Below are 56,717 nucleotides of genomic sequence, written 5' to 3' on the forward strand. Positions count from 1 at the left end.
CCTGACCGTCNNCCCTTCGCATGTTCGAGGCTTCCCGGACCCGACGGTCAGGCGAGCGAGCCGATGACTGCCGCGGCCTCCGCGACGAGGTCGTCGAGCATGTCGCGGACGGCCTCGATCTGGGGGGCCATCTCGCGGTCGACCATCATCGGCGCGACGTCGCGACGGACCCTCGCGAACACGGCGTCCGTCGCCGGTCCGGGTCCCGCGACCGAAGCGCGCAGGTCGAGGCCCTGAGCCGCGCAGAGCACCTCGATGGCGAGGACGGTGCGCACGTTGTCCAGGACTTCGTGCGCTTTGCGGACGGCGTGCCACCCCATCGACACGTGGTCCTCCTGATTCCCTGAGGTCACGATCGAGTCGACGCTCGCCGGGTGGCACAGGACCTTGTTCTCGCTGACGACGCTGGCCGCCGTGTACTGGGCGAGCATGAAGCCGGAGTTCGTTCCGGCGTCGGGAGCCAGGAAGGGCGGCAGGCCGCGCGACGTCGCCGGGTCGAGCATCCGGTAGACGCGACGTTCGGAGATGCTGGCGAGCTCCGCGACGGCCATGGCGAGCGCGTCGGCGGCGAAGGCGATCGGTTGCCCGTGGAAGTTTCCGGTGCTCATGACCTCGAAACCGTCACCGTCGACGGCCGCGACGACGACCGGGTTGTCGACGATCGACGACAGTTCGATCGTCAGGACGCGGCGGCAGTGCGCGATGAGGTCGCGAGCGCTGCCATGGACCTGGGGGGCGCAGCGGAGCGCGTAGGAGTCCTGAACGGCGTGGTCGGAGTCGCGGTGGCTGGCCAGGAGCGGGCTGCCGGCGAGGAGGGCGCGCAGGTTCGCGGCGGAGTCGAGCTGGCCCGGGTGCGGCCGGATGACCTGGACGCGGGCGTCGTATGCCCGGTCGGTCCCGAAGAGCGCCTCGACGCTGACGGCGCACGCGACGTCGGCGGCGCGGCAGAGTGCCTCGGCCTCGACGATGGCGAGCGCGAGCATCGCCTGCATCGGTTCGGTTCCGTTGATGAGGGACAGGCCCTCCTTCGGCTCCAGTTCGATGGGCGTGAGGCCGTATTCGCTGAGGACCTCGGCGGCGGGGCGTCCCGCCGGGTCCCCGCCGGGTGCGCGCAGGCGTCCTTCACCGATGAGCGGCAGGGCGAGGTGGGCGAGCTGTGCGAGGTCTCCGGACGCTCCGACGGAACCCTTGCAGGGGATGACAGGCAGCAGATCATGCTCCAGTAGGGACAGGAACATGGCGGGCAGGTCGAGGCGGACGCCGGAGTAACCGGCGGAGAGGGTCCGGGCGCGCAGCAACAGAAGCGCGCGGACGACGGGGGCGGCCAACGGTTCGCCGACGCCGGCGGCGTGCGAGCGCAGGAGTCCTACTTGGAGCTTGGCGAGATCATCGGAGCCGATGGTGGTGTCGGCGAGCGCGCCGAAGCCGGTCGTGACGCCGTAGACGACGTCCTTTCGGCTCACGGCGTCGGTGACGACCCGACGCGCGTCGGCCATCCGTGCGCCGAGGTCGGGGGCGAGGGATACGCGGGCGCGACGGTGCGCCACGTCGACAACGTCTTCGATGGAGAAGCCGTCGCCGGTCAGTTGAAGATCACGCATGGGGCGACCCTAACGCGTCTTCAGCCGAGGTTCGGGAGCTGGACGGGGTGGGCGCCGTCTCACCCGCCCGGACGTTGACGTCGCCGGCGCCCAGGTGGGCACCGGCGACGAAGTCCCGGGCAGTGCAATCGCGCGTCTCACTCGGATCGGCCACCGCGAACGCCGTGTCCACGGTCGCCTCGGCTCCCGTGGGACGCCGGGTCGAACGCGCCCGATCGAGTGGACGACACAAGCTGGGGGCGTGTCCGGAACCCGCGGGTTCCCGCACTCGCCCTAGTCGACGGGCTGAGGGGCGGGCTGTCCGTTGTAGCGGGCACGCGGGCGGATGATCTTGGAGTCGCGGGCCTGCTCCAGGACGTTGGCGCTCCAACCGACGACGCGGCTCGCGGCGAAGGTCGGAGTGAACATGTCGCGCGGCACGCCGCACTGCTCCATGACGACTCCCGCGTAGAACTCCACATTGGTGTAGAGCTTGCGGCCCGGCTTGAGTTCGGCGAGGATGTCGACGACCTTGCGCTCGACCTGCTTGGCGAACTCGACGAGGTCCCCACCGAGGCTCGTCGCGACGTCGCGGAGCATGAGCGACCGGGGGTCGTCGGTGCGGTAGACCGCGTGACCGAAGCCCATGATGCGGTCACCGGCCTCGACGCGGCCGCGCACCCAGGCGTCGATCTTGTCCGGGGTGCCGATCTCCTCGAGGGCCGCGAGCGCGCGGCTGGGAGCTCCGCCGTGCAGCGGGCCCGAGAGGGAACCGATGGCGCCGACGAGGCAGGCGCCCGCGTCGGCTCCGGTGGAGGCGATGACGCGGGCGGTGAACGTCGAGTTGTTGAACCCGTGGTCCACCGTCGAGATCAGATACTTCTCGATGGCGTCGGCGTGCTCGCTCGTCGGCACTTCGCCGGTGAGCATGTACAGGTAGTTCGACGCGTACGACAGGTCGTCGCGCGGCGCCACGGGCTCCTTGCCCTGACTCAGCCGGTACAGGGACGTGAGGATCGTCGGGACGATCGCACAGGCGTACAGAACGTCGGCGGCGCGTTGTTCCTCGTCGATGTCCAACAGTGGTTGCATTCCACGCTGGGCAGCGGCGAAGGACAAAGCGGTGCGCATGCCGTCGAGCGGCTTACACGCGGCCAAGCGCGGAAGCAAGTCCGCCAGTTCGGGCGTCAGGTGACGCAGGGGCGCCACCCGCTCGGCGAATTCACGGCGCTGATCCGCCGTCGGCAATTCGCCGTGAAACATCAAGTACCATACGTCCTCAAAGGACTTCTTTTCGGCGAGATCGATCGCCGAGTACTGCCGGTAGTGGTAGAAGCCTTCTTCTCCACGTACGTCACCGATCTGGGTCTCAGTGACAACGACGCCCGCAAGTCCGCGCGGAACGTCCACCAAAGTGGTCATATGCGACCTCCTCGTCGCTTTCGTGTCAGTTTTCCTACGTTACTGTTCCGTATTTCGGCGGTTTCCCACAATGCCGACCGATGGTGTCACCTACCACACCGATTCATGGTGTGGCCGGAATCGACGCGGCCGAGATTCTCGGTCGCCTCGGCAACACCACGAGGCACCACGGTTTCACAAAGAGTCCTCACCGATACGCAGGGGCGCCGCTCGCGGCCACGATCATCCGAAAACGCCACCCTCGGGTGCGTCCACCGTCACAATGAGCAGCGACGGGGCGCCGTCCGCGAGCAAAGGCGGGTGATCGGAATGCGTTTCCCTACGTTGTCCGTAATCGAAAGGGCTCAATACCTACTCATGGCGACGCTGCCGGCGTACGCCCGGACCGCACCGATCCCCCGCCCCGTCCTCGAGGCCGTTCTCTGCCGACTCGACGTCGACCGACACCTCGTCGACCTGCTCGATCGGGTCCGCGACCGCAACCTCGGACTGCCGGTCTGGGCCGGACGGTCGCTGCTGCTCCTCTCGCCGCGCTATGTGCGGCGCGTGCTCGGCGGGTCCGACATCCTCTACTCCCCCGACACCGATCGCAACCGGACCGCCTACGCGGCCTTGGCGCCCGGCCTGGTCACGCTGGCCCGGGACCGCACTCGCATGCTGCGCCGCGACGCCACCGAGTCGATGCTCGACACGAAGAATCCCGGTTCGGCGATGGCGGGGCGGTTCGCCGCGACGGCCGCGGACGAGATCGACGCGATGCTCGACGGCCCCGTGCGCACCGGCATCCTGCAATGGAGCGACCTGCGAAGCGCCTTCGATCGCGCCGGCCGCCGCTGCGTCCTCGGCGACGCCGCCCGCGACGACCTCACCGTCACGGCACTCGTCACGCGACTCAGTCGTCGCCCGAATCGGCACGGCCGACGCCGCGCCGAACAGTGGAAGTCCGAACTCGACGAACGCATCGCGCGCTACGCGGACGACCCGCACCCGTCGAGCCTGCTCGGCCGGATAGCCGACGGCCCTTCCGACGGCGACCTCCTCGACCAGGTCCCGTACTGGCTGCTGTCGACGTCGTACGTCGCGCCCATCGCCGCGCACGCGCTGGCGCTGCTGGCGACCCACCCGCGCGACTTCGCGCGGGTCATGGAGGAACTCGCCGACGCCGAACGGCACCACGGCGCGGCCACTCCCGAGGCGATCGCGGCCCAGCCCTACCTTCAGGCGGCGATCACCGAGGCCGCACGGCTGTGGCCGTCGGTACCGACCGTCAGCCGAGTGACGACGCGACCGGTCAGCTGGGAGTCGGTGCCGGTCGAACCGGGGACGAATCTCGTCGTGGACCTGCGGTACCAGGCCCGGTCCCGACGCGGCGGCAGCTACGCGAACCGATTCGCGCCACACCAGTGGCTCGACGGCAGCCTCGACGCGGATTGGACGATCCTGCCGTTCGGCGCGGGCCGGGGCGGGTGCGCGGGAGCGATGCTCGGCGTGCACCTGGCGGTCGCCGGGGCTTCGACCATCCTGCGCCGCTGCTTCCTGCGGGCGATCGCGCCCACGTGGGCGCCCGACCGACCCCTACCGGTAACTCACTCACCAGCAGACGTACGTTTCGCGGTCGCGTCACGACCGGAGGCCGCACTGTCCGGTGCGTCCATCACCAGTGAAACGATTTTGGGGGAGACCGATGATTGATCACGTTCAGCACCGTCCGATCAGGACCCGTAGCGAGCGGGACAAGCCGGCCGGGACACCCGCGCCGCCCATCGACGGCAGCCGCCGGAGGCCATCCGGCCCCCCGATGCGGTGACGGCGCGATCCGCTCGGCGAGTCCATCGGAGTCGACGAGCTCGGGGCGNGGNGGNGAGCGTGACGCTCGCCCCCNCGCTCCTGTCCGCCGCCTGCGGGACCTCGCCGCCGCCGGTGACGGAGGACGAACCGAAAGCAACGCCCACGACGTCACCGGATGCCGATAACCTGACGATCGCGATCGCGGGGGACGTCCATTTCACCGAACGCACCGCAAAACTGTTGACCGATCCGGACACGGCGTTCGGGCCGATGGCGAAAGTGTTCCGCGACGCGGACCACGCCGTCGTCAACCTGGAGACGGCCGTGACGACGGGCGGCCGACCCGAGCCGAAACAGTTCCACTTCCGTGCCCCCGCCTCGGCCTTCGACGCGGTGAGCGCCGCCGGTGTCGACCTCGTGTCCCTCGCGAACAATCATGTGCTCGACTACGGACAAACCGGACTCGATGACACCCTGCGGTACGCGGCCGACGCCGGAGTCGCCGTCGTCGGCGCCGGTGAGGACGTCGACGACGCGCTCGCCCCATACTATGTGGACATAGGTGGGACGACGATCGCCTACGTCGCGGCCTCGGGAGTGTGGGAACTGACCGACTCGTGGATGGCCGAAGCCGATCGCCCCGGCGTCGCGCACCTGGCGCACGGCGAGCGACTGGAACGCGCCGTCGAGGACGCGGCGGACCGCGCCGACGTCGTCATCGTGTTGCCGCACTGGGGAACCGAGGGGCAGGAATGCCCGAACGACGAACAGCGCGACTGGGCCGAGCGCTTCGCGGCGGCCGGAGCGGACGCCGTCATCGGCGCCCACGCGCACCTGCTGCAGGGCCAGGGCTACCTGGACGACACCTTCGTGGCGTACGGCCTCGGGAACTTCGTGTGGTGGTGGGACGACGCGTACAGCAACGACACGGGCGTCGTCGAGCTGACCATCACCGACGGAAGGTTGACGGACGCGAACTTCGTCCCGGCCGTCATCGACGGCACGGGGCGGCCGATACCCGCCACCGGAGAAGAGGAGCGCCGGGTCCGCGAGGAGCTGAGGCGGGCGACGGACTGCTCGGGGCTCGCCGAGCGACCCGAGTGAGACACGACGTGGCCCCGGCACACCGCCGGGGCCACGTCTCGGATCACTCGGTCCGCAGACCGGACGGGCGCATCATCCGCCACAGCGCGGGCATGCTCAACGCCGTGACGACGAGGACCATGACCACGCCCGAGGCGACGACCATTCCGATGTCGCCCCAGGCGATCGTCACCGATTCGCCGACCGTCCGAGTCAGCAGGGCGCCCAGCCCGATCCCGGCACCGAGCGCCATTACCAGGCCGATGGCCACGGGGATGAAGGTCTGCCACAGCACCGACAGGCACAGCGACCGCCGGCGGGTTCCGAATGCGACGAGCACCGACATGAGGCGGCGGCGATCCTGCAACTGCTCCAAGGTGCTGACGAGCAGACTCAGACCGATGAGGATCATCGTGCCGATGACGCCCGCCAGGATCGCGGTTCGCAGCGAGGTGAAGCGGTCGTCGCTGCGGTCGGAGGGGTAGATGGTCACATCCCACGAACCCACGGCGGCGTTCCGGATGTGTTCGAGGACGTCGGCCCTCTCGTCGTGTTTCAGGTCGATGACGTAGCTCTCCACGGGAAGGTCCATGCCCTCCACGGCGCCCGGCGTGATGAGCACGAAGCCCCAGAACGATCCGTTGTACGTGGTCGACTGCTCGACCGTGCGAACACTGTCGGGAGCCGTCCACGGCACGGCCATCGACTCCTCGATACCGCTGCGAGTCTGGAACTCCAGCTCCGCTCCGGCTTCCACGGGCATGGGCACTCCCGGATTCGTCACCGACACGACGTCACCGTCCACGCAGTCCCCGACGGGTTGACCGGCGTTGACCAGGACCGAACAGTCCGCGATCAGCGCGACGACGGATTGCTCCGCGTAGGTCCCCTCCGACACTCCGGCCGGCCCGATGGTGACGACGCCGTAGTCGCCGATGACCTCGACCCCGTCGACGTTCGCCAGCCGTTCCAGCACCGCGTCGTGCTCGGCCGGGCTGGTCGGGTCCAAGGCCGACATCACGGACACCTCCGGGCTGTTCTCGGTACCGACCTCGGTGACGAACGAACGCTGCGCCGGGGTGAAGAGCATCTGCAGCGCGATGCCACCCGCGACGGCCACCGCGACGCCGTTGATGACCCGTCCCGTCCCGCCCGCCGACAGTTGAAGCCGACGAACGCCCAACTGCCAGGAGACGCTCCCGCCCCGCATACGCATGACGAGCGCCTCGATCAGCCACGGCAGGATCGCCGCCACACCGAGCAGGAACATGATCGTGCCGCCCGCGAACAGGACTTCGCTCGAACCGGCTGCGAAGCCGCCGTTGACCATGGAGACGAGCGCGACCAGCCCCAGTCCGACCGGGATCAACCGCCACCACAGGCGCCGGGGCCGAGCCTCGGCATTGCGAACGACGCCCAGAGGTTCGATCGACACCGAACGAAGCGCGAGCATCGTGACGCCGACGGCCGTGCAGAGGACCGCCGCGACGATGAGGAGCGTCAGCACGGGTGAGGGAACGATGTCGCTCGCGTAGAAGCTGAACTCGGAGATGGAAATCGAACTCACCACGGGTCGTCCGATGAGGAACATCGCCGCGCCGACCACGAGACCGCCGATGGCTCCCAGCAGCGACTCGCCCGCCGCGATGCGGTGCACCATCCGCGAATCCGCGCCGATCAGACGCAACGCGGCGAGCCTCCGGTCTCGCCGCTCCCCTCCGAAGCGCGCGGCGACGGCGACGAACAGGACGACGGGCAGGAGCAGCACCGCGCAGGCGACGATGGCGAGGGCGACGAGGATCGCGGGCCAGCCGTCGCCTTCCGTTGCTTCCTCGCCGAAGGAGTTCAACCGGATCGCGGTCTCCTCGGTCAGCTCATCCGAACCGAGGTAGTACTTGAAGTCGGCGGGACCGTTGACCCCTTCCTGACCGATGACGCCCGTGATGTCGTCCACTGTGAACTTCAACCGGGGTTGAAGCAACGCGTAGTCGGGCGAGTTCATGAGTTCGTAGAGGGCCTGCGACACGAACAGTTCGCCCGGCTTCGGGAAGGCGGCCATCCCGTTCGGAGCCAGAGCGTCAGGCCCGTCGGCCTGGACGATATAACCGGCCACCGAGGATTCTCGGAAGTCCTCCCACTCCCCGACGAGGAGGAACGACCCCGACGAACGTTCGACGCTCTGGTCGACGAACGGCGTGGCGTTGGAGGAGATGCGCTCGGATCGTGCGGCGGCCATGTTCGGGAGTGAGGCGACGAGCAGCAGCAGGGCAACGGCCAGTCCGATCCCGAAGGTCGTGAGGACCGCCCGCATGACGCCCTCGCCCCCGCCGGAGACACCAAAACGCAAGCCGGTCAACAGGTCGGGGATCAACCGGTTCTGTTTCTTCACAGGACGGGCTCCATGCTGCGGGTCTTGCCGTCACGGACGACGACTTCGCGATCCGAGTAGGCGGCGACGCGCGCCTCGTGGGTGACCAGGACGACGGCGGCGCGCGAGCTGCGGGCCGCATCGGTCAGCAAGGTCATGACCTGTTCGCCGTGCAGCGAATCGAGCGCGCCGGTGGGTTCGTCGGCGAACAGGACCTTCGGTTCGGTGACGAGCGCGCGCGCGACGGCCACGCGCTGGCCCTGACCTCCGGAAATGCGACCTGGCCGCTTGGCCATGGTGTCGCCGACGCCGAGGCGTTCCAGCCATTCGTCGGCCTTCGCGTTGGCGGCCTTGCCCTTCCACCCGTTCATGCGCAGTGGGAGGGCGACGTTCTCGCGGCACGTGAGTTCGGGGACCAACTGACCGAACTGGAACACGAACCCGAACTCGGAGCGGCGCAGTTGACTGCGGGCAGTGTCCGACATGGACGACAACTCGGCGCCGGCGTAGGTGACGCTGCCGGCGTCGGGCTTGACGATTCCGGCGAGGCAGTGCAGCAAAGTGGACTTACCCGAACCGGAGGGGCCCATGATGGCGACGACCTCGCCCGGGGCGATCGCGAACTCCGCGTCGTCGAGCGCGATGGTCGGGCCGAAGGTCTTGCGCAGTGCTGTGGCGGTCAGGAGCGGTTCGGTCATGACGTCACCTCCGAGGCGAGTTTGTCGAGCCGGGCCGAGGTGAGTTCGAGCCACCTCAGGTCGGCTTCCAGGTGAAAGAGCGCGTGGTCGCAGATGAGCTGGTCGGCGATGTCGCCGGTCTTCTTGCGCGCGGTGAGCTCGCGCATGAGTCGCAGGTGTTCCGATCGTTGGGAGTCGAGGATGCCCTCGGCGGAACGGTCGGTCAGCAAGGCGAGCACGACCTTGGTGTAGAGGGTGCTCTGGAGGTAGGGCTCCGGCTTCTCCGGCGAGGACAGCCACGACTGGACGTCGCTGACGCCCGCGTCGGTGATCGCGTAGCGCTTGCGCTCCGGGCCGTCGCCGGATTCGACGCCTTCGACGTCGACGAGGCCGTTCTTCAGCAGCCGAGACAGGGTCGCGTAGACCTGGCCGTAGTGGATGGGACGGCCGCTGCCGAACTGGTGGTCGTAGACGCGTTTGAGGTCGTATCCGTGGCGGGGTTGCTGCTCGAGCAACCCCAGGAAGGTGTGCGCGATGGACATGCGACGACTATACATGACGTGTATACACATGATGTATAGCTAGCTTCCCTCGACATTCTTCCTGCTCAGGGTGGTTACCCGCCAGTCAGTTAGGGTTTCGGTCGAGCCTCCTGCTAAGAAGGTGGCCGTGCCGACATCAACTACCCCAGGAGTGCCTTTCATGAGCACGTCAGCGAGCGACGTCTTCCCCGCCGAGATCGTCGAGGAGTTCAACGAACTCGGCATCGACCTCGTCGGCCTGTTCTCGGCGGGCAATCTCGGTGTACGGATGGGCATCGAGATCACCTACGCGTCGCCGGAGCGCGTCGTCGGCACGATGCCGGTCGACGGCAACACGCAACCGTACGGCCTGCTTCACGGTGGGGCGTCCGCGGTGCTGGCGGAGACGCTCGGGTCGATCGGCGCGATGCTGCACGGCGGACCGAAGCGGATCGCCGTCGGCGTGGACCTGAACGTCACCCATCACCGGGGCGCGAAATCGGGAACCGTCACGGGCGTGGCCACCCCGGTCCATCGCGGCCGGTCCACGGCGACCTACGAGATCGTCATCACCGACGACGCCGACAAGCGTGTGTGCACCGGACGGATCACCTGCCTGATCCGCGAGGCCTGACCACTCGTAGAAGTCCGTCAATTCGTTCGCGGAATAGTCGTGGCGGTCTTATCGTTGGCGCCTCAGAACGAAAGGGAAAGGACACGACGTGGACACGGCGATGCGGTATGCCCGAGGCAAGGAGTTCTTCGAGGCCCGCGACTTCATCACGGCGGCGCGCTGGTTCGCCGAGGTGGTCGAGGACGCACCCGAGAACCTGGGTGCCCGGATGCTGTTGGCGCGGTCCTACTACCACAGCGCGGCGCTCGGAAAGGCCGAGGAGCAACTGCGGATCATCCTGGAGCAGAACCCCGCAGAGGCGTACGCCCACCTCATGCTCGGCCGGACTCTCCAGCGGTTGTCCCGCGAGGACGAGGCCACCAAGCACATGCGGTTGTCCGCCGCAATGACCGGCGGTTCGCTCGACTGACGAACCATGAGAGGCGGGCGCGGTGACGAACCGCGCCCGCCTCTTCGTGTGCGCTGCCCCGCGGGAGTCCGAACCTCGGCACGCCCCCCGCGTTGCGTTGGTTTCCCGTCGACGGGCCGGACAGGCGTCGTCTCTCGTACGCTCACGACGGGGCAACGGGATCGAACCACGGGGGTGGCCGAGATGCGTTCGCAGGCGTCGCGAACGAGGTTCATGACCTCGTCGCGTGCCTTCCCGCTGTATCGGATCCTCCCTCCGGGCGGGCCACGAACGCACGCGAAGATCCACCATCTGTACGAGGTCGGGGCCTGGGACGCGCTGAGCCGTGTGGCCGACGGTCACATTCCCACTCGGGACGCGGCCACGGCGATGATGGCGGTCGAGGGGGCGGTTCGCGGCGGCAACGACAAGGCGGCCGAAGAACTACTATGGACACTCGAACGTCGTTTCCCGGAGCTCGCCGCGGTCGTGTCGACGCGGGCGCGCCTGCGAACCTTCCAGGGCCGTTACGCCGAGGCGCTCGACGACGCACGCCGGGCACAGCTGGTCACGCCCTCACACGCCATGGCCACCGCGCTGGCGGTCCGGCTGGGTTACGACGTCGACGACGCCACGCGGGCCGACGACGACGCGGTCGACGCGGTCGCCAGGTTCCCGCTGAGCGCGGACGTGCTGTGGGCCGCGTGCCGAGAATGCTCCACGCCGCGCCAGTACGAACGCCTGTGGCACTCGTGGCACGCCGCGATCGACGACGACGCGCGACTGGTCACGGCGGTTCGACCGCTGGCGGCGGCGGCACAACGGGCGGGAATGACGGGGGCGGCGACCACTCTGTACCTGCGGGCGATCGCGGCCACCGCGACCGACGACGCGAGCTCGGATGCGGCCGACACGACGACGAGGACGGGACGCCGAGCCGCGTGGGCCGCGATCAGGGACCTGGCCGAGGCGCTCACCGGACAGCCGTACTTCTTCGCGGCGGGAACCGCGTTGGGGCTGATTCGGGACGGTCGTCCACTCGACGGCGACGACACGATCGACGTGGGCGTGTTCGAGTCCGACTGGGACCGGGAACGCCTCGTCGAGCTGTTCACGACCCACCCGATGTTCGCTCCGCGTCGGAATCCGCTGAGCCACAAGGTGGGGCTGCTGCATCGCGGCGGGAGCCGGGTCGACGTGTTCCCGTTCTATGTGGATTCGGGACGGCTGTGGCATGACGGGGTGTTCGTCCGCTGGCACAACGATCCCTTCACGATCGGAGTCACGCGAGTGGACGGCATGGAGCTTCCGGTGCCCTATGAGTACGAGGACTATCTGTCCGACGGCTACGGCGATTGGCGCCGCCCCCGCCCCGACTTCGACGCCTACACCGACGACGCACCGAACATGCACGTCACGTGGAGCGAATGCCATCGACTGCATCTCGTTCGGCGAGCGCATCGCTTCCACGCCAACGGGAACCTCGCCGCCGCCGAGAGGGAGTTGGAGCGGGCCGGAGCGGCGCCGATTCCGATCAGTTGATGACGGATTACCGACATAGCGTTGGCCACAAGCGTTTCCGCAACGACAATCGAGACATGAAACCCCACGATGACGGGCTTCCCCGGACCTGGACGACACCGCCCCGTTCCGCCGAGGCCGCCGACGCTCGGGCTTCGGCGCCGCCGTTAACAACGAGCCCACCCCGCGACCGGGTCCGGGTCGCGCTCGATCGACGCTGGCAGCGACGCACGGCGGAACGACTGACGACGGCGGTGGGCATCCTCGCGGTGCACAGCCTGGTGAACGGCGAATGGTGCGATGACCTGGCGCGCGCCGCCGCAGTCTTCGATCAGGCCGAGCTGCTGACGGTGACGGTCGTCGAGCGGTCCGTCGCCGACGCCACGGAGCCCGCCGAGATCTTCGTGCGGCGAGTCGTCGCCTCGGTGGCGCGGCGCGCGGCCGGAACCGCCTGCCCCCGGCAGGTCGCGGGAATGTTGAGGACGGCGGCCGTATGGCGCTGTGCCCTTCGCGGCAGGGCGGCACGCTGTCCCTGCATCATGGACACGCGACGTCCGCAAGATCGAATGACTCTTATGGATTGAGTCCGTATGGTTTGTGACGGATCACAAACTGAACGGAGGAGGTTCATGGCCGATCCAGTTTACAGTCGCCGACGAGTCTTCCATGATGAGACATCGACAAGTCTCACTCAATGGGAGACCTATATGCATCGACGAAAGTTCATTCACGCGTTCACCGCCGGCGCCGGAGCCGTCGCCATGGCGGGTTCGCTCTGGCAGGCGGCCGCCGCCGACGAGGCCGGTCCGACCGCGAGTCCATACGGACCACTCCTCCCCGTCGACGGCAACAGTGTCGCCCTCCCCCAGGGCTTCACATCCCGGATCGTCGCCCGCTCCCTCCAGTCCGTCGGCGGTATCACCTGGCACGCCGCCCCGGACGGAGGCGCGTGCTTCGCCGACGGCGCCGGTTGGGTGTACGTGTCCAACTCGGAACTCCCGCTGGTCGGCGGAGTCTCGGCCATCCGATTCAACGCGGACGCGTCCATCAACTCGGCCTATCGCATCCTCGACGGCACGAACCTCAACTGCGCCGGTGGCGCGACCCCGTGGAACACCTGGCTGTCCTGTGAGGAGATCTTCCGCGGCCGCGTCTACGAGACCGACCCGTACGGCCTCAACGACGCCGTCGCCCACGGAGCGATGGGCAGATTCAAACACGAGGCCGCCGCGTGCGACCCGGACCGTCGCGTCGTCTACCTGACCGAGGACGAGGACGACGGCTGCCTCTACCGCTACACCCCCGCCGCCTGGGGCGATCTCTCCCACGGCCGACTCGACGTCCTCTGCGGAACGATCGACGCCGTGTACTGGAAGGAGGTCCCCGACCCGGAACCCGCCGTCCTGGAGACCCAGACCCGCCATCAGGTCGACGAGGCGCTCCACTTCGATGGCGGAGAAGGCTGCCACTACTCATCGGGTGTCTGCTACTTCACCGCCAAGGGCGAGCACGGAGTCTGGGCGTACAACGCCGTCACCAACAAACTCGTGTCCATTTACGACGGTAATGGCACGCTCGACGGCGTCGACAACATCACGGGCACCACCGCGGGCGATCTGTACGTCGCCGAGGACGGCGGTGACATGGAGATCAACATCATCACCACCGACGGAGTGGTCGCCCCGGTAGTCCGTCTCGACGGACAGTCCGAATCAGAGATCACCGGCCCCGCGTTCTCCCCCGACGGAACCCGCCTCTACTTCTCCTCCCAGCGCGGTCACAGCGGCGACAAGGCCGGCACCGACGGGATCACCTACGAGGTGACCGGACCGTTCCGACACTGAGGACACCCATACACCCCACAAAGGATCACAACATGACCTCCAGACTCGCCCGCACCCTGCGCGGCGCCGCCACACTCCTCGCCGTCACCGCCGTCGCCCTCACCACCTCCTCCGCTCCGGCCGCCGCCAGCGGCGAGGTGTACGTCGCGCTCGGGGACTCCGCCGCGTCCGGACCACTCATCCCGACACAGACGCACATCGGTTGCGCCCGTTCGAATCACAACTACGCCGGATACACCGCCGACGCCCTCGGCGTCGCCGAGTTCCGTGACGTCACCTGCTCCGGAGCCGACACCGGCGACATGTACCAGCCGCAATCGACCCGAACCGGTGACGTCGCCCCGCAGCTCGATGCGTTGACCGCCGACACCACGCTCGTCACCCTCCACATCGGCGCCAACGACATCGACCTGCTGGATCTCGCGACGGACTGCCTCAACCTGTTGCCCGATCCCTTCGGCGACCCGTGCGCCGACGACTACGGCGACAACGGAACCGACACCTGGCGGACCGCCACGGACCAGCTGCGCCCCGGCATCGAACAGCTGATCACCGACGTCCGGGCGCGTGCGCCACAGGCCCGCGTCTTCCTCGTCGGCTACGCGACCTACCTGCCCGACGGCGGCTGCTACCCGCGCGTTCCGGTGTACGGAGACGACGCCGACTACATTCGCGGCACCCTGACCTACTTCAACGACATGCTGCGCGCGGCGGCGACGGCGCAACAGGCCGGATACGTCGACCTGCAAACGCCGAGCGAGGGCCATGACGCCTGCGCGTCCTCGAGCCAGCGCTGGGTCGAGCCGTACATTCCCGGCTCGGTCGCCACGCCGTTCCACCCGAACCGCAACGGAATGGAGAACTTCGCACAGGCGGTCCTCACGACGATCGCGTGACCGTCCACTATGACTTGACTGACCCTCGACGTCGGGGTGGGCCGGAACGGGCCCACCCCGACCTCATGTCCGAGGGTTCGAATGCCGACGGTCGTTCCGAGTTCGCGCCATCCGACGCGCCGCGAGCGCCGCCTCGATCCGGGAGAGCGTCATCGGATCCGTCGGATCGACGCCGATCAGCCCGCCGATGCGGCGAAGTCGATAGTCGACTGTATTGGGGTGGACGTGCAGCCGGGCGGCCGTCGCGCGCCGGTCGAGGCCTTCGGCGAGGTGAACGTGCAGCGTGCGGGACAGTTCGTCGTGGTCGGTGAGTGGATCGAGGAGGCAGGCGAGCGCGTCGCGAGCCGGACTCGGCCGGGTGAGTTGGTATTCGAGCAGCATGTCCGACAGGCGATACAGGCCCGGTGGTCGGTCGAACGCCGCCACGACCTCCATCAACTCGCCCGTCAGGAGGGCGGCGTCGGGGACCCCGGCGGGGGTCGCCCACTCGGCAGTCGCCCACACGTCCACGTCGGCCGCCCGTGAGACCGCCGCGAACAGTTCGAGCGCGCGCTCCCAGGTCATGGGCTCCGACCCCGGGACGAGCACCACGCCACCGGTGACGTCCAACATCGACAGTACGGGCTCTCCCGTGCGTGACGCGAGTTCCGCCTCGATGCGGTGCCGCTTGCGACGACCCGCGACGAGGGGGCCGGCGCCGGTACCCTTCTCATCGGGGTGGGCCGCCGTGCGCAGGGACAGGACGAGGTATCGGTTCGCGAGGCGAATTCCCGCCAGCGACGCGGCCGCGATCGGAGACTCCTCGTTGAGCAGGGCGAGGACGACGGCGTGCGCGGCGTCCCGTTCCTGACCGAGCATGCTCTCCCGTTCGGCGAGGTAGGCGTCGCACACGGCCGCCGTGACCGCCTGCGTGTACGCCAGGATCAGCCGGTTCGCCTCGACGACGTCGGCGATGTCGGTGGCGTCGGCGGCGGCGAACAGCTCGTCGAAGACTCTCCGGGCACCGAGGTGGTACGCCGTCAGGATGGCTTCCAGGGGAACGCCTTCCTGTGCCCGTCGGGCCGCGGATTCGCGGAGCGGATCGAGTTCCTCGACGGTCGGGGTCCGGCGGTACTCGAAGACCCGGGCGACGACGGTCAGGTTGTGGGCCGTGATCGCGAGGATGTCACCTGCGAGTTCCTCGGCGGGCAACTGCCGGTAGATCGGGATCTCGTCCCGGAACCCCGATACGAGGTCCTCGGCCAGAGTGGATGATCGCGCCGACAGCCGGACGTGCACCGGCTCACCGGAAAGACACAGTGGATTGGTGCGGGGCCTGGAATTCACGGCACTCCTCTCGCGCGCTGCGATGGGCCGTCACCGATCCCCGCCCGGCGACCACATACAGCGTAGGGCAACGGACGGCATGTGTGGTGTCACAGCGAGCCGGAGAAGGAGCGGCCAGGCTCCGACGTCGTCCGACGTGACTCGGGGGAACGCCCGCACCACTGCGAGACCATGCCGAAGGGGCCTCCCTGTCGGCCGCGGTCGTCGGCCGGTCCCGTCACGCGAGACTCGAAACCGGCCGACGTGAGTCTCCGCCGTCACCCTTCCCGGATCGTCATCGACGCGATCTTGTCGTCGGCCACCCGGAACGCGAAGCGGGACCGACCGTTCGCGTGGTTGCTCCGCCAATCGCCGACGACGACCACTCCGTCGGAGTTCTCGGTGACCCGCTCCGGCGTCAACGTCCCCTTGGCACCGATGAACTCCTTGTCGCTCCATCGTTTGATCTCGGCGCGACCGGTGAATATCCGTTCCCAGTCGTCGACGAAGCCGTCCGGGGTGAAGGCGTCGAGAAACGCGTTCTCGTCCTGGCGGTTGACGGCGTCGATGAAGGACGCCACCGGTTCGGGAATCGTGTCCATCTTGCTTCCTCTCGGTTCGGATCGGCGCGGGCGTGTCCACGTCGTGTCCCGATCCTCGCCGACGACCACGGCGTCACCAGGCATTTGGCGAGATCGGCGACGTCCGCGAGTCGGCCTTCGCTCAGCCTTGGTCGAGGCGATCCAGGAACTCGACTGCAGCGCGGGCGTACTCGCCGATCCAGCGATCGTGGATGCGTTTGATCGGCAGCGGCGCGAGCGCGAGATGACGTTCACGCCCCACTTTCCGACCGGTGACGAGTGCGGCGCCTTCGAGGACGCGCAGGTGCTGTAGCACCGTCGTCCGGTCGAGCTCGGCGAAGCGGGAGCACAGTTCGCCGGTCGTACAGGACGATTCCTTGAGGACGTCGAGCATGCGGCGCCGTGTTGACGAGGCCAGGGCCTTGAACACGCGGTCGTCATCCGAAATCGCGTCTTCCCGCATTGACATGTTGTAAACTTATCACATGAATGAATCGACTGCGCTCACCGAACTCACCTTCACCGTCTCCGGCCACGTCTCGCGCCCCTGTTCGGAGGTGTACGAAGCCGTCGCGGACCCGGAGCAGCTCTCGCGGTACTTCACCACCGGCGGCGCCCGAGGGCGACTCGAAGCGGGAGCCGAGGTCAGCTGGGACTTTCACGACTTCCCGGGAGCCTTCCCCGTCACCGTCGTCGAAGCCGTGCCTCCGCAACGGATCGTGATCCGCTGGGAGGGCGAGGCGACCACCGGCGAGACGGGCACGACGACGACCACATTCGAGTTCGAACCGGTCGACGGCGACACCCGCACGCTCGTCACCATCACCGAGTCCGCGTGGAAGCCCACCCCCGAGGGCGCCCGCAACGCCTTCGGCAACTGCCAAGGCTGGACGGGCATGCTCGCCGCGTTGAAGGTCTGGCTCGAACACGGCATCAACCTGCGTGAGGGGTTCTACAAGTGACGTCGAGGCGTTGAACGGCGACTTCCGACAACCTGGACGGTCGAGATCGGACTCGACGCCGTGACGGGCGCGCGGATGTTCCTGCCGCGCATTCCATTCCTCCGGGGGACACGACTCCCTCGTGAGGGGGAGGGCGACGGGCACCGATCGGACGAACATGGCGTCATGAACACCTCCCCCGCACCAGGCTCAGGTCTCAACAAGGCGGCGGGCATCGCCATGGTCGTGATCGCGGTGACGCACGTCGTCTTCACCATGAACCCGTTTTGGCCACAGTGGATCTCCGGCGCACTCAGAGATCGCACCGCGGACGCCGAGTCGATGGCCGCGTTCTGGGCACAACCCGGAGGCTTCGCGGCCGTCCTCCTCCTGCTCGGCCTCCTGATCAACCACATGGCCCGGAACGGCCAGCGACCACCAAGCTACTGTGGATGGTTGATGCTCGGTTGGATCGGTCTGTGCCTCGTGCTCATCGGCCCGGCGAGCGGCTTCGTCCTGGGGCTCGTTCCGTCGGGACTGCTCATCGCCGCGAGCATCCGGGGTGCCGGAACCGATCGAGTGGACGCCTGAGCGTCCGATCCCACCGTCGACGCGGCCGAACGGNTCGCCGTTCGGCCNCGTCGACGCAATTGTGAGCCGCGTCAGACTCGAAAGCCCTACACCAGCCACAGATCGGGCCCGAAGACCTCATAGTGGATGTCGCGCGCGGGGACACCGCGCAGGAGAAGGTTCGCGCGAAGATCCCGCATGAACGGCAAGGGACCGCAAAGGTACGCGATCAGCCCCTTCGGCAGATCCACGTCGGACAGATCCACCCGACCGGTGCGGCTCTGCCCGGAGAACTCCCGCGGCTCCTCGTACCAGGTCAGCAGTCGAGCGTTCGGAAGCGCCGCCACGCACCGTTCCTGTTCTTCCCGAAGCGCGTGAGCCGAAGGCGCCCGGTCCGCGTGGATCACCGTCACCGGACGCGACGATCCCGTGCTCACCAGGTGTTCGAGCATCGCGATCATCGGCGTCACACCGATTCCGGCCGAGGCGATGAGCAGCGGCGCTTCGTCGCCGGGCGGCAACACGAGCTCTCCGAACGGGGCCGAGACGGTCAGTACGTCGCCCACCGTCGCGTTCGCGTGAAGCCAGGACGAGACCTCGCCGTCCGGATCGACCCCATCCCGGACGCGCTTCACCGTTATGCGCCATTGTGGATTCCCTGGCGCGTGGGACAAGCTGTACTGGCGGATCTGGCGAGCGCCGTCCGGCAGTTCGACCTGGACGCTCACATATTGACCGGGTTGATAGTCCCCCGCGGGTTCCCCGTCCGTCCGCACCAGAGCGAAGGACGTGACGTCCGAGGTCTCCGATCGATGTTCGACGATCGTCATCTGACGCCAGATCTCTCCGTCGGCGACGTTCGCCGCCCGGTAGAGGCGGGACTCCAGGGCGATCAGGGAGTTGGCCATCAGCCAGTAGACCTCGTCCCATGCGGCGGCGACGGCCTCGGTGACCGCCTCGCCGAGGACCTCGCCGATCGCCGCGAAGAGGTGCCGATGTACGAGCTTGTACTGGCTCGCCGTGATACCGAGCGAGGCGTGCTTGTTCGCGATCCGGGCGAGCATCACGTCCGGTCGAGTGTCGGGGTCGTTCACGAGCATTGCCGCGAACGCCGCGATCGAACCGGCCAGGGCCCTTCGCTGCTCGCCGTTGGCCTGGTTGCCGCGGTTGAAGACGTCGCGCAGCAGTTCGGGACGGTCGGCGAAGAGCTTGGCGTAGAACAGTTCCGCGATCTCGTCGATGGCCGCGCCGATGACCGGCAGGGTGGCTCGGACGACGGGGATGGACTGAGGGGACAGCACGAGCACTCCTTATATGGAATTACAGATACGCATTTAAATCCACGCGACGGCCGTTCGACCGGGGCTGGACTATTCGGGACGGCGGCCGAGGAGCCCGACGAGGACCGGCCCCGTCGGAGAGGCCACCAGATCGGACACCGTCAACGGATCGAGCGACGCGTAGAACGCCTCCTGTGCCGCGCGCAGGGCCCCGCGAAGCCTGCACGCGCCCCGCAGCGGGCACGGCGTCTCGCCGTCGCAGACGACGACCTCGCCGTCGCCTTCGAGTTCCCTTACCAGCCAACCGATCGAGGCACCACGACCAAGCTCGGTCAGCCCGAGCCCGCCGCCGCGTCCCCGTCGAGCGTCCAGGACGCCGAGGTGTTGAAGTCGCGTGACGACCTTCGCCATGTGCGCGTGCGGCACCCCGACGGCCTCGGAGACCTCTCGCGTGGTGAGGGGGTCGTCGGCCTCGGAGACGGCCAACCGCATGACCGCGCGCAACGCGAGATCCGTGAACCTTGTCAATCGCACACCTGGACGCTAACAAACACGAGTCTGATACTCGCGTTTGGCGGTCGGTCCATGTGGAGCGGCTCACGCCTCCCCGTGCGATACCCGGGATCGAAGTACCGCCGGGCCGTGAGGCGAAGCGACGTGGCCGATTCCGTGCGTGCGACTCGCGAGGACCGCACGTCGACGGCGCTGTTAGCCTGACGGCGTGAACTCCCCCGAAGCGTCCAAGATCGGGCTGTCGGCACCCCGGTAGCCCCGAATGCCATCGCGCGCGGGACCCATCGAGGTCCGCCCCGATCCACGTCCGTCAAACGACGCTCACCCGCATCCGAAGCACCGTGGTGTCGGCTTTCGCCGCCTCACTTCCTTCTCGCTTCGGAGACCTTCATGCCCTTTTTGCTCTACCTGCTCGCCGTGGCCGTATTCGCCCAGGGAACCTCGGAATTCGTCCTCGCCGGTCTCATCCCCGGAATCTCCGCCGATCTCGGCGTCTCCATCGCCCACGCGGGTCTGCTGACCTCGGGGTTCGCGGTTGGCATGGTCGTCGGGGCGCCCCTGATGGCGGCCCTGGGACGCCGCCTCCCGCCCCGGTGGACACTGTCGAGTTTCCTCGTCCTGTTCATCGCCATGCACGCGATCGGCGCCGTCACGGATCACTTCGGTGTGCTGTTCGCGAGCCGGGTCGTGTCGGCCTTCGCGAACGCGGGCTTTCTCGCCGTCGCACTGTCCACCGTCACCGCCGTCGTTCCCGCCCACTCCCGAGGGCGCGCGCTCGCCGTCATCCTCAGTGGCACCACGCTGTCATTGATCGCCGGTGTTCCGGTGGGGGCGCTGATCGGCGACGTCTGGGGATGGCGGTCCGCGTTGTGGGCGATAGCCGGACTGTCGACGGCCGCGCTCGTCGCGGTCGTCCTCCTGGCGCCACGACGACTCGGTGCCACCGACCCTCAGGCGGCACCGAGGCTCCACGCGGAGCTGCGCACGTTGCGGTCGCGAAACCTCCGAACGAACCTCGGACTCGCGGTCCTGGTCAACGGCGCGACCTTCTGCGCCTTCACGTTCCTCACGCCGATCGTGACGCGTGAGGCCGGCATGGATTCGTCGTTGATCCCGTTCCTCTTGGCGCTCTTCGGAGTGGGGGCGTTCATCGGAGTCTCGACGGCGGGTCGCCTCGCCGACAAGCAATCGCGGCGGGTCATCGCCGTCACGACGCCTGCGCTGCTGGCGGGCTGGGCGCTGTGGACGGTCGTCGCCAACGATCCGTTGCTGCCGTGGGTGTTGTCGTTCCTCCAGGGGGCGCTCTCCTTCGCGCTCGGCAGCACGCTGATCGCCCGCTCGATGGCAGCGGCGGCGGGTGCTCCGACGATGAGCGGGTCGTTCGCGACCGTCGCGCTCAATCTCGGCGCGATGTGCGGTCCGGTCCTGGGCGGCTACGCCATCGGGGCGGTCGGATTGACGGGACCGCTCATGGTGAGCGCCGCCCTCGTATTGGTGGCCGCCGCCCTGTGGGGCGCAATGATCCTCCACAGGCGACTATCCACTATGAATCCTGAGGCGTCGGTCGACGCGCGGATCGACTGAACGCTCCGCCGACCGCGACCGTCGTGNTCGCGGTCGGCGGACCTCCGGCGGCGATACCGGCCCACTCATCCGATGGTGCCGCTCGCTTCCACTCGTCCGAATCCGCTGGTCGGAGACCGGAACGGTGGGTCCACCGCCCATCGAACGGCTGACTTCGCACGGCGAACACGGTACTCGACGCCAAGGGTTCGGCACCTCAGATCGAGGTCGGGAGACCGCGCCGCTTCGTACCGTCGAGGCAATCCATCCCGCTCGCCACAGGAGCCGTCGTGACGTTCACCTTGCTCGCCGACCCCGACATCACCCGACTTCCCGTCCTGGACTGCGGTGAACCGCTGGTACGCCTGGCCGATCACGGAATCCGCTGCCTTCCGGGGACGGGAGAGCTCGGTCGCCTGGCCCGGCTCGGGGTCGCGCGTCGACTGAGCGAAGCACAGCAGACGCTGCCGGACGGACTGCGCTTCGTCGTCTCGGAGGGCCATCGTTCGGCCGCAGCGCAGCAGGAGATCATCACCGCGTACACCGCGTTCCTCCAGACCGAACACCCGGATGCGTCAAGGTCCGAACTGGAACGACTGTCGAGCCGGTTCGTGTCCCCGATCGGGGTGGCTCCGCACGTCGCGGGCGCCGCCGTCGACATCACCATCGAGGATTCCACTGGTGAGCAACTGTGGATGGGCACCCCCATCGACGCCACGCCCGAGGCCAGCGACGGCGCGTGTTACACCGAGGCGATCGTCGACGCCGTGGCGCGGCGCAACCGCGACACGCTGACCACGGCGCTCGAATCCGTCGGCTTCGTGAACTATCCGACCGAGTGGTGGCACTTCAGTTACGGCGACCGCTACTGGGCGCACCGCACCGGCGCGGCCCACGCGATCTACGGCCCCTGCGCAGCTCGGCCGACCGAATGAACGGCGCGGTTCTGACGATCGACCTGACGGCGATCGCGTCCAACGCCAGGCGCTTCGGCGCGACATCACCCGGATTCATGGCCGTCGTGAAGGCAGACGGCTTCGGGCACGGAGCGGCGGACGTCGCTCGCACGGCACTCGCCCACGGTGCCTCGCGGCTCGGGGTGACCGGCGTCGGTGAGGCACTCGAGCTGCGAGCGGACGGCATCACCGCGCCGATCCTGAGCTGGTTGAACACGATCGACGCCGACTTCTCCACGGCCGTCGCGGCGGACGTCGAGTTGGCGGTCAACGGCGTCGAGCTCCTCGACCGCGTATCCGAGGCGGCCTCCGCGGTGAACAGAACGGCGCGGGTGCATCTGTTCGCCGACACGGGAATGAACCGCGAGGGCGCCTCCCCCACGGACTGGCCGCGACTGTGCCGACGTGCGGCGACCCTGGAGCGCCGGGGAACCGTTGCGGTGTCCGGGATCATGAGTCACTTGGCCTGCGCTCACGATCCGACGCATCCGGCCAACGTCGAGGCGCTCGCCCGGTTCGACAAGGCGACGCGCGTCGCTCGAGATCGGGGCCTGTCGCCGAGCCTGCGGCACATCGCCGCGACAGCGGCCACTTTGGACATTCCGGGTGCTCGGTTCGACCTGGTGCGCGTCGGCGCGGGCCTGTACGGCATCGACCCGGCTCGGCGGAACCGGCTGCGGCACGCGTTGACTTTGACCGCTCCGGTGGCGACGGTGCGCGACGTCCCACGGGGCACGGCCGTCGGCTATGGACACTCCCACAGCGTCGCCTCGGAGACAAGGCTCGCGCTGCTCCCACTGGGTTACGCCGACGGCATCCCCCCGAGCGCCGCGAACACCGCGCAGGTGCAGGTGTCGGGGCGTCGATGCCCGATCGTCGGGGCGGTGTCGATGGATCAGATCGTCATCGACGTCGGCGATCTGCCGGTTCGTGTCGGCGACACGGCCACCGTCTTCGGTCCCGGAGGAAACGGCGAACCGACCATGACCGAGTGGGCCGACTGGTGCCACACGATCGAGCACGAGCTGATGACCCGGCTCGGCTCGCGGATCACCCGTCGCACCAGACCCGTCCACCCCAGCAATCGACCGGCACGGCACGGCGGCCGCGTCAACACCGTCAACCGCACAGAAGGACGCCATGACAGTCTCTGCTGAACCGATCGACGTGCTCATCCTGACGGGTGGGCAAGGTGCCGAACACGACGTCTCGCTGGCGTCGGCGGCGTCGGTGACCGCGCACCTGGATCCCGCGCGGTACCGACAGACCGCCGTGACGCTCGGCCGCGACGGGCGTTGGTACGACGACACGGGCGACGCGTTCCTTCACCAGGTGGAGGACGTCGTCCGGCTCATGCGTCGTGCCGACGTCGTGTTTCCGTTGATCCACGGGCGAACCGGCGAGGACGGCACGCTGGCGGCGCTGCTCGACCTGAGCGGGACGCCGTACGTCGGTTCCGGTGTCCGTGCCGGCGCGGTGGCGATGGACAAGCACCTGACCAAGCTGCTCGCCGTGGACGCCGGGATCAGCGTCGCTCCGGGTGTTCTTGTGGACAGTGACCGTGAGGGCGCCCGGCTGCCCGACGGGCACGGTCTCCGACCGCCCCTGTTCGTCAAGCCCAACCGCGAGGGCTCCAGTTACGGGGTGACCCGGGTTTCCGCCTGGCACGAGCTCGCGGAGGCGATCGACGTCGCGGCCCGGTTCGATCGGCACGTTCTCGTCGAGGAGCAGATCCGTGGCCGCGAAGTCGACATCGCCGTCTTCACCACGCACGACGGCGAGCGACGGATCAGTCCCCCGTTGGAGATCCTGGTCGGCTCGGCCGAGTTCTTCGACACGGCGGAGAAGTACGACGGCGGCGCGACCTTCGTGGTCCCGGCACCGCTTCCCGTCGGCGCGGCCGCGCGGCTGCGCGAGCACGCCGACCGGCTGTACCGGCTCCTCGGTTGCGCGGGAGTGGCGAGGTTCGACTTCTTCCTTGCCGGTGAGGAGCTCGTTCTCAACGAGGTCAACACGGCGCCGGGTCTGACCGCCGCCTCCCAGGTCCCTCGCATGTTCGCCGCCGACGGCCTGCCCTACTCGGCGTTGCTCGACGCGCTCATCGACGCCGCCATGCCGTGGCCGACGTCCTCCACACCCGTACTGACCAGCGCTGACGTGCGTCCGTACCCTATGGTGCCTATCCGTGGGACACGTTGACGAGATGCCGGTGACGCCGCTGACCGGCGCGCGGTATCAGACGCCGGGCAGTCACGCGGTCCATGGCGCCTTCCCCGGCCCGTCCAACAGCTCCGACGACCCGTCCCCATCCAGGCATGTCGACATCGCGGTCGCGGTCTGCTTCGCGGTGCTGGTGCCGACCGTCGACCCGACGGCGTGGTGGCTACCGCTGTCCCCGGCGAGTCTCAGCGTCCTGCTCGCGATCCTCGTTCCCGCCGTGCTCGCCGTGGCGTGCGCGCGGACGGCGCCCGGCATGGCCATGGCGCTGGTGTGGGCGTCCTCCATCATCCAGGTCTTCACCCTTCGCGACCTGTTCCTGGTGCAACTCGCGGCGCCGATCGTGGCGTACGCGGCGGCCCGCCACGGTTCCCGGCTCATGGTGGCCCTGAGCGGCGTCAGCATCGTCGTCGGAATCCTCGTCGGCGCCGCGTACCTCGTCGGGATTGGCTCATGGGCACTCCTCGATGTGGATGTCATCGGCGCCCCGGGCCGTGATTCCTTCCTGCTCTCCAGGCTGATCCCGTTCGGGTTGAGTCTGGCGGTGCCGTTGGCGACGCCGTGGGTCATCGGCGTCATCGTCCGCTTCGTCAAACAGAAGGACATCGCCGAGCTGCGGCAGCGGGAGGCCCGACACGACGCCGACCAGGCCCGGGAACTCGCTCGGTTGCGGGCGGAGAACGCCAGCCTGGCGAGGGACGTCCACGACATCGTGGGGCACTCCCTGGCGGTGATCATCGCGCAGGCCGACTCGATCGGTTTCACACCCGACGGCGAGGTTCCGCGCATTCGGGAGGCGACCGCCAACATCGCCACCACCGCCCGCCGTTCGCTGATGAACATCCAGGACGTGCTGTCCCGAACCACCGACGCGACCGGTGACATCCCCGTTCACGAAGCCCAAGTGACGGAACTCGTCGACTCCATCAGAGACGCGGGTCGTCTCGTCGAGAGGGACGATCACGGTGCCGCGCGCACAGTCCCCCCGCAGGTCGCGAAGGTGGCATACCGCGTCATGCAGGAGATGCTCACGAACGCGCTACGGCACGCCGCACCGACGTCGCCGATCCGGATCATGCGGGCGTGGACCTACCGCACCTACGCCTTCACCGTGGAGAACGACTTCGATCCGTCCGCCCGAACCGCCGAGAGCGGACGTGGAATAACGGGCATGCGGGAGCGGGTCGCCGCCATCGGTGGCACCCTGCACGTTGAAGTCAATCCGGGAGGCGACGGCCGACCCCGTTTCACGGCTTCGGCGGTGCTTCCGCTGAACCCCGCCGAGGACTCACAATGAACACCATCGCCCCCATCCGAATCGCCCTTGTGGATGATCAGCATCTGTTCCGTTCGGGGCTGACCGTCATCATCGACGCGCAGGACGACATGACCGTCGTCGGACAGGCGGCGGACGGACGCGAAGCACTCGACATGATCGCCGCCACCGATCCCGACGTCGTGCTGATGGACGTCCAGATGAGCCCGATGGACGGCGTCGAGGCGACGCGGCGGCTTTTCCACTCCGGCGCACCGACCCCGTCCCGGCCACGGGTCATCATGCTGACCACCTTCGAGCTGGATCCTCATGCCGCCCAAGCAATCCGGTACGGCGCCGTGGGCTTCCTGCTGAAGGTGAGCACGCCTCAGTTCGTCTGCGAGACGATTCGAACGGTTCACTCGGGCGGGAGCGTGCTGGCGTCCCAGGACCTCACCGCGATCCTGGATCAGGCCCCGCCGACGCCGATACCGCACGCGTACGCACAGCTCACCGAGCGCGAACGGAAGGTGTTCGCGGCCACCGCCGAGGGAATGTCCAACGCCGAGATCGCGGGCAGGCTGTTCCTGTCCGAGTCGACGGTCAAGACTCACATTGGAGCGATCCTGCGCAAACTCGAGTTGCGCGATCGCGTCCAAATGGTCGTCTACGCCTACGAGCACCGCCTCCGCCCATAGCCCCCCGTTACCTGGAGGTCATGGCGACGAGATGGCGCCCCCGGTCATCGGAGTTGGTGATCGGCCCGGCGAAGAATCAGCGCCTGGCCGATCTCCGCGCCGTTCTTCATGAGTTCGACGTTCACCCAGGCGCACTGGTCGGCGACGGTCAAACCCGCCTCCACCGGCCACGGGAACATGGAAACCTCATCGAGGCGATCGGTGGCCGCCACGGCAACCGTCCACGCCCGATGGATGCCCGCGAACCACTCGACGATCGACGCGGCGTCTCCCGGCCACTCGACGTCCTCACGTCGCGGGATCTCGCGCTGTTCCAGGTCGGCGAGTGCCGTGCTCCACCACCAGCCAATGTGCCAGGTCAGCCACGCGACCGTGGGCGCGGGAACGGGATCGGGCTCGACCTCGGCCCAATCGGCGACCCACCTTCCATCCACTTTGCGCATCGTCCAGTGCGTTTCGGCGGGCTCGCGGAACAGATCGTCGTCACGCAGCCGCTGCAGATGGTATTCGAGGAGCCCCCAAGAGGTCGACAGCTGCCTTTCGAGCACCCGTTTCACATCGGCCATCGGCACAACTCCGAAATCGCCATGTGCACCCGCTCAGGTGTCGGCGGCCGCAGTGCGTGGTCGTTCATACCGTCTCCTCATCGACGAACGGAACGCCTGAGGCGTCCGATGTGTCCTAACAGAGGCTGACCGAGTTCGACTCCCGCGTCAACCTTGTTTCCCGACGACGAGACCCGTTCACGTTCCCTGGGTGGTTCGCCACAGCTGAGCGCGATCGTCGACGTCGCAGGACACGGCGGTGACCTCTTCGGACTCGCCCAGGCAGACCTCGGGATCCCGAACACTGCGAACGTGCCACACGTCCACACCGTCCTCGACTCCCACGAACGTGAAGTCCCAGGCATTCGCGTCGTCGACCGTTTCGCACAATGTGGACTGGAGGGCTTCCGCCCGAGGATTCCACATGACGCACCATTCCGTGCTCGTGCCGGGATCGGTGTACGCGATCGCCGTGTGCTCCCCGGCGGGGTCGAACCGGAACGTCTCGTCGGTGGATCCATCACAAAGGCCCATGTGAAGGACCGAGTTGCCGTCCCCGTCGATCGGGAGCAGACAATCCAGACTGGACGCGTTCACGAGAACCGAATCGGCGGGCCGCTCGACGGCCCCGGTCGGCTCGGGAACGGGTGAGTCGTCGGACGACGACCGCCCATCCCGTCCATCGTCGGCGTCCGCACCGTTCGAGGCCGGCCACCACACGATCGCGCTCGCGGTTCCCGCGACGACCGCGACGGCGGCAAGGCCGAACGTGAGCCAGCGGCGCCTCGGTCGGGAACGATCATCAGTGGAAGCCGAACCCGGAACTGGAACCGGCTGCGGTATCGGTGCGATCGCCGTTGGTGTGACGGGCAGCGGGACCGTGATCCGGCGGTAGTCCGCACCGGGATCCCTGCGTCGGCCCAGGACGGACTCGCACGCTCGAGCGAACCCCGAGGCGTCCGGAAAACGATCACGAGCGTCCTTTTCGAGAGCCCTGGCGACCAGGTCGGCCACGGCGGACGGGATGCCTCCGGGCAGCGCGGGCGGCGCGTCGTTCAAGTGCCCCGCGATGACGGCCGCAGGACTGGATCGGTCGAACGGCGCGGCCCCGGCCAGGCACTCGTAGGCGATCACGCCCAGGGAGTACAGGTCGGACGCCCCCGTGAGCGCTTGCCCCTGAAGCTGTTCCGGGGACGCGTAGGTGACCGTGCACATGACCGCTCCGGTCGTCGTCAACGAAGCGTCCCCTTGCTTTCGAGCGATTCCGAAGTCGACGATCGTGGCGGAGCCGTCGCGGTGGACCAAAATGTTGTCCGGCTTGATGTCTCGGTGAACGACACCCGACGCGTGCGCCGCCGCGAGCGCCTCGGCGACGCTACCGATGACGCTGAACGTCTCCTCGACCGTCAACGGCGCGAACTCGTCGAGGATCGATGACAGGGACCGTCCTGAGACGTACTCCATGACGAGATAGGACGTCATCACCCCGTCCGGGGAGCGCTCCTCGCAAATGTCGAACAGGTCCACTATGCCGGGATGCCGCAACGCGGCGACGGTCCTGGCCTCCCGCTGGAAACGATCGCGGAACGCGTCCTGAGCGGCGAGGTTCGGATGGAGCGTCTTGATCGCGACGTCACGATGAAGCAGGGTGTCGTCGGCCTTCCAGACCTCGCCCATGCCACCGGCACCGAGCCGGTTCAACAAACGATAGCGACCACCGAGCACGCGAGTTCCATCCACCGAGAAGGTCTCTTTCAATCCGGCCGTCCGAGACGACAACGATGCCGCCGCACAGTACCTTTCCACCGCAAACCTTCCGCCGGATCCATAAGCGAATGCGGGGGCGGAATGTCGAGCCCGAACCACGACCGGCGACACTCGACTTCCCGGGGCGGTCAGGCCTGGGGTCTCGGCCGCCGTACTTCGCGGACTCGGCGGTTCCGTCGGTGGGTGCTGGCACACTGGGCTGATGGCCAGATCGAGCGATCCCTCACGCAGGAACCCATTCGACGTCCGTGCCGCCACCCAGACCGAACGAGTCGCCTTGGCCAACCGCCTCGACTCCCTGACCGACGCGCAGTGGGCACAGCCTTCGCTGTGCGGCGACTGGTCCGTGGAGCAGGTCGTCGCTCACCTCACGGCCGCCGCGTCATCGGGCCCGCTGCGATGGATGGGCAGTGTCATCCGTGCCCGGTTCGACTTCGACGAGCACAACGCCCGCCGCATGGTCGAGCAACGAGGTGCCACACCCGCGGAGACGCTGGCGAAGTTCCACAACATCCTCACGAGCACGACCTCCCCGTTCGGGCCGTCCGAGGCGTGGTTGGGTGAAGTCGTCGTGCACAGTCAGGACATCCTTCGCCCGCTGGGAATCGCGTACACGCCGCCCATCGTCATGACCACGCATCTGGCCCGGTTCCTCGCCCGGACCAACTTCACCGTCGCCAGCAAGAAGGCGATCCACGGCCTTCACCTCGAAGCCGTCGACGGCCCGTTCTCCACCGGCGTGGGACCACAGGTGAGCGGCCCGACGATCGCGCTCGTCATGGCCATGGCGGGCCGCGAGACGTACTGCGACGACCTCACCGGCCCCGGCGTGGACACACTCCGCGCCAGATCCCAGGCCGCCGGCCCACGATCCTGAGCCACGTTTCGGCCGAGCAAGCGCTCGTTTACCCACGGTTTTGTGACTGCTTGCTCGGAGACCGCCAGGATTCAGACATAGCACAGTGGATTGATCTCCGTGGTAGTGCGGCGGTTCCACGATCGGTACCGACGTCTGACGCCGCGAAGCGTAGGGGCCCGGGCCGTCGAAACAGCCACCGCCACCGGAGCCGCCAATGCGAGCCCCACGCCAGGGGGAGTACCCCTGGCGTGGGAATGCGTGCTGTGTCTAATCTCGACTGTTCGTCACTCGCTGGTCAAGCGGGCGGCGGGCGGCAGTTCCGCCTGAGCGGCCACCTGCCAGTCGTCGGGACCACCCGCCAACTCGGTGAGCGCCCGCATTTGTTCGGCACACCATGGCGAGACGGTGAACTCGTCGGAGAACACGGCACCGACGAAGTCGTCCCAGTGAATCCATCGCGTCTCGGACACCTCGTCGAGTCGCGGTGTCGGTTCCATCTCGGTCCGCACCCGGTACACCGGGCACAGCTCGTTCTCCACGACACCGTTCGACATCTCGGCACGGTATCGGAACCGGGGAAGCACCAGGTCGATCGCCGTCGCGGTCAACCCCAACTCGTCACCCAACCGCCTGGCGACTGCGGACGGGAGCGGTTCACCCGGCAGTGGATGGCCGCAGCAGCTGTTCGTCCAGACATTCGGCCAGGTCCGCTTCGTCGCGGCCCGCCGGGTCAACAACAACTCCCTGCGCGAGTTGAAGACATACGCGGAGAACGCCAGATGAAGCGGTGTGTCTCGATGATGGACGGTCGACTTGTCGGCGGTCCCGATTCGACCCCCGTCCGAGTCAAGGAGGACGACCTCTTCGACCGCCGTCGCGTCGAGACGCTGAGCGCCGCCGTTCCAGCTCATACCCGGTCCGCGACGATCATCAGGTAGTGGAAGCTCCCCTCCCGGTACGCGGTCAGGAAGGCCTCCTCGATGCCCGTGGCCACCGACGACTTCGCCCGCAACTCCCAGTACGGAATCGTCGACGCGGTCAGGTCGACGACGCTGATCGGGACCAGGTTGTTCGCCGCGAGCGCCCCGAAGTAGTCGCTGCGCGGGTGAATGTTGCAGGTGTAGTGCTCGTCGATCTTGCTGACCGCCTTCGACCGACCTCCGGTGACGTCGTTGGAGCAGCCGGTGATGCACACGTACCGACCACCGCGCGCGAGCTGCCTGCCGTGCTCGGCGAAAAGGTCGTACAGGTTGACGTACATCGTCGACTCGTTGTTCCAGATGCCGCGTCGCGAGCCGGTTTCGAAGCCGGTGTCCAGCATGTTGCGGAAGTGGTACCGCACTGAATCGTCCACGCCGCGCAGCCGCGCCTGCTCATTGGCGAACGCCGCCTGCGTCTCGGAGATCGTCACTCCGTCCACCTGGCAACCGAACCGGGCGTTGGCCATGATGCTCGAGCCGCCGCGGCCACAACCGGCGTCGAGCAGTTTGTCCTGAGGTCCGACGTCACCGAACTGGTCGAGCAGCACGTTCGCCTGCGCGGTCTCCAGGCGGTGCATCTCCGCGATGACCGCGTCGTCCCCTCTGGTCAACACGCTCGGGTCGTAGTCACCGAGGCCGTAGTGGTGGTGGTACAGGCCGTCGACGTCACCCAGCCGCAGGTTCACCGGGTCCTGCTCGTTGTTCCAGTAGTCGGCGACCGACCTCTGGTAGTCGCTGCGCAGGACGAGAGGCTTGGTCGAGGTGGTCATTGTTGTTTCCCTTCGGTTGTTGCTTCGTTGCGATAGCGGGCGGTCGTCGCATGCCATTCACGACTGCCGCCCAGCCACGCCCATGTGTCTGCGAAGAATCTCCGCAGGGTCGGAGTACCCACTGCGGACAACGCGGCGGCTTCGGCCACGAACGTCCGCATCAGTTCATTGTGGATCTCCACGGTGCGTTTGAGCGCCTCCTTGTGCGAGCAGCCCTCTTCGGCCGCGATCACGCGCGGAAGGTTGTAATCGTTCTCGGATTCGAAGTCGGCCGAGTACAGGTCGTTCAGCAGCACGTTGGCGGCACCGGCCATGGTGAACGCGCGACGGACCCTCGGGTCGTAGAACTCCGTCGACGACAGCTCGTAGCCGGCCAGGACGTCGACGAGGATCATCGGTGGCAGGTAACTGTTCAGATGCCTCTGAACCAGGTACTCCCACACCGGCGGCGTCCGGCGGTTCGCGTTCCAGTCGGCTTCCTGATTCCATGCCACGAACAAGATCGACATCTGGTGCTGGAACCGCGCGAGCTGCGCCGTCGACGTGTATCGAACCAGGTGCCGCATGGCGCTGCGGAAGGCCTTGGCGATCGGTTCGACCTCCCGGAATTCGTCCAATTGCGACGAATACGGCTCCAGCAGCGGCGCCGGGTCGACCACCGCGTGCAGCAATGCCAACCGTGATCCGACCACGCGTGGATCAGCCCCGAGATCCACCTCGTCGACGTAGTAGTCGTCGGCCGCCCATTCGGCCACCACGCACTTTGCCGCGGCGAGCAGCCTATCCGGGTCGTCAGTGGCCGGGTGGGTGAGCATGATCAGCCGACCGAAGTCGCAGGACCGCAGTCGATCCAGCCGCCCCGGATAGATGCCCACCTCCTCGGCCCAGGCGACCAGCCGGTCGTTGACCTCCTTGCCCAGCGCCGGATCGTCCCGCAACGGACCGGGACAGAACAGTTCCGGCATGTCGTCGCCGGACTCTCCGTCCTTCGTGGTCTCCGGCTCGGCCAGGAGCGCGGGGAATCGCAGTGCGGAAGTGCCGATGCCGCCGATGAATCCACGTACGGCCGAGGCCAGCGGCGGCCGCCCCGTCTCTTCGATGACCTTCGCCAGGTCGACGCTGGGTGCGGACGAGGTGTCGGCGAGCAGTATTGCGGTGAGCGCGGCCGCGTCGTCGATAGCCATTACCGTCAGTTCGACAGCTCGACGGCGTCCAGCACACCGAGTGCGTCCGGGACCAGCACCGCTGCGGAGAAGTAGACGCTGACGAGGTAGGACATGATCGCCTGCTCGCTGACGCCCATGAACCGCACGTTCAAACTCGGCTGGTATTCGTCCGGGATTCCGGTCTGGTGGAGGCCGATGACGCCCTGGTCCTCTTCGCCGGTGCGCATGGCGAGGATCGACGTCGTGTTGCGGTCGGAAATCGGCAGCTTTCCGCACGGGTAGATCGGTACCCCGCGCCACGCCGGGACATGACTTCCGTCCACTTCGACCGGTGTCGGGTAGATGCCGCGCGCGGTGCATTCCCGGGAGAAGGCGGCGATCGCCTTGGGATGTGCGAGGAAGAACTTCGTACGACGACGCATGCTGAGCAGCTCGTCGAAGTCGTCGGGAGTCGGCGGGCCGGTCCGCGTGTTGATGCGCTGCTTGAGATCCGCGTTGTGCAGCAAACCGAACTCGCGGTTGTTGACCAGCTGGTTCTCCTGCCGCTCGCGCAACGCCTCGACGGTCAGTCGCAGCTGCTGCTCGAGCTGGTTCATCGGGTCGTTGAACAGGTCCGCCACCCTGCTGTGGACCCGGAGGACGGTCTGCGCGACGCTGAGCTCGTACTCTCGCGGCGCCGTGTCGTAGTCGACGTAGGTTCCGGGGAGGACCGGTTCGCCGACGTGCCCCGACGAGATCGCGATCTCCGCTTCGCCCTTTCGGTTCTGCGGCTGGCGAATCCGATCCTTGGCATTCTCGACCGCCGCGCTCAGCGCGTCGGACCGATCCACCAGTTCCTCGAATGCCCGTCGAGGCAGTTCGAGCACCGTCACGCTGGTCATCGCCTTGGCGGTGAACTCCCAGGTGCCGTCCGGGTCGATGAGCGCACTCTCGCCGAAGAACTCGCCGTCGGCGAGCACCCCAGTCTGGACGGTGCCGCCGTAGGCGCCCTCCGCGAGTTTGCTGACCTTGCCGCGTGCGATCAGGTACACGTTGTCGCACCGTGAACCGGACTCGACGATGACTTGGTCGGGTTCGAACTCGTGCTGGGTGAACCGCTCGGCGATGGCGCCGAGCGTCTCGGGGTCCTCGACGTCACGCAGCAGCGCCAGCTCACGCAGCTCGGCCGGTACGACGTCGATGTCGGAGCCGACGTTGGTGAAGGTCACCAATCCGTCGCCCACGAGGTAGCTCAGTCGGCGGTTGACGCGGTACGTCCCGCCGGACACCTGCACCCATGGCAGCTTGCGCAGCAGCCATCGTGAGGATATCGCCTGCATCTGGGGCACGGACTTGGTCGTGGTCGCGAGGTTTCGCGCCGCGGCCGTGCCCAGTGCCAGTTGTGGATTCTCGTCGTTCTGCGTTCCGGGTTCAGGCGGTCCTGTCACCGTCACTGCATCCCACCGTCCATTCGCATAGTTGGGTAAGCCGCCGATAACGGTATCAATCGCCCATACAGATAGAAATCACCCAAACGAGTGACTTTCAGTGTTTCAAGATCAACTCAAAGTGATCATCTGTTAAGTCAGACCGACCAGCGTTCGGTCGCCAGCGCGTCGGCGCGGTCGAAACGACACCCAAAGGCCGCCCGCGAACGCCGAACCGCCACGACTCAACCGGATCGGTGATCGTCCAATTAGACAGTCTTATGAGTTATGGCCACAGAGGACGCGCTCGGCCCGAACATGGCCGTCTCGCGATCGTCGCCAATGGCGCCACGACCCCGGTGCTCCACGCACCCCACAGACGGATTCACCAGAATCAAAGTGGACGAGTGTGAAGCCTTTGATGGTCAGGGTTCTCACCATCAACCGAGCGGCAAATGCAGCAGAGCGTCCTGCCAGGATGTCAACCACGGCTCCACATGCATCAGAGCGTCCACAACAGAGTGCCGAACGAGATCCCCACGCCGCGGCTGCCTCCGACTGCCTCCGCCCCCTAGGCTCGTGAAATCAGCTTGACGGCCTCGGCTTCGGTCTCCGATCCAACCCCCGGAGTCTTTGCCAACGATCTGGGTCCGCGGGAGCTCAGAAGGTAAACCCCGACCAGGAACTCGCCGCAACCCGCGAAGACGATGCCAAGGCTTCCGCCTTGGAGAAACGTTCGAACGACCATGGACCCCGGACAGTAAGTCCACAGTGTTCGAAATGGCGCCCCGCACCTTCCTCCATGTCGGTGCGAATGATGAGACGCATCCGACTGAAACCGTTGGCGCCGATTGAAAGTCCATGCCGGTCCCAAATCCACTATCGATAGTCCACGGTGCCCGGTTCGAGCCAGGAGACAGATGCATCCTTGCGACTGTGTAGCGCTTCTGGGGTGAGAACATCGACCGAGTGGCCGTTCGCATCCGGATCATCGTCACTGGTCGGACGGCGGGGCGAATGCTCAGCACAGGCCGCAACGGCCCGGACGNNATCCCCGGCCCGGGCGGGTCGACAGTGGCGATCAGCGGGACAGGAGTGCGCGCCAGGTCTGTGGGCCGACGACGCCGTCGACCGTGAGACCCGCTTGTCGCTGGAAGTTCCGAACGGCCGTGGTGGTCAGGCTGCCGAAGTCCCCGTCGACGGCGAGTGACGCACCGAGGTGGTTGAGCTGTGTCTGCACGGCCTTCACCGCGCTGCCGTTCGATCCTTGCGACACGGTGACGATCAGGGCGGACCACGTCTGTGGCCCGACGACACCGTCGACTGCCAAGCCCTTGGAGGATTGGAACGCCTTGACCGAGGTGTTGGTGGCGGGACCGAACTGTCCGTCGGCCGTCGTCGCGTGACCTCTCGCGCTCAGGAGGTACTGCCCGGCGGTCACGTCGGCACCGGTGCTGCCGACCCGGATTGTCGGCCACGACTGTCCCGGCGGTGGGGTCCCTCCGCTGGCCTCGGCGATCAGCGCGCGAGCCTTGCTCTCGGCCTGGTCGTATCGCTCGGGGTACGCTGAGCGTTGGACGCTCTGCGCCAGTCGTCCGGCCGTGTAGCCGGGGTTGTTGCGGTCGTTGGGGATCGCCTGGTCGAGGAACTTGTTGGTGGCGTGGGCGACGTCCAGGCACAGCGATGCCGGGGTGCACCAGCCTTGGCTGGGGCGCTGCTGGAACACGCCGAGCGAGTCGCGGTCACCGCAGTTGAGGTTCTGCATGTGCGACTCGACCCAACCTGCCTCGAACATCGCGAGCATGACCTTGCTGGTGACGCCGCGGCTCTGCCCGATGGAGTAGAGCTGCCGAATGATGGCCGGATCATGATTCGGAGGAACGGTGCATTGGATGCCGAGCCGTTCGGCGTTGGCTTCGTGGCTCGACACAACCGGCGTGGGTTCGGCTGTCGCGGTAGAAGTGCCGAGCCCGAATGCGACGGCTGCCGCCGCGATGACCGTGATGACACGGAGACGGCGTCCGCCGCTACGAAATGACATGGTCGATTCCCTCCAAAAGCTACAGTGGAGTTCCACTATGGTCTATTATCAGCCGTTGCGACTGACGGGGGCGAGGCCGGTCGGGTAGCTCGTCCCACGTTCGACGGAGTTCGGTATCTCGCGGCTGATGTGGCTGTTGCAGTAGACGATGTTCCAGTGCAGGTGCGGGCCGGTCACGTTTCCCGTGGCACCGGATGTTCCGATCTGCTGCCCTTGGGCGACATGCTGTCCGGTGTTGATGATCGTGGAGTTGAGGTGGGCGTACTGGCTGCATCGGTTGTTGCCGTGGTCGATGAGCGCCATGATGCCTCCACCGTTCGTCCAACCTTCGAAGTAGACGGTCCCTGCGGCAGAGGCCACGATCGGCGTGCCCGTGGGCATCGCGAAGTCGACGGCGTGCCGGTTGTAATCGTCGTTGTGGGAGAAGCCGCTTCCGGGTGTCTGAGTGATCGTGTGAGCGGTTCCCGCTCGGTAGGGCAGTTTGAACGGAGCTCCGCCGGACGAACACGCCGGCACGACGGGGCCGTTCGAACCGGTCTCCAGGAAGCCGTCGCTGACCCACCCTCCGGCGGGGAGCTTGTTCCAGATGTTCGTGAGGCCGCCGATGCCGTCGACGGTGTCACCGTGGGCGTAGCACGAGATCGTCACACGACTGCCGTTGGCGAGACTGCCGACGACGGACGCGCTGACGCTCGGTGTCGAGCGGACGTTCAAGGGAAGGCCGCTCGGAACCGAAACGGTGACGGTGGCATCGGCATGGGCGGGACTTGCCGGGATCACGATCGCCAGTGTGGAGAGAAGGAGAACCAGTCCGGCTCTCACGATGCGACGCATGGGCGCCTCCTTGGGCTGCGAGGTGCTGCGACGGCCCGACGGGGCTTCGCCGAACCAGAAATACGCATGTCAATGCGTAGATGCCTGACGGCGACGGGTGGCCTTGGGTGATCACGAACCGTACGCGCAGCCGAGTCCTCCCGACGTCGTCGCGCGTGATCCTATGCAGGTCAGCGTGAAGCAGCCGTGAAGTCGGCTACCACTAGCTATCGATGTCCTTGAATGGCGTCCGAACGCTTTCGACTGTGGACCTGCTGAGTGCCAACAGAAGTGGCGATGCGGCAAACGCATAGAGATCGTCCGACGCAGAACGAGGACGTAGTGAAGGAAGGGTGCATTCATGACCATTATGGTCGTTCATGAGATACGCGGCTGTTGGGCGCGAGCCAAGCGCGCAGCATCAAGCCGGTCCACCTGCCTGAGCGACGGGATCGGTCAGCCCGTGACGACCTGCTCGATCCTGGCGAGCGTCGCCGTCATGTTCTTCCGCGTCACGGTGGCCATCTTTCGCACGGCCGATTTGGTCAATCCGGACTCTCGCGAGATGTCCCAGCTCTCACGCACCAGCGTCCCACCTTCCACCGGCTCCAGCTCATACCGCCAGATCCGGCCGCCGATCACCTTCTTCAGCACGCCGGGGGCGTGAGTCTGCCAGGCGATGAGCCGGTTCTCTTGAAACTCGACCACGGTGTTGACCATCGAATACGGCAGACCGGCGCGCATCGACATGCCGAATCGGCTCCCCAGGATCAGTCGATCCGTATGTGACTTGGCTTCGCGAACACTTCCCGAACCATCGAAGTCACGATGGCGCCGAGGATCGGCCAGCAACGAGAAAATCGACTCGGGTGACGCGGCAATCAGACGCTCAACTGTTTCGATATTCGATTCCATAGTCACGCACCCAGGCTAGCAACAAGCCCATCATGGTCACGGCCGCCTGCGTGACCGCAGACGACATCGGCTCGGGCGATGTCGACTACCCGTCGATCGGAGTCGACCAACCACGTTCCAGGGAAGACGCGCGCTGCCGACCAACTGGCTTCGAGTGGCACCGAACAACCCAAACGGAACGGACCTCGCCGCGACAATCTCCAACTACTCCGGAAGCTACTCCGCGTTGACGAGGAACTCCGGATGCGGATCACACGCCGACTTCCTTGTAGCCGGTGTTCCCGTCGTCCAACTTGGAACGTGGACACGTGAGCGATCAGGCCCTTTGCTCCCCGGCCGTTCGATCACCATCGCAGTGCCGCAGCGGGAACATCCAGTATGGATCCGTTGGCGTCATGAGGAACCCGGCGTCACCAGGCCGGATTCGTAGGCGTAGACGACGACTTGGGCGCGGTCGCGGGCATGAAGTTTGGCCATGGCTCGGTTGATGTGGGTCTTCGCGGTCATCGGGCTGATGCCCATGCGCTCGGCGATGTGGTCGTTGGAAAGACCGTGCGCGACGAGTGTGACCGCCTCGCGCTCGCGGTTGGTCAGTTCGGCCAATGCCGTGCCGGGCAAAGGGTCGGGCGGTCGAGTGACATACCGGCTGATGAGTTGGCGGGTGATGGACGGCGCGAGCAGGGCGTCGCCGCGCGCGGCGACACGTACGGCGTGGACGAGGTCTTCGGGAACGATGTCCTTGACGAGAAATCCGGTGGCTCCTGCTCGCAGCGCGTTGAAGATGTACTCGTCGAAGCCGTAGTTGGTCAAGATGACAACACGTACCTGGGTCAGATCTGGGTCGGCGGCGATGAGCCGGGTCGTCTCGATGCCGTCGATCACCGGCATCTGGATGTCGATGAGCGCGACGTCAGGCAGGTACTTCTTGGCCAACGCCAGACCCTCCTGGCCGTCGGCGGCCTCCGCCACCACCTCGATGTCGTCTTCGATGTCAAGGAGGGCACGGAATCCGCTGCGCAGGAGCGCCTGATCGTCGACGAGCAGAACTCGGATCATGTCGTCGGCCCCGCCGGCAGTTCGGCGTGGACGGTGAAGCCGCCGCCGTCGCGCCGTCGCGCGTGCAGGCTTCCGCCGAGAGCCGTGACTCGCTCGCGCATCCCGAGCAATCCGACACCGGGCACCGGATTGGTGTCCGACGTGGCCACACCGTCGTCATCGACCCGAATCGTCAAAGCGTCCGGACGGTAGTCGATCAAAACCGATGCCGCGGCGCCGGCGGCGTGTCGGTTGATGTTGGTGAGGGACTCCTGGACGATCCGGTAGGCCGTCCGGCCAACCGCCGCCGATATCTCGCGACGTGTGCCCTGAACGCTCAACCTCGCGTCCAGACCGCTCGTGTTGGCACGCTTCACCAGCTCCGGAACGTCGTCGAGTCCACGCGGAGGGGACTTGTCGTCATCGCGCAAGGCCTCGAGAGTCGCCCGCAGTTCCCGGGTCGCCTCGCGGCTGGCCTCCCGAATCGCCAAGAGTGCTTCCGGCACGTGTTCGCCCCGTTTGTGGGCCACGTGGACGGCGGCCTCGGCCTGCACCTTGATGACCGAGATCTGGTGGGTGAGCGAATCGTGCAGTTCCCGCGCGATGTGCAGCCGCTCCTCGTCGGCGCGGCGACGCGCGGTCTCCTCTCGGGTGCGCTCGGCTTCGTCCGCACGCCGCTCGGCCTGCCGCAACGCCTCACCCGCCGCGCCGGCGGCGACCAGCCAGGCGATCTCGAGAGCGCCCCGGGCCTCCTCAACCGCCTCCCCGGCTGCCCAACCATGTGGCGATACCAAGGCGGCCAAGGGAAGCGCGGCCAACACGGCCACCGACCCCACCACCGCGACGACATGGCGACCGGCCCGCACTGCGGCGTACACCGCGAACAGGTACGCGACGGCGGGCACGTCGAAACCCGCCGCTTGATAGCCAACGGCGCACAGTCCGGTGACGACCAGGACGAGGACCGGAGCGCGGCGACGCGCGGCCAGCGCCAGCCCGCTTGCGGCCAGCAACACGTGGCCGGTCAGCCCGAGGCCCGCTTCCGGGTAGTCATTGGACAGTCCCACCAGTAGCAGTGTCACCGTCACACCGACGGTGATGGCCCAGTCCACGACTCCAACGGGAACGACCGACTGACGTGTGCTCATTCGCGCACCATAACTCCACGGCGCTGCCGACGAATCCTGCCGAAGGTTGAGTCCCGGCTACCGCGCCTGCGGTACATCCCCGGCACCTGCGGCATTGACGGCAGGCAGGTACACCACCTGCGGCACCACGAAACGCCACCGCAGGTAGGACGAAACTCGGCGTTCCCGGAGACAGGATCGAACGACATTCACACCCCGAAACGCACGCAGGGAAGAGAAGAAATGAACACAGCACAAGGTCTGATAATCGCCGCGGTCGGCTTTGCCGATCTGAGCCCCGGACGGGTCGGCGCCCTCGCCGCCGCGTTGCTCGGACTGGTCGGCATTGTCGTCGGCGCGCTCGCCCTGGTTCGCCCCGCGAGTCGCGTCGGAACAGCGACCGGAACGCTCGGCGCGTACACGGGCACGTTCGCCGGAGTGCTCGGTTTGGCCCTGGGAGGCCTGGTCGTGGTCACCTCCGACGCGGGAATCGGCACCGGCAACGGGCGCGGCGGCGCGTACGTGGCACTCGTCATCGGACTGGCGGCCACCGTCCTCGGTGGATTGGCGCTGGCCCGCTCCCGCCGAACCGACTGACCGACTGACCGACTGACCGACTGACCGACACCGCGACGAGCGTGACACCTCCGCCTCGACCAACTTCTTCGGCGGCTCCCACACATGACGCAGCGAGTCCTCGTCGCCGAAGCGCTCGGGGTGACCACCGGGGTTCGGCCCGCAGCAGCAGTGCGCGAGGGCCGTCCGGGAACCTCGGCACTCAAATGTGGGCTAGCCGAGACCGCGGGTGCCGCGACGGATCTTCGTCCATACGAGAGGCGCACGACGCAGGTCGGGGAACGGGACTGGGAGAATGCGACGGTCGCGAACAGGCCGTAGTGCCGTGTGAAGGGAGAGCACGTCATTGAGCGCGGCGGGGTCGGTCAGCCGCGGAATCGCGCGAGTTCGTCACGGGTCAGGCGGCGCCCGGTCATCGGCGATGGGCGCCGGGCCAGCCCTCCGGGTGGGTCCACCCCAGCAACCGGTCGATCGGCGCGGGCACGGCGTCAAGCGGCACGGCCTCGGCCAGGAGGGTCCCGTACCGCTCCTTGCGCCCCGCCTTCGTCCCCAGGAAGCGCCTGAGCTGCGCCCCGATGTCCACGCCGCGATGGTCCGGCTGTCCCTGAAGGGTTCGGAACAACCGCGCCTCCCCCGCCGCGGCGATCACGTCCTGCACCGCGGCCGGACCGAGGGCGCGGATGAACTCGTCTTCGAGGTCCCGGGCGCAGGCGAAGAACCCATGATCGGCCGGATCCGTGCCCTCGAGGCCCGTGGCCCGTAGCGCGCCCACGACGACGTGCGTCTCGCCCGCGTCGTAGAGGCCGCACACTCGCATTCCCTCTCCGAACGCGAGGAGCCGCTTCTTCAGATTCGTGATCCCACCTAGGGGCTCGATCTTGGCGCCGAACGACGCGAGGTTCATGCCGCGCCGCGCGGCGATCGTCTCGATGGCCGCCCGGTCGCTCTCCCCCTCGACGAACACCACCGTGCGGATCTGCGGTGTGGGCGACGACGAGACCGGCATGCTCGCGAGCTTACGGTGTGGGCCGCCCACAGGCGCGGCGTGGCCCGCGCGCTTACTGTGGGAGGAGTACTCCGACGCATCATCGCCTGAAGTGCTGGCGTGTCAGCCTGTGGAGGGTCGCGACGGAGCCCGCAACCAATGCCGTCTTGACCTTCGCAGGTCTGAGACCGGCGAGGCCGTTACAGCGCGAACGAGGAATAGCGACATCAACTACCCGAGAGAGCCAGTTCACCGTGACAGAGGTCAAAGTCACCTATGACAAGTCCGTGAACGCAGCGTACGTGTGCTTCACCGAACCCCAGGCCAAAGTGCACTCCGCGAGTATGTACGCCTGCGACCCTGTGGACGTGGACGGCATGATCAACCTCGACTTCGACGAGCAGGGTCGCCTCATCGGCATCGAAGTGTTGGCGGCCGATTCAAAGTTGCCCGAGTACCTGCTCCAGTCGGCAGAGCGACTGGGCACCGAAGGCGCATGAAACGGTCTTGGACTCGCGCGTAAACCGTGGCACGCCACGCCTGGGATGGTGACCAGTCGGTGAACCGATTGTGCTCGTTCCGCTGGTAAGAGTCCGATAAGCCCAGGCGAAGGTCTCGTTCCTCTTCCGACATCAGGCCTTGAACTCTCGTTCGTGTCGGCCTCGGCGTTGGCCATCCGCCAAAGATACGAGCCCGCGATTCATTCCACATCGGATGAATCCGTGTGAGGAGTCCCGCAGAACGCGGACACCCTCGTCCTTAACGTCTGGGCTGTTCGGAGTACTGCGAAAGACGCGCAATCAGCCTGAATCCGACGACCGACTCCGTACGGGCAAAACGCCTGACAGATTAGGCTCCCGCTCGATACGCACTCGACGAGCGATCCAGCGTCTCCAGTGTGGTGGGTCCTTGAGCCACCAGTGGTCGGGGAATGGACGAATTCGGGGAGGATCGGGTGGAGCGACACCACTTCTCCTATGCGGTATGCGGTTGTGACGGTGGCGTCGGGGAGGACGAGCGGGGTCGTCGTCGTTGGTTCGGGTCGGCGGGGGGCCATCGGTGTGTGGCGTTTGTGGTGGGGGGTTGGATCGGTTCATGGATTTCCAGATCGAGAACAATGCCGCTGCTGACGGTCGCCGGTTCCGCTGGCCCGGCTCCCCTCTGGTCGACGCGGTCGAGATCGACGCCGAATGCGGTGATCTGTTGGCCCTCGACGCCGACGGAGTCCTCTCAGGACTGAACCTGGACACCGGCGAGGCGACCCGGTTCGCCAGTATCGGACAACCCCTGCTCGCAGGAGACCAGTGGCGACTCCACATTGACACCGATGAACGGTTCGCCGCTGTAGTAGAGGATTTCGGAACGGCCGGCGTTGTTGTGGATCTGTCGACAGGTGACACGGTGATGCGACTTGACGCAGGCGACTACTGCGTCGAAACGGTGCCGGCATCGGTGGTCTTTGTTCGGCACCCCTCGCATGGCACTGTCCTGGTCCACCGCACTGACTGGAACCGGATCGATGCGACGGCGTTGCCGTCGGGCCAATGTCTGACCACTCGCCGGCCGGGAGATCCTGCCGAGGCTGACGAGTCGTCGCATTACCTTGACTACTTCTATGGCGCGATCCATGCCAGTCCCCAGGGGCGGTACCTTTTCTGTGACGGGTGGGTATGGCAACCGGCAGCCGCCCAGTACCTGATTGACTTGGCCGCCTGGCTGGACGGCGCGGTGTACCAGCCGGAAGATGACTACCTGGAGAATGACCTCGCCGCCGTCATGGGGTTCGGGGACGAGTGGACCATGCCATGCGTGTGGCTTGACGACTCGCATGTAGCGCTGTGGTGCAGACGAGGGCCGCTCCCGGTCGACGATGAGCGGTTTGCCAAACATCCGGCGGATCCTGTCATCGCCCAAAGTGAAGGTGCAGTCTTCATCCTCGATGTGGACGCACCACATCAGGCGAGCTCAGCCTCACCTGGCCCGACAGCTCTTCGAGTCCCTACCACCGGCCGCCCGGAGGGGTTCGACTGGCCAGTCGGTCGGCTCTTCCGATGCGCTGATCTGCTCGCCGTCTACGATGGCACCGTCACGAGCTTGTGGGATTGGCGCACCGCCCAACCAGTGGCGACCATTCACGATGTACAGCCTCATCTCCTACACCAGCGTCGGTCATCCCTCATTGAACTTCACCCTGATGGCGTGACAGAAACGCCTTTGCCCCGGATCGACCGGTAGATCGGCATCACCCTGCGGCGCACGAGCCCATCGGTCCGCGACGGACGCGTGAAACCAGGTGACCAACGCCTCTGGCCGCCGCGAAGCGACCCGATCACAGCCCACGCCTCATCCGAGATCACATCACACGAGACTGCTCCCAGCCTCACTCCAGAGGCGTCGAATCAGGTTTGGCAACACGGCCCGGAGAGGTGCCACGGCCGAGAGAGAAGACCCGCACCACAAAGCATCTCGGAGCGCGGGCCGTCAACACCAGCACAGTCCCAACGCGATCAGGAACTGCCTCACTCACGACCTCGGTGTTCCGCTTCCCCAGTCTTCGTCGGCCCGGGAGACGAACTCTCCGCCGCCCTCGGCGCCAACCCGGCATGGAATCCCCCGCCTGGATCCACACATCGAACAACTCCAGCATGGAATTCGTCTGCGTCCACCAGGGACGCACCGAACACTCGCGAGGATCCTGATGATCTCCAGGTTCGGTGCGTAATGGCAGTACCCCCCTGCGACCCTCATCCGCATCCTGCCGGGAGAACTCTCGCAACAATGACGAACCTGATCCGGACGGCTCGCCACCGCCGCGAATGTCAATGGACCTCATGCCGGTGATGATCATCGACAAGCCGCAGCCACTTGCAATGTCGGCTCTGGGCGACAAATGCCAGGCGCTGACGTGCCGTCCCACGGACGAATCATGGACGAGAATTGATCTGGATGTGGTTCAGGCCAGAGGCATGATGCCTCTGGCCTGGGAAAACGTTGTCGGGCTGACAGGATTTGAACCTGCGACCCCTTGACCCCCAGTCAAGTGCGCTACCAAGCTGCGCTACAGCCCGCGACAACACGTTGTTCATCGGTTTAACCCGATGAACAACGGTAACTCTAGCGCAGGCTCACGGTCGAGCCGATATCGACCCCGCCCATCATCGCGACGGCGTACGACCTCCCGGCTTGCCTCGGCGTTCGCGAGCCTTGACCGTCATCGCGATCGGGGAACCCGTGAAACCGAAGTCCTCACGGAGTCGACGTTCGATGAAGCGGACGTACTGCGGGTCGAGCCGCCCCGAGGTGAACAGGACGAACTTCGGCGGCCGGATACCGGCCTGCGTCATGAACAGCACGCGGGGTGCCTTACCCGCGCGGACGGGGTGCGGCCGCGCGGCAATGAGCGCCGAGATCCACTGGTTCAACTCGCCCGTCGGAACACGCTGTTCCCAGCCCGCGAGCGCGGTTCGGATCGCGGGGGCGAGCTTGGTGACGGCCCGGCCCGTCATCGCGGAGATGTTGACGCGTTGGGCCCAGGTGATTCGCTTCAGTTCCCGGTCGATCTCGCGGTCGAGGTAGTACCGCCGGTCCTCGTCGACGAGGTCCCACTTGTTGAACGCGATGACGAGCGCGCGGCCGGCGTCGACGGCTTGGCTGATGACGCGCTGGTCCTGTTCGCTGATGGGCTCGCTGGAGTCGAGGAGGACGACGGCGACCTCGGCCGCCTCGACCGCGGACTGGGTTCGCAGGGAGGCGTAGTACTCGGTGCCGGACGCCTGCTTGACGCGCTTGCGCAGACCGGCGGTGTCGACGAACTGCCACGTCTCGCCGTCGAGTTCGATGAGGCTGTCGACGGGGTCGACGGTGGTGCCGGCGACCGAGTCGACGACGACTCTGTCCTCTTTGGCCAGCTGGTTGAGCAGGCTGGACTTGCCGACGTTGGGTCGGCCGACGAGAGCGACGCGGCGGGGACCGTTCTCGAGTCGTTGATCGGCGGACGGCATCGTCGGCATCTTCGCGAGGAGGACGTCCAGCAGGTCGCCGGAGCCCCGCCCGTGCAGGGCCGACACCGGGAAGGGCTCGCCGAGCCCGAGTGACCACAGTGCGGACACATCGGACTCCGCGCGGGCGTCGTCGACCTTGTTGGCGACGACGATGACCGGTTTCTTCGCTCGGTGCAACACTCGGGCGGCGGCCTCGTCGACGTCGGTGGCTCCGACGAGCGCGTCCACGACGAGCATGATGACGTCGGCGGTCGCCATCGCGGCTTCGGCTTGCGCGGCGATCGCGGCAGCCCGGCCCTCGGCGTCCGGTTCCCAGCCCCCCGTGTCGACGACGGTGAAACGGCGGCCGTTCCACTGCGCGTCGTAGGCGATGCGGTCACGGGTGACGCCGGGAGTGTCCTCCACGACGGCTTGCCGGCGACCGATGAGCCTGTTGACCAGCGTCGATTTGCCGACGTTGGGACGGCCGACGACCGCGACGACCGGAGTCGGCTCGGTTGTCTCGGGCGTCGCGAAGTCGGACGGCGTGGTCGAATCCTGGGTCATTCGGTTCCCTTGTGTGCGATGAGTTCGTGTAGTGCGGTTATGACCTGGTCGAGGTCGAGATGAGTGGTGTCCAGCACGACGGCGCCGGGTGCGGCGTCGTGCGGGCGGGTGGTCTTGGCGTCGGCGTTGTCGCGCCGGGTGAGGTCGGCGGCGGTCGCGGCGAGGTCGGCACCGGCCTGCATGCTGCGTCGGCGGGCGCGTTCGTTCGGGTCGGCGGTGAGGTAGACCTTGAGGTCAGCGTCGGGGGCGACGACCTCGCCGATGTCGCGGCCTTCGACGACGATGCCGTTCGCCTTGGCGATGATGTCGCGTTGCATGGAGATGAGGATCGCGCGGACCTCGGGCACCCCGGACACTGCGGAGACGGCGGCGGTCACTTCGGGGCCGCGGATCTCAACGTCGACGTTGTCTCCATCGACAAGGGAGTAACGGTCGTTGGGGGTGGTACCGAACTCAAGGGTGGCGCCTTCGACGACCTTCAGGATCGTCGCGGCGTCGGTGAGCCCGACTCCGGATCGCAGTACGGCGAGTGTCGCGGCGCGGTACATGGATCCGGTGTCGAGGCAGCGCAGCCCGAGTTCGGTGGCCAGACGGCGGGAGACGCTCGACTTGCCGGAGCCGGAGGGGCCGTCGATCGCGATGACACCGCGGAACGGGGTTGGTTGTGACACGCTGGGTCTCCTCGTTGTTGTCTCGTGCACCACCTCAATGATGCCTGCCGCCGCGGGGCCGTTCACAGTTCGGGCGGCGGCAATGAGGCGTGACCCTCGTGACCCCTGGTCGATCTGGAGGTTGTCCCGTCGTCTCCGCTCGTGCGCGGCGGGACGACGAGCGCCGGTCGGCGAGACGGAAGGCTCCCGCGCGTCGATCGGCCCCGGGTAACAGATCCGCCGATGCCGTTGGCCACCCCTGCCGGGCTACGGAGCAATGTCTAGGCGCGGCGTGCTCCGCCGGCGCGGACGACGCCGTTGACGATACCGGGTGCGAGTCTGGCGGTCGTCGTGAGCGCCCGCAACAGCATCGGGAAGATGACCTCCTTGCGGTTGGTGGCGACCGCTCGGACGAGTCGGGTCGCGACCTGTTCGGGAGTCAGTCGAGGCAGCAGCTTCGCGATCTTCGGGAGGCGTTCGGTCGAACCGGGGTTGTTCACGAAGTATTGGGATGCGACTTCGCCCGGGATCACCTCGGTGACGCGGACGCCGGTGCCGCGCAGGTCCGCGCGAAGCGCCTCGGTGAGACCGCGCAGGGCCCATCTCGAGGCGGCGTATCCGGCGGCGGACGGCCAGACGACTCGGGAGACGGGTGAGTTCACGTTGACGATGTGGCCGCTGCCTCGGCGCAGCATGTCGGGGATGAGACCGGTGGTGAAGTACCCGGCCGCGAGGTACGGAAGGGCGGCCATCTCGGCGAACTCGGTCATGTCGGTTTCCTCGATGAAACGGAAACGTCCGGCACCGGCGTTGTTGACGAGGACGTCGGGAGTCCCGTGGTCGCGGCGGATCTCGTCCAGCACCGCCGCGACGCCGTTCACCGTCGAGATGTCGGCGGGATGGGCGGACGCCGCTCCCCCCGCGTCGACGATCGCGCGGGCGACGGCGTCGAGCTTGTCCGCGCTGCGGGCGACGAGGAGGACCTTCGCTCCGTGCTTGGCGAACTCGGCGGCGGTGGCGGCTCCGATGCCCATCGAGGCGCCTGTGATGAGCACGGTGTTTCCGGTGATGCGCATGCGGTTCTCCAGCGGATCGGTTCGAGTGGGCGTATTCGTCCTACCCAGCGGTCACAATAAACCGTGTTGTGCGTGTACGCCGGTGCCGTGTGACGGTGGACATGACCGTCGCCGCGTCGGTGTGCACGCGAGGGGGTTCGACCGAGGAGGTTTCGCAATGCCGACGGTGTTCCCATCGTTGATGTATCGGGATTGTCCGGCAGCGATGGTTTGGCTGCACGAGGTGCTCGGCTTCACCGAGCACGCCGTCTACAAGGATGACCAGGGGCAGATCATGCACGCCGAGATGAGGTTCGGCAACGGAATGATCATGCTCGGGTCGAAGAAGGCCCCGGGAAGCCTGTGGGATGACATCGGTCCGTCCAGTGTGTACCTGACGGCGCCCGACGCGGCGGCCGTCGACACCGCGTACGCCCGGGCCGAGACTCACGCGGGTGAAATCGTGTCACCGCTCAAGGACCAGGACTACGGCTCCCACGAGTTCACGGTGAAGGATCCCGAGGGCAACATGTGGTCGATCGGGACGTACGCCCCAGGAGCATGAGCGCTTTCCCGGTTGGCGCCCGAGAAGGCGCCAACCGGGGCGGTCTCACAGATCCACTGCCTTGTACAGCGCCGCGATCTCGTCCGGCCGGAGCCGACGTAGCGTCCCGGGCTTCAGGTTGCCGAGCTTGACATCGCCGATGGCGGTGCGGACGAGCCGGTTCACCGGCAACCCCACCTCCGCGAGCAACCGACGCACCACGTGTTTGCGGCCCTCGTGGACGACGACCTCGACGAGCGTCTGGTCGCCGGCCTCGTCGATGACCTTGAACGAGTCGACGGTGACCGGTCCGTCCTCCAGTTCGATGCCACCGGCGAGCCGCCGCGCAATGGCGGGCCCGGCGTAGCCGGTCACCTGGCAGCGGTACGTCTTGGAGATCTCATATGACGGGTGCGCGAGGCGGTGCCCCAGCTCACCGTCATTGGTCAACAGCAGCAAACCCTCGGAATCGGTGTCGAGGCGGCCGACGTGGAACACGCGCTCGTTGATTCCAGTGGTGAACTCGGTGAGATTGCGCCTCCCCTGCTCGTCATCCATCGTGGACACAATGCCGCGGGGCTTGTTCAACACATAGTGGACGATACGGACATCGGTGATGACCCGTTCGCCGTCGACGTGAATGACGGCGGACGACGGGTCGACCCGCCGCCCCAACACCGCCTTCTGACCATCGACCGTCACCCGGCCGGCCGCGATGAGGTCCTCGCACACGCGCCGTGACCCCACGCCGGCGCCGGCCAGCACCTTCTGGAGCCGGATACCGTCATGATCAGTTCTCACTGGATTCACCTATCTGTGTTATGTCGTCGGGAAGGAACGGAGCCAACGGCGGCAGTTCCGCGATCGAGTTCAAGCCGAGTTTCTCCAGGAACAGCGACGTCGTCCGATACAGGTGAGCACCCGAATCGGGATCGGAACCGCATTCCTCGATCAGCCCGCGCATGGTGAGCGTCCTGATGACCCCGTCACAGTTGACGCCTCGGATGGCCGAAATTCGACCTCGGGTCACCGGCTGCTTGTACGCCACCACCGACAGCGTCTCCAACGCCGCTTTGGTCAGCCGCACCTGCTGGCCATCGAGCACGAAGCGCTCCACGAAGGGCGCGAACTCCTCGCGAGTGTAATAGCGCCAGCCACCCGCCTGCCGCCGAAGGTCGAAGCCCCGATTGTCCCCGGTGTACTGAGCCGCCAAGGTTCGCAGCGCCTCGGTGACCTCGGTCTCAGGTCGACCCAGGGCCTGGGCGAGCACGAGCTCCGAAACGGGTTCCTCGCAGACCAGGAGTATCGCCTCCAAGGTCCCCGCCAGATCCTCCGCGAACAGCGGGGGTTCCGGTTCAGGCGCCCGGGGTTTGGGCGCGGCGGGCGCAGCCGGCGCGCTGACTGACTCCGCTGTGGCAGACGAAGCGACGTCGGGACGTTGGCGTCTCGCCTCGTCGACGTCGACCGGCTCGTCATCGGGGCTGTCCGCCCGCGTCGCGCGCTGCCACGGCGGCGTCCAGCCGGCGACCTCGGCCGCCAACGACGCGGGGACGGGGACGGGCCCGTCGTCCGGGCCGGACGCGGTCGAGTCCCCGGTCGCCGCGGCGGCGTCACCGTCGTCCGTCTCGATCGTGTTGAGCCTCATGGCATCGCGGGTCTCGTCCGTCGCGGGCGCGCTCGCCTCGACGTCGGACGAGGTGGCCGGCTCGACACCGGCGGTCAGGGGCGCCGTGTCCACACGGTCGTGCGTCCCAGCGTCCCCGTCGCTCACTCCACCTGGCGTGGGTTCCATCACCCCTGGTCCTCCTCGTCGTCGCCGTCATCCGGTTCGCCGTCAGGGTGCGCGCCGGTCGGCATTGGGTCCGGCGAATCGACGTCGTCCCCGGTCTCCTCGTCAACCACACCGGCGTATTCGTCTACGTCGATGTCACTTGTCTCCTCGCCCGCGACCCACCGCACCGTCAACTCCCCGAGCGCCTGCACCTGGTCGAAGCCGACCTGGCCCTCCCTGTACAGCTCCAGCAGAGCGAGGAACCGCGCCACGACCTCCAGCGTCGACTCGCAGTCGCTCGTGAGCGCGCGGAACGTCGACGAACCGACCCGGCGCAACCGCCGCTGCAGGATGATCGCGTGCTCGCGCACACTGACGCGCACCATGTGCACGTGATCGACCCCCACGGTCGGCGGAGGCTTCGGCGTCAAGGCCGCCGCCGCGAGACGCGCCAGTTGGTCGGCGCCGATGTTCAACACCAACTCCGGCAGGGCGTGCTGATACCGAGGCTCCAACGACACCATACGAGGGAAGCGCAACGCGGCCCGCTGGGCGAGCATGTCGATGTGCGTCGAGGCTTCCTTGAAAGCCTTGTACTGCAACAGTCGCGCGAACAGCAGATCGCGCGCCTCCAGCAACGCGAGGTCCTCCTCGTCCTCGACGTCGGCGGAGGGCAGCAGTCGCGCGGCCTTCAGATCGAGCAGGGTCGCGGCGATCAACAGGAACTCGCTGGCCTCGTCGAGATCCCAGTCGTCGCCGAAGGACTTCGTGTAGGCGATGAACTCGTCGGTCACGCGATGCAACGCGACCTCGGTCACGTCGAGCTTGTGCTTCCCGATCAGCTGAAGCAACAGATCGAACGGCCCGGTGAAGTTGTCCAGTCGAACCTGGAAACGCCCCGTCGATTCCGTTCCGTCCCGTGTGCCCGCCCCGGCTCCCGGTTCGCGGACCGCTCTCGTCGCCGGTGCCGCGTCGGCCGTCGTCACGTCACCACTCAACGCGGCGGCCAGTTCGTAGAATGCGGTCAATCACCCCGACAGGGTAATGCGCCCGACCACACCCGGATCAGCGGCGCTCCGAGTGAGTCGAGCAGGACATACAGTGCGGGCCGCTCCCCCAACGGAACCGTCAGACCGATGAGCAACAGCCACGATCCCCATCGCCGGTCCGACAGCCACAGGCTCAACGTCGACGGCGCCAGCTCGGCCACGGCCAGGACCGCCCAGCCATCGCAAGGCGGGATCGGCAGCGCGGCGATCAGACCGAAGCACAGGAGCGCGACGGCGGAGGAGAACCACAGCTGCGCCGCCACTCCGATGGACGGCGGGATGCCATGCAGGACATCGGATGGCCGGTAGGTGTCGGTGGCCCGCTGGTCGGGGTGGGCCGTCACGAAGGCCGCGAGCAGGATCTGGGCCACCAGTACCGCCGACAATGGACCGGCGATGACGACGGCGGTCCTCCTCCCCCACTGGCCCGTCGCCGGAGGTTCCGCTCCCGTCGTCCCGAATCCCGTCCCCGTCAACAACGCCGCGAGTACACCGAGGACGTTGACGTCCCGATCCGGTCGCGGCGGCCAGCCACCGGCGCGGGGTCTCCCGAACAGGAAACGCAGCACAAAGGATTGTGCGACGACACGCAACGCGAGCGCCACGACGAATCCGAGGGCGAGGCCCGCGCAGGCGGCGGGCTGAACGAGCGCGAAGACCACTCGCCGCTAGCGGCGATCGTCCTGAGCCGCGATGACCTCTCGCGCGAGCTGCCGATAGGCGCGCGCTCCCGAGGACGCCGGTGCCCACGTCGTGATCGGCTCGCCCGCGACGGTCGTCTCGGGGAAGCGCACCGTGCGGGTGATGACCGTCTGATAGACGCGGTCCCCGAAGGCTTCGACGACACGTTGGAGGACCTGGCGTGAGTGCGTCGTGCGGGAGTCGTACATGGTGGCGAGGATGCCGTCGAGCTCCAGGTCGAAGTTCAGCCGCTCACGGACCTTGTCGATCGTGTCGAGGAGCAACGCGACACCGCGAAGGCTGAAGAACTCGCACTCGAGCGGCACGAGCACGCCGTGGGCGGCGGTGAGGGCGTTGATGGTGAGCAGACCGAGCGACGGCTGACAGTCGATGATGATGAAGTCGTACTCGCTCATGACCGGGCGCAGCAGGCGGGCGAGCGTCTGTTCACGAGCGACCTCGTTGACGAGCTGGATCTCCGCCGCCGAGAGGTCGATGTTCGCGGGGAGCACGTGGAGTCCCGCGACGTTCGTCTTCACGATGACATCCTCAATGGACACATCGCTCTGCATCAGAAGGTTGTAGACGGTGAGCTCGAGGGTGTGCGGATTGACGCCGAAGCCGACGGACAACGCGCCCTGCGGGTCGAAGTCGACGAGCAGGACCTTGCGTCCGTATTCGGCGAGCGCGGCACCGAGGTTGATCGTCGTCGTGGTCTTACCGACGCCGCCCTTCTGGTTGGCCATCGCCACGACACGGGCGGGGCCGTGCCGTTCCAACGGCTGGGGCTGCGGAATCTCGCCGCGCCCGGTGTACGACTCCGGGTCACCGATACCGACCTCACCGTCGCCATCGGACATCGGCTGTGTCACACCACGAAGTGCCGCCCACTTGTCGTCGTTTTCCGTGCTGTTCATTAACGCCCTCCTGCGATGAGTCCGGCGCCGTCGAGGCCGATCGACCGACCGTCCTCTTCCACCTGACCGGTGGTCAGGAGCAGACGGCTGCGCGACTCGCGGTTCGTGGTGCCCGCGCTTGTCGACCTTACGCCATAGCACCCACCAACCGCTACCTGCCGCGCCGGATCCAAGCGGCACAACGGCTTTGCCCATGAGGCACCGGGTGAGGTCATCGCGCTCTCGGGTGCGATGTCGCGTACACCTCTCGTAGCCTATCGACTGTGACAAGTGTATAAATCTGCGTCGTCGTCACAGACGAGTGTCCCAAGAGTTCCTGGACCACCCGGACGTCCGCGCCACCGTCCAGAAGGTGCGTCGCGAAGGAGTGCCGCAGTGTGTGCGGTCCGATTCCCGACGGCAGCCCGGCGCACTCGGCGACCCGGGTCAGGATCAGGTGCGCACCTTGACGGGTCAGCGCCCCGCCCCTCGAGTTGACGAACAGCTTGTGGTGTCCGCCCGGCCGCAACGCTGGCCTGCCGCGCACCAGATACCCCTCGATCGCGCGCACCGCGTATCCGCCGAGTGGGACCGTCCGGAGCTTGCCGCCCTTGCCTCGCAGCAGGACCTGACCGGCGTCGGTGTCCACATCGTCGACATCGGCCCCGACCGCCTCGCTGACCCTGGCCCCGGTGCCGTAAAGGAACTCCAGGAGCGCCAGGTCCCGCAGGCCGCGCGGCCCGTCGGCGTCGACGACGGTCGCCGCGGACAACAGGCGCTCGACGTCCTCCACCGCTACGGCCTTCGGCAGACGCAATGGGGCGCGAGGGGCGACCACGTCGGCGGTGGCGTCGACTTCCAGCAGACCGTCCGCGAGCGCGAAGCGGTGCAGGCCGCGAAGAGTGCTGACGACGCGGGCGACCGACCGGGCGGACAGCGCCCCCTCGTCCGCGCTGGCCAGATCGGCGACGAAGGCCGTCGTGTGCGCGTTCGTGACGGACCGGAGATCGGCGAGGCCGCGTCCGCCGAGCCAGGACCGGTAGCGGTCGAGGTCGCGGCGATACGCGGCCAACGTGTTCCGAGAATGTCCACGCTCGACGGTGAGGTGATCGAGGAAGGCCCCGATCACCTCACCCAGCGGCAACGGCCTCAGACCAGGATCTCCTCAAGCTTCTGCACCGACAGGTCGTGCGCGTCGGCGACCGGACCGTAGGCGACGTGCCCGTCGTGGGTGTTGAGACCCATCGCGAGGGCGCGGTCGCGACGGAGCGCGTCACGCCAACCGTGGTTGGCGAGTTCGAGCGCGTACGGCAGCGTCACGTTCGTCAACGCGTACGTCGACGTGTGCGGGACGGCGCCGGGCATGTTCGCGACGCAGTAGAACAGGGAGTCGTGGACCGAGTAGACCGGGTCCGCGTGGGTGGTGGCGTGCGAGTCCTCGAAGCAACCGCCCTGGTCGATCGCGATGTCGACGAGGACGCTGCCGGGCTTCATGCGCGACACCAGTTCGTTGCTGATCAGGGTCGGGGCCTTCGCGCCGGGCACGAGGACCGCTCCGATGACGAGGTCGGCGTCGAGGACGGCCTTCTCGATCTCGAAGGAGTTCGACGCGACGGTCTGCAGGTGGCCCTGGTAGATCCGGTCGGCGGCGCGCAGCTTGTCGATGTTCTTGTCGAGCAGCTGGACTTCCGCCTGCATGCCGAGGGCGATCGCGGCGGCGTTCATGCCGGACACGCCCGCGCCGATGACGACGACACGCGCCGCGTGAACGCCGGAGACGCCGCCCATGAGGACGCCGCGGCCACCGCCCTGACGCATCAGGTGGTAGGCGCCCGCCTGCGGCGCGAGCCGCCCGGCGACCTCGCTCATCGGGGCCAGCAGGGGCAGCGCGCCGTCGAGGGTCTCGACCGTCTCGTAGGCGATGCCGGTGACCTTGCGCTCGAGCAGCGCGTCGGTGCATTCACGCGACGCGGCCAGGTGCAGGTACGTGAACAGAACCTGACCGGGGCGCATGCGGTGGTACTCGGAGGCGATGGGCTCCTTGACCTTCAGGATGAGGTCAGCCTCACCCCACACCTCATCGGCGCTGGGGAGCATGCGCGCTCCCGCGGCGACGTAGTCCTCATCTGGAATGGAGGAACCGAGACCGGCGCCCGCCTCGATGACGACCTCATGACCGGCCTGCACGAACTCGTGCACGCCCGAGGGCGTGATCGCCACTCGGTATTCGTGGTTCTTGACCTCGCGAGGTATCCCGACCTTCACCTGACTGGTTGCCTTTCTCAACAAGCGTGCGGACTCGCCGCCGTTCAGTGCCTGAAAGCCGACATGGCCTTCGCGGATCCCACCGGCACCGTCATCGGCGGCGTACGTTCCATAACGGGTTGAAACCGAGTGACGACACCCGTCATTCGGGCCAAATTCGCCCCGCCGCGGCAGTGTACGAGATTGGCGCGATCAGCCTTGCATGGCCGTCGATTCTGTGTCAATAGACCGACTCCTCTTTATTTTCTACTCGCCGGTTGCACTTCTACCCATCGAATCAAAGGAATATGTCGCGTTATCGCGACTGTGCGGCGGCGAGGAGTCCGCTGACGCAGATATTGTTCCTGATTCGGCCGTCGGCGATCGCGGCGAGTGCCTCGTCGAGGTCCCACCAGCGAGTCTCGAGCTCCGCCTCCTCATGAGTACGGGTGTGCGCCTGTTCCGACGGAACAGCGGTGAGACCACGGGCGAGATAGATCTGGATCCGCTCGTCGCTGCAGCCCGGACTGGCGAAGACATCGAGCAGGGGTTCCATGGATCCGGCGAGGAGATCGGCCTCTTCGGCGAGTTCACGTCGGGCGGTCTCGCTCGGATCCTCACCGTCCACATCGCGCAGACCGGCGGGGAGTTCCCAGAGGAACCGCCCCACCGGCGCCCGATACTGGCGCACCAGCAACACGCGTCCGGCATCGTCGAGCGCGACGACCGCGACCGCGCCGGGGTGCCGCAGATAGACCCGGTCGGCGGAGTCGCCGCCGGGCATCGCCACTCGATCGTTGACGACGTCGAAGAAGCCGGAATAGACCGTCCGACTGTCCTCGACCGTGTACTCGTGCGCCACGATGATCCCTTCTCAACTGTCCACTAGATATACGACGGACGTTAGACCGTCGCCGAATCCGCGCCGACGACTCAGCCGGCCTGCTGCTCGGTCAACTCCGGGATGGCCAGTTCGTCCGCCGTCGCGTATGTCAGAGACGCGCCCATAAACGCCGCGAACAACGGATGCGGGCGGGTCGGACGCGACTTCAGCTCGGGATGGGCCTGAGTGGACACGAAGAACGGGTGCAGTTCGCGCTCCAATTCCAGGAACTCCACGAGCTTTCCGTCCGGAGACACGCCACTGAGGATGAAACCCGATTTCCCGAGGGCGTCCCGATAGGCGTTGTTGACCTCGTAGCGGTGACGGTGTCGTTCGCTGACGGTCGTGGTGCCGTACGCCTCGGCGACGATCGACCCGGGCGCCAGTTCGGCGGTGTAGGCGCCGAGCCGCATGGTTCCTCCCATGTCGCCCTTGCCCGCGACGATGTCCGTCTGGTCGGCCATCGTCGAGATCACAGGGTGTTCGCAGGTGGCGTCGAACTCCTCCGAGTTGGCCCCGGCCAGGCCCGCCACGTCACGCAGGACCTCGATCGTCATGCAGTGCAGACCGAGGCACAGTCCGAGCGTCGGGATGCCGTTGCCACGGGTGTACCGGATCGCGTTGATCTTCCCCTCGACGCCTCTCGCGCCGAACCCACCCGGGATGACGACGCCGTCGACACCGGCGAGCGCCTCGGCGGTCGCCTCCGGAGAGGAGCAGGAACTGCTCTCGACCCAGCGGATGTTCGCCTTCGTGTGATGGGAGAACGCCGCCGCCCGGACAGCCTCCACAACGGAGAGATAGGCGTCGG

56 protein-coding genes and 1 tRNA gene (1 of these 57 running past the window's edge) are annotated in these 56,717 nt (G+C 67.1%); 22 read left to right on the forward strand and 35 right to left on the reverse strand.

What is annotated here, in order from left to right; genetic code table 11:
* Positions 1–47: 47 nt before the first annotated feature.
* Together hutH and ACM9NP_RS00890 are read right to left on the reverse strand one after the other, a co-directional pair.
* Positions 48–1,601 (reverse strand): histidine ammonia-lyase, encoded by a 1,554-nt coding sequence (hutH, locus tag ACM9NP_RS00885; RefSeq protein ID WP_415644594.1) that lies wholly within the window; start codon positions 1,599–1,601, stop codon positions 48–50.
* Between the two features lie 273 nt (positions 1,602–1,874).
* Positions 1,875–3,002 (reverse strand): citrate synthase, encoded by a 1,128-nt coding sequence (locus tag ACM9NP_RS00890; protein WP_415644595.1) that lies wholly within the window; start codon positions 3,000–3,002, stop codon positions 1,875–1,877.
* A gap of 357 nt (positions 3,003–3,359) precedes the next feature.
* Here ACM9NP_RS00890 and ACM9NP_RS00895 point away from each other — a divergent pair, with 357 nt between their 5' ends.
* Positions 3,360–4,694, forward strand: a complete 1,335-nt coding sequence (locus ACM9NP_RS00895) for a cytochrome P450 (protein WP_415644596.1) — start codon at positions 3,360–3,362, stop codon at positions 4,692–4,694.
* Positions 4,695–4,922: 228 nt separating this feature from the next.
* Complete coding sequence (locus ACM9NP_RS00900; protein WP_415644662.1) at positions 4,923–5,894, forward strand: CapA family protein; 972 nt, start codon at positions 4,923–4,925, stop codon at positions 5,892–5,894.
* Positions 5,895–5,937: 43 nt separating this feature from the next.
* Here ACM9NP_RS00900 and ACM9NP_RS00905 read toward each other — a convergent pair whose 3' ends face one another.
* From ACM9NP_RS00905 to ACM9NP_RS00915, 3 genes are read right to left on the reverse strand one after another with little or no spacing between them, the layout of a single operon-like run.
* Positions 5,938–8,262 (reverse strand): FtsX-like permease family protein, encoded by a 2,325-nt coding sequence (locus tag ACM9NP_RS00905; protein ID WP_415644597.1) that lies wholly within the window; start codon positions 8,260–8,262, stop codon positions 5,938–5,940.
* Positions 8,259–8,939: an ABC transporter ATP-binding protein gene (locus ACM9NP_RS00910; protein ID WP_415644598.1), complete on the reverse strand. Its 681-nt coding sequence runs from the start codon at positions 8,937–8,939 to the stop codon at positions 8,259–8,261. Before ACM9NP_RS00910 ends, ACM9NP_RS00905 begins: the two co-directional genes overlap by 4 nt.
* Positions 8,936–9,460 carry a PadR family transcriptional regulator gene (locus tag ACM9NP_RS00915; protein ID WP_415644599.1) on the reverse strand — a complete coding sequence of 175 codons (525 nt, stop codon included), beginning with the start codon at positions 9,458–9,460 and terminating at the stop codon, positions 8,936–8,938. Before ACM9NP_RS00915 ends, ACM9NP_RS00910 begins: the two co-directional genes overlap by 4 nt.
* A 160-nt stretch (positions 9,461–9,620) precedes the next feature.
* On the opposite strand from ACM9NP_RS00915, the gene ACM9NP_RS00920 reads away from it, so the two are divergent.
* From ACM9NP_RS00920 to ACM9NP_RS00945, 6 genes are all read left to right on the forward strand, one after another.
* The gene (locus ACM9NP_RS00920) at positions 9,621–10,073 is read left to right on the forward strand and encodes a PaaI family thioesterase (RefSeq protein ID WP_415644600.1); all 453 of its coding nucleotides are present in this window, start codon (positions 9,621–9,623) and stop codon (positions 10,071–10,073) included.
* An 88-nt stretch (positions 10,074–10,161) separates the two neighbouring features.
* A complete protein-coding gene (locus ACM9NP_RS00925) occupies positions 10,162–10,482 on the forward strand; it encodes a tetratricopeptide repeat protein (protein WP_415644601.1) in 321 nt (106 codons plus the stop codon).
* 213 nt (positions 10,483–10,695) lie between these two features.
* Complete coding sequence (locus ACM9NP_RS00930; RefSeq protein ID WP_415644602.1) at positions 10,696–12,003, forward strand: hypothetical protein; 1,308 nt, start codon at positions 10,696–10,698, stop codon at positions 12,001–12,003.
* A gap of 56 nt (positions 12,004–12,059) precedes the next feature.
* Positions 12,060–12,566, forward strand: a complete 507-nt coding sequence (locus tag ACM9NP_RS00935) for a hypothetical protein (RefSeq protein WP_415644603.1) — start codon at positions 12,060–12,062, stop codon at positions 12,564–12,566.
* Positions 12,567–12,689: 123 nt separating this feature from the next.
* A complete protein-coding gene (locus tag ACM9NP_RS00940; protein ID WP_415644604.1) occupies positions 12,690–13,826 on the forward strand; it encodes an alkaline phosphatase PhoX in 1,137 nt (378 codons plus the stop codon).
* Positions 13,827–13,858: 32 nt separating this feature from the next.
* Positions 13,859–14,722 carry an SGNH/GDSL hydrolase family protein gene (locus tag ACM9NP_RS00945; RefSeq protein ID WP_415644605.1) on the forward strand — a complete coding sequence of 288 codons (864 nt, stop codon included), beginning with the start codon at positions 13,859–13,861 and terminating at the stop codon, positions 14,720–14,722.
* A gap of 63 nt (positions 14,723–14,785) precedes the next feature.
* Here the strand turns inward: ACM9NP_RS00945 and ACM9NP_RS00950 are convergent, their stop codons facing one another.
* From ACM9NP_RS00950 to ACM9NP_RS00960, 3 genes are all read right to left on the reverse strand, one after another.
* Positions 14,786–16,048: a PucR family transcriptional regulator gene (locus ACM9NP_RS00950; RefSeq protein ID WP_415644606.1), complete on the reverse strand. Its 1,263-nt coding sequence runs from the start codon at positions 16,046–16,048 to the stop codon at positions 14,786–14,788.
* Between the two features lie 257 nt (positions 16,049–16,305).
* Positions 16,306–16,629, reverse strand: coding sequence for a nuclear transport factor 2 family protein (locus ACM9NP_RS00955; RefSeq protein ID WP_415644607.1), 324 nt, complete (start codon positions 16,627–16,629; stop codon positions 16,306–16,308).
* 121 nt (positions 16,630–16,750) lie between these two features.
* Positions 16,751–17,077 (reverse strand): ArsR/SmtB family transcription factor, encoded by a 327-nt coding sequence (locus ACM9NP_RS00960; RefSeq protein ID WP_415644608.1) that lies wholly within the window; start codon positions 17,075–17,077, stop codon positions 16,751–16,753.
* Positions 17,078–17,093: 16 nt separating this feature from the next.
* Between ACM9NP_RS00960 and ACM9NP_RS00965 the strand changes: the two genes are divergently transcribed.
* Positions 17,094–17,570 carry an SRPBCC domain-containing protein gene (locus ACM9NP_RS00965; protein ID WP_415644609.1) on the forward strand — a complete coding sequence of 159 codons (477 nt, stop codon included), beginning with the start codon at positions 17,094–17,096 and terminating at the stop codon, positions 17,568–17,570.
* Positions 17,571–17,735: 165 nt separating this feature from the next.
* A complete protein-coding gene (locus ACM9NP_RS00970; protein ID WP_415644610.1) occupies positions 17,736–18,140 on the forward strand; it encodes a DUF6463 family protein in 405 nt (134 codons plus the stop codon).
* A gap of 86 nt (positions 18,141–18,226) precedes the next feature.
* Here ACM9NP_RS00970 and ACM9NP_RS00975 read toward each other — a convergent pair whose 3' ends face one another.
* Together ACM9NP_RS00975 and ACM9NP_RS00980 are read right to left on the reverse strand one after the other, a co-directional pair.
* Entirely contained in the window at positions 18,227–19,420 is a 1,194-nt protein-coding gene (locus ACM9NP_RS00975) for a globin domain-containing protein (protein WP_415644611.1), read from the reverse strand.
* Between the two features lie 69 nt (positions 19,421–19,489).
* Positions 19,490–19,933 carry an RrF2 family transcriptional regulator gene (locus tag ACM9NP_RS00980; protein WP_415644612.1) on the reverse strand — a complete coding sequence of 148 codons (444 nt, stop codon included), beginning with the start codon at positions 19,931–19,933 and terminating at the stop codon, positions 19,490–19,492.
* 369 nt (positions 19,934–20,302) lie between these two features.
* Here ACM9NP_RS00980 and ACM9NP_RS00985 point away from each other — a divergent pair, with 369 nt between their 5' ends.
* The 6 genes from ACM9NP_RS00985 (at position 20,303) to ACM9NP_RS01010 (ending at position 26,601) form a co-directional block, all read left to right on the forward strand.
* Positions 20,303–21,496, forward strand: a complete 1,194-nt coding sequence (locus ACM9NP_RS00985) for a Cmx/CmrA family chloramphenicol efflux MFS transporter (protein ID WP_415644613.1) — start codon at positions 20,303–20,305, stop codon at positions 21,494–21,496.
* A gap of 269 nt (positions 21,497–21,765) precedes the next feature.
* Positions 21,766–22,410, forward strand: a complete 645-nt coding sequence (locus tag ACM9NP_RS00990) for a M15 family metallopeptidase (RefSeq protein WP_415644614.1) — start codon at positions 21,766–21,768, stop codon at positions 22,408–22,410.
* On the forward strand, positions 22,407–23,588 hold the full coding sequence (alr, locus tag ACM9NP_RS00995; protein WP_415644615.1) for an alanine racemase: 1,182 nt from the start codon (positions 22,407–22,409) through the stop codon (positions 23,586–23,588). The genes ACM9NP_RS00990 and alr overlap by 4 nt, the downstream gene beginning before the upstream one ends.
* Positions 23,572–24,630 carry a D-alanine--D-alanine ligase family protein gene (locus tag ACM9NP_RS01000; RefSeq protein ID WP_415644616.1) on the forward strand — a complete coding sequence of 353 codons (1,059 nt, stop codon included), beginning with the start codon at positions 23,572–23,574 and terminating at the stop codon, positions 24,628–24,630. The genes alr and ACM9NP_RS01000 overlap by 17 nt, the downstream gene beginning before the upstream one ends.
* Positions 24,617–25,945 (forward strand): sensor histidine kinase, encoded by a 1,329-nt coding sequence (locus tag ACM9NP_RS01005; RefSeq protein ID WP_415644617.1) that lies wholly within the window; start codon positions 24,617–24,619, stop codon positions 25,943–25,945. Before ACM9NP_RS01000 ends, ACM9NP_RS01005 begins: the two co-directional genes overlap by 14 nt.
* Positions 25,942–26,601, forward strand: coding sequence for a response regulator (locus ACM9NP_RS01010; protein ID WP_415644618.1), 660 nt, complete (start codon positions 25,942–25,944; stop codon positions 26,599–26,601). The genes ACM9NP_RS01005 and ACM9NP_RS01010 overlap by 4 nt, the downstream gene beginning before the upstream one ends.
* Positions 26,602–26,645: 44 nt before the next feature.
* Here ACM9NP_RS01010 and ACM9NP_RS01015 read toward each other — a convergent pair whose 3' ends face one another.
* Both ACM9NP_RS01015 and ACM9NP_RS01020 read right to left on the reverse strand, forming a co-directional pair.
* Entirely contained in the window at positions 26,646–27,167 is a 522-nt protein-coding gene (locus ACM9NP_RS01015; protein WP_415644619.1) for a DinB family protein, read from the reverse strand.
* A 177-nt stretch (positions 27,168–27,344) separates the two neighbouring features.
* Complete coding sequence (locus ACM9NP_RS01020) at positions 27,345–28,886, reverse strand: serine/threonine-protein kinase (protein ID WP_415644620.1); 1,542 nt, start codon at positions 28,884–28,886, stop codon at positions 27,345–27,347.
* 229 nt (positions 28,887–29,115) lie between these two features.
* On the opposite strand from ACM9NP_RS01020, the gene ACM9NP_RS01025 reads away from it, so the two are divergent.
* Complete coding sequence (locus ACM9NP_RS01025) at positions 29,116–29,790, forward strand: maleylpyruvate isomerase family mycothiol-dependent enzyme (protein ID WP_415644621.1); 675 nt, start codon at positions 29,116–29,118, stop codon at positions 29,788–29,790.
* Between the two features lie 266 nt (positions 29,791–30,056).
* Here the strand turns inward: ACM9NP_RS01025 and idi are convergent, their stop codons facing one another.
* The 9 genes from idi to ACM9NP_RS01070 form a co-directional block, all read right to left on the reverse strand.
* A complete protein-coding gene (idi, locus tag ACM9NP_RS01030; protein WP_415644622.1) occupies positions 30,057–30,683 on the reverse strand; it encodes an isopentenyl-diphosphate Delta-isomerase in 627 nt (208 codons plus the stop codon).
* On the reverse strand, positions 30,680–31,522 hold the full coding sequence (locus tag ACM9NP_RS01035; protein WP_415644623.1) for a geranyl diphosphate 2-C-methyltransferase: 843 nt from the start codon (positions 31,520–31,522) through the stop codon (positions 30,680–30,682). The genes idi and ACM9NP_RS01035 overlap by 4 nt, the downstream gene beginning before the upstream one ends.
* On the reverse strand, positions 31,519–32,706 hold the full coding sequence (locus ACM9NP_RS01040) for a family 2 encapsulin nanocompartment cargo protein terpene cyclase (RefSeq protein WP_415644624.1): 1,188 nt from the start codon (positions 32,704–32,706) through the stop codon (positions 31,519–31,521). Before ACM9NP_RS01040 ends, ACM9NP_RS01035 begins: the two co-directional genes overlap by 4 nt.
* Positions 32,707–32,711: 5 nt before the next feature.
* Positions 32,712–34,121, reverse strand: a complete 1,410-nt coding sequence (locus tag ACM9NP_RS01045) for a family 2B encapsulin nanocompartment shell protein (RefSeq protein WP_415644625.1) — start codon at positions 34,119–34,121, stop codon at positions 32,712–32,714.
* A 1,054-nt stretch (positions 34,122–35,175) separates the two neighbouring features.
* Positions 35,176–36,135 (reverse strand): peptidoglycan-binding domain-containing protein, encoded by a 960-nt coding sequence (locus ACM9NP_RS01050; RefSeq protein ID WP_415644626.1) that lies wholly within the window; start codon positions 36,133–36,135, stop codon positions 35,176–35,178.
* A gap of 48 nt (positions 36,136–36,183) precedes the next feature.
* Positions 36,184–36,969, reverse strand: coding sequence for a peptidoglycan DD-metalloendopeptidase family protein (locus ACM9NP_RS01055; RefSeq protein WP_415644627.1), 786 nt, complete (start codon positions 36,967–36,969; stop codon positions 36,184–36,186).
* 435 nt (positions 36,970–37,404) lie between these two features.
* On the reverse strand, positions 37,405–37,863 hold the full coding sequence (locus tag ACM9NP_RS01060; protein WP_415644663.1) for an SRPBCC family protein: 459 nt from the start codon (positions 37,861–37,863) through the stop codon (positions 37,405–37,407).
* Between the two features lie 393 nt (positions 37,864–38,256).
* Positions 38,257–38,919, reverse strand: coding sequence for a response regulator (locus ACM9NP_RS01065; RefSeq protein WP_415644628.1), 663 nt, complete (start codon positions 38,917–38,919; stop codon positions 38,257–38,259).
* Entirely contained in the window at positions 38,916–40,046 is a 1,131-nt protein-coding gene (locus ACM9NP_RS01070) for a sensor histidine kinase (RefSeq protein ID WP_415644629.1), read from the reverse strand. Before ACM9NP_RS01070 ends, ACM9NP_RS01065 begins: the two co-directional genes overlap by 4 nt.
* A 222-nt stretch (positions 40,047–40,268) precedes the next feature.
* Here ACM9NP_RS01070 and ACM9NP_RS01075 point away from each other — a divergent pair, with 222 nt between their 5' ends.
* Positions 40,269–40,622, forward strand: a complete 354-nt coding sequence (locus ACM9NP_RS01075) for a DUF6223 family protein (protein WP_415644630.1) — start codon at positions 40,269–40,271, stop codon at positions 40,620–40,622.
* A 391-nt stretch (positions 40,623–41,013) separates the two neighbouring features.
* On the opposite strand, the gene ACM9NP_RS01080 is transcribed toward ACM9NP_RS01075, so the two are convergent.
* Positions 41,014–41,607, reverse strand: a complete 594-nt coding sequence (locus ACM9NP_RS01080) for a TOPRIM nucleotidyl transferase/hydrolase domain-containing protein (protein WP_415644631.1) — start codon at positions 41,605–41,607, stop codon at positions 41,014–41,016.
* A gap of 233 nt (positions 41,608–41,840) precedes the next feature.
* On the opposite strand from ACM9NP_RS01080, the gene ACM9NP_RS01085 reads away from it, so the two are divergent.
* From ACM9NP_RS01085 to ACM9NP_RS01095, 3 genes are all read left to right on the forward strand, one after another.
* Positions 41,841–42,086: a DUF2283 domain-containing protein gene (locus ACM9NP_RS01085; RefSeq protein WP_415644632.1), complete on the forward strand. Its 246-nt coding sequence runs from the start codon at positions 41,841–41,843 to the stop codon at positions 42,084–42,086.
* A 595-nt stretch (positions 42,087–42,681) separates the two neighbouring features.
* Positions 42,682–43,821 carry a hypothetical protein gene (locus ACM9NP_RS01090; RefSeq protein ID WP_415644633.1) on the forward strand — a complete coding sequence of 380 codons (1,140 nt, stop codon included), beginning with the start codon at positions 42,682–42,684 and terminating at the stop codon, positions 43,819–43,821.
* A 596-nt stretch (positions 43,822–44,417) separates the two neighbouring features.
* On the forward strand, positions 44,418–44,615 hold the full coding sequence (locus tag ACM9NP_RS01095) for a hypothetical protein (protein ID WP_415644634.1): 198 nt from the start codon (positions 44,418–44,420) through the stop codon (positions 44,613–44,615).
* Here the strand turns inward: ACM9NP_RS01095 and ACM9NP_RS01100 are convergent.
* The 4 genes from ACM9NP_RS01100 to ACM9NP_RS01115 all read right to left on the reverse strand — a co-directional run bounded on the left by ACM9NP_RS01100 (position 44,581) and on the right by ACM9NP_RS01115 (position 47,859).
* Positions 44,581–44,654 (reverse strand) — tRNA-Pro (locus ACM9NP_RS01100). The two genes, ACM9NP_RS01095 and ACM9NP_RS01100, sit on opposite strands and share 35 nt — an antisense overlap.
* Positions 44,655–44,741: 87 nt before the next feature.
* Positions 44,742–46,133 carry a ribosome biogenesis GTPase Der gene (gene der / locus ACM9NP_RS01105; protein WP_415644635.1) on the reverse strand — a complete coding sequence of 464 codons (1,392 nt, stop codon included), beginning with the start codon at positions 46,131–46,133 and terminating at the stop codon, positions 44,742–44,744.
* A complete protein-coding gene (gene cmk, locus ACM9NP_RS01110; protein WP_415644636.1) occupies positions 46,130–46,804 on the reverse strand; it encodes a (d)CMP kinase in 675 nt (224 codons plus the stop codon). The genes der and cmk overlap by 4 nt, the downstream gene beginning before the upstream one ends.
* 260 nt (positions 46,805–47,064) lie before the next feature.
* On the reverse strand, positions 47,065–47,859 hold the full coding sequence (locus tag ACM9NP_RS01115) for an SDR family NAD(P)-dependent oxidoreductase (protein ID WP_415644637.1): 795 nt from the start codon (positions 47,857–47,859) through the stop codon (positions 47,065–47,067).
* A gap of 157 nt (positions 47,860–48,016) precedes the next feature.
* Between ACM9NP_RS01115 and ACM9NP_RS01120 the strand changes: the two genes are divergently transcribed.
* Complete coding sequence (locus tag ACM9NP_RS01120; protein WP_415644638.1) at positions 48,017–48,403, forward strand: VOC family protein; 387 nt, start codon at positions 48,017–48,019, stop codon at positions 48,401–48,403.
* 45 nt (positions 48,404–48,448) lie between these two features.
* Here the strand turns inward: ACM9NP_RS01120 and ACM9NP_RS01125 are convergent, their stop codons facing one another.
* The 9 genes from ACM9NP_RS01125 to ACM9NP_RS01165 form a co-directional block, all read right to left on the reverse strand.
* Positions 48,449–49,183 carry a pseudouridine synthase gene (locus ACM9NP_RS01125; RefSeq protein WP_415644639.1) on the reverse strand — a complete coding sequence of 245 codons (735 nt, stop codon included), beginning with the start codon at positions 49,181–49,183 and terminating at the stop codon, positions 48,449–48,451.
* Positions 49,173–50,027 (reverse strand): SMC-Scp complex subunit ScpB, encoded by an 855-nt coding sequence (scpB, locus tag ACM9NP_RS01130; protein ID WP_415644664.1) that lies wholly within the window; start codon positions 50,025–50,027, stop codon positions 49,173–49,175. The genes ACM9NP_RS01125 and scpB overlap by 11 nt, the downstream gene beginning before the upstream one ends.
* A gap of 146 nt (positions 50,028–50,173) precedes the next feature.
* A complete protein-coding gene (locus tag ACM9NP_RS01135) occupies positions 50,174–51,181 on the reverse strand; it encodes a segregation and condensation protein A (protein ID WP_415644640.1) in 1,008 nt (335 codons plus the stop codon).
* On the reverse strand, positions 51,178–51,864 hold the full coding sequence (locus ACM9NP_RS01140) for a hypothetical protein (protein WP_415644641.1): 687 nt from the start codon (positions 51,862–51,864) through the stop codon (positions 51,178–51,180). The genes ACM9NP_RS01135 and ACM9NP_RS01140 overlap by 4 nt, the downstream gene beginning before the upstream one ends.
* A gap of 6 nt (positions 51,865–51,870) precedes the next feature.
* The gene (locus ACM9NP_RS01145; RefSeq protein ID WP_415644665.1) at positions 51,871–52,743 is read right to left on the reverse strand and encodes a ParA family protein; all 873 of its coding nucleotides are present in this window, start codon (positions 52,741–52,743) and stop codon (positions 51,871–51,873) included.
* 268 nt (positions 52,744–53,011) lie between these two features.
* Entirely contained in the window at positions 53,012–53,923 is a 912-nt protein-coding gene (locus tag ACM9NP_RS01150; RefSeq protein ID WP_415644642.1) for a site-specific tyrosine recombinase XerD, read from the reverse strand.
* 5 nt (positions 53,924–53,928) lie between these two features.
* A complete protein-coding gene (gene ald / locus ACM9NP_RS01155; protein ID WP_415644666.1) occupies positions 53,929–55,044 on the reverse strand; it encodes an alanine dehydrogenase in 1,116 nt (371 codons plus the stop codon).
* A 295-nt stretch (positions 55,045–55,339) separates the two neighbouring features.
* Entirely contained in the window at positions 55,340–55,885 is a 546-nt protein-coding gene (locus tag ACM9NP_RS01160) for an NUDIX domain-containing protein (RefSeq protein ID WP_415644643.1), read from the reverse strand.
* Between the two features lie 71 nt (positions 55,886–55,956).
* On the reverse strand, positions 55,957–56,717 hold the end of the coding sequence (locus ACM9NP_RS01165; protein ID WP_415644644.1) for a CTP synthase. The gene runs 994 nt beyond the window's last position; only the last 761 of its 1,755 coding nucleotides appear in the window; its start codon lies off the right edge, out of view; it ends in the stop codon at positions 55,957–55,959.

This window comes from Stackebrandtia soli (assembly GCF_965137155.1).
GTDB lineage: Bacteria > Actinomycetota > Actinomycetes > Mycobacteriales > Micromonosporaceae > Stackebrandtia > Stackebrandtia soli.

Bases quoted from the DNA above. Each gene is read 5' to 3' on its own strand.
- ACM9NP_RS00970 (WP_415644610.1), top strand. From the start codon at position 17,736: ATGAACACCTCCCCCGCACCAGGCTCAGGTCTCAACAAGGCGGCGGGC.
- ACM9NP_RS01090 (WP_415644633.1), top strand. From the start codon at position 42,682: ATGGATTTCCAGATCGAGAACAATGCCGCTGCTGACGGTCGCCGGTTC.
- ACM9NP_RS00960 (WP_415644608.1), bottom strand. From the start codon at position 17,077: ATGTCAATGCGGGAAGACGCGATTTCGGATGACGACCGCGTGTTCAAG.
- ACM9NP_RS01035 (WP_415644623.1), bottom strand. From the start codon at position 31,522: ATGACCACCTCGACCAAGCCTCTCGTCCTGCGCAGCGACTACCAGAGG.
- ACM9NP_RS00935 (WP_415644603.1), top strand. From the start codon at position 12,060: ATGAAACCCCACGATGACGGGCTTCCCCGGACCTGGACGACACCGCCC.
- ACM9NP_RS00955 (WP_415644607.1), bottom strand. From the start codon at position 16,629: ATGGACACGATTCCCGAACCGGTGGCGTCCTTCATCGACGCCGTCAAC.
- ACM9NP_RS00895 (WP_415644596.1), top strand. From the start codon at position 3,360: ATGGCGACGCTGCCGGCGTACGCCCGGACCGCACCGATCCCCCGCCCC.
- ACM9NP_RS00940 (WP_415644604.1), top strand. From the start codon at position 12,690: ATGCATCGACGAAAGTTCATTCACGCGTTCACCGCCGGCGCCGGAGCC.
- der (WP_415644635.1), bottom strand. From the start codon at position 46,133: ATGACCCAGGATTCGACCACGCCGTCCGACTTCGCGACGCCCGAGACA.
- alr (WP_415644615.1), top strand. From the start codon at position 22,407: ATGAACGGCGCGGTTCTGACGATCGACCTGACGGCGATCGCGTCCAAC.
- scpB (WP_415644664.1), bottom strand. From the start codon at position 50,027: ATGAGGCTCAACACGATCGAGACGGACGACGGTGACGCCGCCGCGGCG.
- ACM9NP_RS01070 (WP_415644629.1), bottom strand. From the start codon at position 40,046: ATGAGCACACGTCAGTCGGTCGTTCCCGTTGGAGTCGTGGACTGGGCC.
- ACM9NP_RS01060 (WP_415644663.1), bottom strand. From the start codon at position 37,863: ATGGAATCGAATATCGAAACAGTTGAGCGTCTGATTGCCGCGTCACCC.
- ACM9NP_RS00965 (WP_415644609.1), top strand. From the start codon at position 17,094: ATGAATGAATCGACTGCGCTCACCGAACTCACCTTCACCGTCTCCGGC.
- ACM9NP_RS01015 (WP_415644619.1), bottom strand. From the start codon at position 27,167: ATGGCCGATGTGAAACGGGTGCTCGAAAGGCAGCTGTCGACCTCTTGG.
- ACM9NP_RS01040 (WP_415644624.1), bottom strand. From the start codon at position 32,706: ATGGCTATCGACGACGCGGCCGCGCTCACCGCAATACTGCTCGCCGAC.
- ACM9NP_RS01000 (WP_415644616.1), top strand. From the start codon at position 23,572: ATGACAGTCTCTGCTGAACCGATCGACGTGCTCATCCTGACGGGTGGG.
- ACM9NP_RS01115 (WP_415644637.1), bottom strand. From the start codon at position 47,859: ATGCGCATCACCGGAAACACCGTGCTCATCACAGGCGCCTCGATGGGC.
- ACM9NP_RS00945 (WP_415644605.1), top strand. From the start codon at position 13,859: ATGACCTCCAGACTCGCCCGCACCCTGCGCGGCGCCGCCACACTCCTC.
- idi (WP_415644622.1), bottom strand. From the start codon at position 30,683: ATGAGCTGGAACGGCGGCGCTCAGCGTCTCGACGCGACGGCGGTCGAA.
- ACM9NP_RS01080 (WP_415644631.1), bottom strand. From the start codon at position 41,607: ATGCCGGTCTCGTCGTCGCCCACACCGCAGATCCGCACGGTGGTGTTC.
- ACM9NP_RS01050 (WP_415644626.1), bottom strand. From the start codon at position 36,135: ATGTCATTTCGTAGCGGCGGACGCCGTCTCCGTGTCATCACGGTCATC.
- ACM9NP_RS01095 (WP_415644634.1), top strand. From the start codon at position 44,418: ATGCCGGTGATGATCATCGACAAGCCGCAGCCACTTGCAATGTCGGCT.
- ACM9NP_RS00930 (WP_415644602.1), top strand. From the start codon at position 10,696: ATGACCTCGTCGCGTGCCTTCCCGCTGTATCGGATCCTCCCTCCGGGC.
- ACM9NP_RS01075 (WP_415644630.1), top strand. From the start codon at position 40,269: ATGAACACAGCACAAGGTCTGATAATCGCCGCGGTCGGCTTTGCCGAT.
- ACM9NP_RS01025 (WP_415644621.1), top strand. From the start codon at position 29,116: ATGGCCAGATCGAGCGATCCCTCACGCAGGAACCCATTCGACGTCCGT.
- ACM9NP_RS00890 (WP_415644595.1), bottom strand. From the start codon at position 3,002: ATGACCACTTTGGTGGACGTTCCGCGCGGACTTGCGGGCGTCGTTGTC.
- ACM9NP_RS01065 (WP_415644628.1), bottom strand. From the start codon at position 38,919: ATGATCCGAGTTCTGCTCGTCGACGATCAGGCGCTCCTGCGCAGCGGA.
- ACM9NP_RS00985 (WP_415644613.1), top strand. From the start codon at position 20,303: ATGCCCTTTTTGCTCTACCTGCTCGCCGTGGCCGTATTCGCCCAGGGA.
- ACM9NP_RS01145 (WP_415644665.1), bottom strand. From the start codon at position 52,743: ATGTCCGATGGCGACGGTGAGGTCGGTATCGGTGACCCGGAGTCGTAC.
- hutH (WP_415644594.1), bottom strand. From the start codon at position 1,601: ATGCGTGATCTTCAACTGACCGGCGACGGCTTCTCCATCGAAGACGTT.
- ACM9NP_RS00910 (WP_415644598.1), bottom strand. From the start codon at position 8,939: ATGACCGAACCGCTCCTGACCGCCACAGCACTGCGCAAGACCTTCGGC.
- ACM9NP_RS01120 (WP_415644638.1), top strand. From the start codon at position 48,017: ATGCCGACGGTGTTCCCATCGTTGATGTATCGGGATTGTCCGGCAGCG.
- ACM9NP_RS00915 (WP_415644599.1), bottom strand. From the start codon at position 9,460: ATGTCCATCGCGCACACCTTCCTGGGGTTGCTCGAGCAGCAACCCCGC.
- ACM9NP_RS01010 (WP_415644618.1), top strand. From the start codon at position 25,942: ATGAACACCATCGCCCCCATCCGAATCGCCCTTGTGGATGATCAGCAT.
- ACM9NP_RS00920 (WP_415644600.1), top strand. From the start codon at position 9,621: ATGAGCACGTCAGCGAGCGACGTCTTCCCCGCCGAGATCGTCGAGGAG.
- ACM9NP_RS01055 (WP_415644627.1), bottom strand. From the start codon at position 36,969: ATGCGTCGCATCGTGAGAGCCGGACTGGTTCTCCTTCTCTCCACACTG.